The organism is Allobosea caraganae, from assembly GCF_003351345.1.
Classification (GTDB): domain Bacteria; phylum Pseudomonadota; class Alphaproteobacteria; order Rhizobiales; family Beijerinckiaceae; genus Allobosea; species Allobosea caraganae.
Genome location: NZ_QQTO01000033.1, coordinates 169069 through 221997, shown reverse-complemented (window position 1 = coordinate 221997; position 52929 = coordinate 169069). Strand labels below are relative to the sequence as shown.

Sequence of the window (52929 nt, the reverse complement as noted above, 5' to 3'; positions counted from 1 at the left end):
GGCTTTCGGTCAATGTGCTCGGCGCGCCGATGGACGTGCTCTGGTTCCGGCTGTCGCGGCAGGAGAGCGACCGCAACCAGACCTTTGGGCAGGTCGCGGGCGGGCGCTTCTTCATCATGCTCAACCGCGGCGACTACTGGCAATGCGCCTTCATCATCCCGAAGGGCTCGCTCGAGGCCCTGCAGGCGACAGGGCTCGATGCGTTCAAGGCGGGCATCGTCGCGCTCTCGCCCTTCCTGGCCGACCGCATGCCGGAATTGACTGATTGGGACGAGGTCAAGCTGCTCTCGGTCGCGGTCGACCGGATGCCGCGCTGGTGGAAGCCGGGCTTCATCTGCATCGGCGATGCCGCGCATACGATGTCGCCGATCGGCGGCGTCGGGGTGAACCTCGCGGTGCAGGACGCGGTCGCGGCCGCCAACCTGCTGGCCAGGCCGCTGCGCGAGAAGCGCCTCGGTGATGCCGATCTCGCCGCCGTTCAGGCGCGCCGCGAATTCCCGGCCAAGGTGACGCAGGCGATCCAGATCGCGATCCAGAACCGGGTGATCACACCGCTGCTCGCGAGCAAGGGACCGATCACGCCGCCGTTGCCCTTGCGCCTGCTCAACTGGTTCCCGATCCTGCGCCGCATCCCGGCAAGGCTGGTCGGCATGGGCATCAGGCCGGAGCATATCGGGCCCGAGCTCAAGCCGGTGCAGCCGCTGCGCTGAGCCGGCCTCTCACTTGAAGCCGCGATCGAAGGACTTCAGCCAGCCGGGCACGGCTTTGGGCGATTGCGCCGGGATCTCGTAGACCCAGGGTCCGGGCTCGCTCCAGGCGATCCGGATGATGAAGCTCTTCGGCCGCCGGGCCTGAAGCGCGCGCGACATGTTCAGCGCCAGGCGCTCGAAGGTGACGTCGCTGGAATAGCGGTAGTTCGGATCGACCTTGTCGTTGAAGACGAGCAGGTTGTTGGTGAACTTGACGAAGAGCTTGCTGGCGTCGCCCCGCTTAGGCTCGATGGAAACCGTGCCGGACATCTGGAAGTCGCCGGCATCGCGGTTGGAGCCGTGCAGCACGGCGTAGCCCGTGACGTAGCCGCCGGAGGCATCGCCCACCTCGGCATGGAACTGGGTCTTGTAGGGCTGGAACGGCAGGCTGACCCGACCATCCGCCAGGACCTTGCCTGCGCTCTGGGCTTCGTCGCGTACGAAGGCCGCGTAGCGGACGAGATGCTCGTCGATCTGCCCTTCCAAGCCCTTGTCAGCCCGCATGTAGTCGGCCCACTTCTGATTGTCGAAGACCTCGACATCCTTGGCCTCGCCGCTGAACCAGAGATCGAAAAGCTCCTGCGCGTGCTCCCTCAAGACCAGGCGTATGCCAACCAGGAGCAGCCGGGCTGCGATCAAATCGTAGCTCTTCTTGGTATCGATGGTCGGGCGCGACAATGAATTGCTCCACTTGACTGAAAAGGCCTGAAATATCCGGGCGAAGACAATAAATGCCGTCACCGAGGCGTCGTATGCCGCAGTGAAAACCGGCCTCTATACCGCTATCAAACTGTCCGTCAGGCTCAAGACCGACCAATTACCATGCAATCCAAGCACTTTCCCCCTTCGAACCATAGTTGACAGGGCCCCATCGTTCGATAAAAAGAACGATCTGGCCGTCAAGACTGAACAGGAGCATTTCGATGACCGACCGCGCCCCGGGTTTCCATACGCTCGCCATCCATGCAGGCGCCGCTCCTGATGCCGCCACCGGCGCGCGCGCGACGCCGATCTACCAGACGACCTCTTTCGTCTTCGACGATGTCGACCATGCCGCCTCGCTGTTCGGGCTGCAGGCCTTCGGCAACATCTACACGCGCATCGGCAACCCGACCAACGCGGTGCTGGAGGAGCGCGTCGCCGCGTTAGAAGGCGGCACGGCGGCGCTCGCGGTCGCGTCCGGCCACGCGGCCGAGTTCCTCTGCTTCCACGCGCTGATGCAGCCGGGCGACGAGTTCGTCGCGGCGCGCAAGCTCTATGGCGGCTCGATCAACCAGTTCAATCACTCTTACAAGAACTTCGGCTGGAACGTGATCTGGGCCGATTCCGACGATCTGGAGAGCTTCGCCGCCTCCGTCACCCCGCGCACCAAGGCGATCTTCATCGAGTCGATCGCCAATCCGGGTGGCGTCGTCGTCGACATCGCCGGCATCGCGGCCATCGCCAAGGCGCACAACATCCCGCTAATCGTCGACAACACGATGGCGACGCCCTACCTGATCCGCCCGTTCGAGCACGGCGCCGACATCATCGTGCATTCGGCGACCAAGTTCCTCGGTGGCCATGGCAACTCGATCGGCGGCATCATCGTCGATGGTGGCTCGTTCAACTGGGTCGGCGACGAGCGCTACCCGATGCTGTCCAAGCCGCGGCCGGAATATAACGGCATGGTGCTGGCCGAGACCTTCGGCAACTTCGCCTTCGCCATCGCGACCCGCGTGCTCGGCCTGCGCGACATGGGCCCGGCGCTCTCGCCCTTCAACGCCTTCATGATCCTGACCGGCATCGAGACCCTGCCGCTGCGCATGCAGCGCCATTGCGAGAACGCGCTCGCGGTCGCGACGCATCTCGCCAAGCATCCGGCCGTGAGCTGGGTCAGCTATCCCGGCCTCGCCGGCGACAAGTACCACGATCTCGCCAAGCGCTATTCGCCGAAGGGCGCCGGCGCCGTCTTCACCGTCGGTCTCAAGGGCGGCTATGACGCGGGCGTGCAACTCGTCTCGAAGCTCGGCCTGTTCTCGCACCTCGCCAATATCGGCGACACGCGCTCACTGGTGATCCACCCGGCCTCGACCACCCACCGCCAGCTCTCGGACGCGCAGAAGACCGCGTCGGGCGCCGGGCCGGAGGTGGTGAGGCTCTCGATCGGGCTGGAGGACGTCGCCGACCTGATCGGCGATTTGGATCAGGCACTGGCCTGAGCGTCGGCTTCACCCTCCGCCGTCATCCCGGACAAGCGGCGAAGCCGCGCAGATCCGGGATCCATCGTAAGGCTCCGCAGCGCCCTATGATGGATCCCGGAGCTCCGCTTCGCTCCGTCCGGGATGACGCGTTGAGGTTGGTCAGACCCCCGTGGGATGCGCCGTCACCGTCGAGCGCGTCACATGCACCACGGCCATCGCCAGCACCATGAAGGCGAGCGCCTGGTGCGCCAGCCCGGCCCAGAGCGGCACGACCAGCAGCAGCGTGACGATGCCGAGCGCCGCCTGCGTCAGCGTCAAGCCGGCAATCGCGGTGGCGCGCTTGGCCATCCCTGAGCCCGGCGTGGCGCTGCGCATCGTGAAGGCGTGCCAGAGCGCGGCCGCCAGCAGCAGATAGGCTCCGAGCCGGTGGTTGAACTGCACCAGTGCGACGTTGTCGACAAAATTCTCCCAGAAGGAGGGTTGCGCGAACAGGGTCGAGCCTGAGGGCACCAGCGCACCGTCCATCAGCGGCCAGGTGTTGAAGGTGAAGCCGGCCTTGGAGCCGGCGACGAGGCCGCCGAGCGCGACCTGAACGAAGACCAGCGCCAGCAGCAGCAAGGCAAAGCCACGCCCCCGCGCCTCCTCGATCCGGCGCGGCGGCGTCAGCCAGGTGGCAAAGGCCACGACCGAGGCGAAGAACAGGCCGGCGAAGCTGAGGTGCAGGGTGAGCTTGACCGGCGCGACGGCGATCATGCCGGGCTCGAGGCCAGACGCAACCATGATCCAGCCAATCGCACCTTGCAGGCCAAGCAGCAGGCCCATGCCGAAGAGCACGGCGCTCTGGCGCCAGGGCAGCAGCCGGCGCAGCGCCACGACCAGGAAGCCGGCGAGATAGACCAGCCCGATAAAGCGGCCGAGCTGGCGATGGCCCCATTCCCACCAGTAGATGAACTTGAACTCGGACAGCTCCATGCCGGTGTTGAGGAGCTGATATTGCGGGCTCAGGCGGTATTTTTCGAACTCGGCCGCCCAGGCGGCGTCGCCGAGCGGCGGCAGAGCGCCGGTGATCGGCTTCCATTCGGTGATCGAGAGGCCGGAGCCGGTCAGCCGCGTCGCGCCGCCGACCACGACCATGGCGAAGACCAGCGCCGCTACGATCCAGAGCCAGCGCCGGATGCCGGCGTGATTGGTGCTGCGCGCTGCGGCGTCCAGGGGCTGATTAAGAGCGATCGTCACGGAACCGAGGCCTCTGGTCGCAGGTATCGCGCTTCACAAGCGCCGTCGCGGGTGACAGATAGACCCGCTGAAACCCGCGAACAACGCCCGCAATGCCGCAGCCGGAGCCGAAATGACCCAAAGCCATCGCAAGCTGATCGGCACCGTCGTGATCCTGGTCTTCGTTTGCGTCTATGCGCTGGTCGCGATGGCGCTGGCGCAGGGGCGGATCACCGAGGCGTCGAAGCTCGTCCAGGGCATCGCCTATGTCGCTCTCGGGCTGGCCTGGATCCTGCCGCTGCTACCGCTGATCAAGTGGATGGAGCGGAAGGACAAGGCCTAGCCTGCATTCACCTTTCTACCCCTGTTCCAAGCTAGGAACGGCAGCCCCGACAGCAGCGCCCGCACCGCCACGTCGCTCTGGTGGTAGCCATTGAGCGAAACTCGCGGCAGCGCATGCAGGTGCGCCGCGTGCTCCGCGAAGAGGTGCCCCGGCCGCGTCGTCACGGCGCTGGCAAAGCCCGCCTCCCGCGCCAGGGCGAATTCCCGCGGCCCGGCCGAGCCGGGGTCGCCGACCGGATAGGCGAAATGCCGGATCGGAATGCCGAGCTCCGCCTCCAGCCGCGCCTTGCTCTCAAATATCTCGCGCCGCGCGACCTCCTCCGGATGCTTCGCGAGCATCGGATGGCTCAGCGTATGCGCGCCGATGGTCACGCCCAGCGCACCGGCAAGCGAGCGCAGCGTCTCCCAAGGCAGGCATTCGCGCTCGACCAGGGCGGCGCTGTCGATGCCGGCCTGCCACGCCAGTTCGGCGGCCGCCGCGAGCAGCGTCTCCTCCGGCCCCTTGCGCAGGCGCCAATAGAGCGTGTCGAAAGCGCCCTGCTTCTCGGCATCGCTCTCGGTTCGGGCGCTGAAGCGGCCCTCCGGCAATTCGAGTTCGATGCGCGGCAAGGCGCGGATCGCCTCCTCCAGCTCCAGCCACCAGAGCCTCGCCGTGCGCTCGGCGAAGCCCGGCGTGACGAAGGCCGTCCAGGGCGCGCCATGCTTGGCCAGCACCGGCCAGGCATGGTCGAGATTGTCGCGATAGCCGTCATCGGAGGTGATGGCGACGAAGAAGCGGCCGGGCTTCGGATCGGCCAGCCGCGCCAACGCCTCGTCGAGCGAGACGATGTCGTAGCCCTCGCTGCGGATCAGGCCGAGCGTCCGGTCGAGGAATTCCGGCGTGATCTCCAGCAGCCGGTTCGGCGCGAAGCCGCGCGCGCGCCAGGGCCGGACATGGTGCAGCGTCAGGATCACGCCGCGCCCCTGGGCGAGGCCCCGGCCCCAGCGATCGGCGCCAGTCAGCGCGATGGCCTTGAAGGCGGCGGAGAAGGCTTGGTGGCGCAGGCTCATCGGTCTCGTTTCAGCGTATCCGCCAAGGTATCCGCGAAGCCATGCCCTTGCGTGAAGTGGTAACCACTGCGCTTGGAGATGCCTTAACGTTATCCGCCGATGCTTCGGCGTCTGGCGCTGATCTTGGCAGGTCTGTTCACAATGCCGGGTTAAGGAAGGCCGATCGCGTTGCCGAAGGATCCGTCACCCATGTCCGCACTCGCCGAACGCCCTGCGGGCCTGCCTCTGGCCGAGAGTCGGAGCCTGAACGGCGCGGCGCGGCCCTGGCGCAGCATCGCGATCACGCCCGACCTCGCGGCGATCGAGGCGGAATGGCGCGCGCTCGAAGCGCGCGCGCTGGTGACGCCCTATCAGTCCTTTGGCTGGATCAACGCCTTCGTCGCGACAGTCGGCGCCGCGCACCGCATGGAGTTCCGCCATGTCGTGCTGCGCGATGCGACTGGGACCGCGCAGGCGATCCTGCCGCTCACGATCACGCGCCGGGGCGGCATCCGCTTCGCCGAGTTCATCGGCGGCAAGCACGCCAATTATCATATGGGCCTCTACGCTCCCGAATTCGCCGCAGCGCTCGACGCCGACGCTGCCCGCGCCATGCTCGGCGAGGTCGGCGCCGCGCTCGGCGGGCTCGACGGGCTGATCTTCGTCAACCAGCCGACGGAGTGGCAGGGCGTGCCGAACCCGACCGCGCTCATCGCGGCCGGGCCGAGCCCGAGCGGCGCCTACAAGCTCGCGCTCGACCAGGACGATTGCGACGGCACCTTGAAGCGCTCGATGAGCTCGCATGCCCGCAAGAAGCTGAAGAACAAGCGCAACCGCTTCGCCGGCTTCGGCAAGTCGACGCTGGTCCGCGCCGAGGAGCCGGGCGAGATCGAGCGCGTCATCGACGCCTTCCTGGCGCAGAAGGCCGTGCGCTTCCAGGCCATGGGCGTGCCCGATCCCTTCGCCGACCCGTCCGTGCGCGAGTTCCTGCGCCAGGCGGCGACGCCGGGCCTGAGCGTCTCGCCGCCGCTCGAACTCTATTCGCTCGATGTCGACGGCCGCTCGGTCGCGACCTATGTCGGCGCCGTGCAGGCAAGCCGCTTCTCCGGCATGGCGACCTCGTTCGACATGGACAGCGAGATCGCCAAGACCAGCCCGGGCGAGATCCTGCTGGTCGACCTGATCAAGCTGAAATGCCATGCCGGCGTCACGGTCTTCGATCTCGGCGTCGGCGAGGCCCGCTACAAGACGACGATCTGCGATGAGCGCGACGAGCTGGTCGACACCTTCCTGCCGCTGACCGCCAAGGGCCGCGCCTTCGCCCTGTTCAGTCGCGCCAAGCGCGTGGCGAAGCGGCGGATCAAGAGCTCGCCGCTGGCCTTGAAGCTGGCGCAGCGCGTTTCGGGCTGGCTCAACCGGCGCGGCAGCCGCGCGGACATCGAAGACTAGGCCATCGCCTCGTCGGGCGCGCGGGTCGAGAACGGCACGGGCGCGGCCGGCGCATCCAGGACCAGTGCGACCGGCGCCTTGGTCAGGTCGGCGAGCCGATAGGCCGCCTCGACCGCGTGGCCGTTGCCGACCTGCCCGGCCATGACCAGCACGCCCTGGGCGCGACCGACGAGCGGGGCAAGCTCGGCGCTGTCGTCGCCGGAGGCGGCCACGACCAGCACCCAGTCATAGGTCTCGCAGAGCGCATCGAGTGCGACCTCGATCAGATCGGGCGCGGCGAAGACGGCGGCACGCCCGGCCCGGCCGGCGCCGATGCTGTGCAGGCGGGAGCCCGGCTCGCGCATGATGATGTCGGAGAACAGCACCTCGCCGGCGAGCAGCTCCGAGAAGCCGGGACGCGTACGATCCTCGTCCCTGCTCAGGTCGACGACGATGCAGCGGCAGCGCTGCGCCAGCAGCTTGGCGAGGTCGAGCGCCGTGGCGGCGCCGGACGCGCCGCCGTCGAGCACGGCGACGAGCGGGGCCATGCCGCGCGCCGGCTCGGCGACGCGCTCGGCGAGGTCGGCCAGGGTCTGGTCGGGATCGGCGAGGTCGAGCGTGATCTGGCCGAGGCGGCCGGCATGGGTCAGGAGCCCGGCGACGCGCTCGCGGCGCTGGTCGCCCTTGGCGGAGCGGGAGCCGGCGGCGGCACCGACCCAGCCCGGCGCACGGCGCGGCTCGCGCGGGGTTGCGGGAGCCCCGGCATTGCCGTTCAGCAGCTCGCGCGAGACCACCGTCGCGAGCGCGACCAGGAAGGTCGCCAGCGTCGAGACGATCATGACCGGGATCTTCTTCGGGAAGGACGGCTCGGTCGGCTCGATGGCGCGCGAGATGATGCGGGCGTCGGCCGGCGTCGCGTTCTGGGTGTCGCGGGCGATCGCCTCGCGATAGCGGCCCATATACTGCTCGAGCTGGTCGCGCAGCGTGCGGGCCTCGCGCTCCAGCGCGCGCAGCTGCACCTCGCTGTCATTGGCCGAGGAGACGTTCTTCTTCTGGCCGTCGAGGGCGGCGGTGAAGCTGTCGACGCGCTGGGCGGTGATCTTCGCCTCGTTCTCGAGCATGCGCACGGTGCGCTCGGCGGCGGCGCGGATCTGGCCCTCGAGGTCGGCGAGCTGGGCGCTGAGCTCCTTGATGCGCGGATGCTCCGGCAGCAGCGTGCGCGATTCCAGCGCGATCTGGGCGCGCAGGTTGACGCGCTGCTCGATCAGCCGGCGCACCAGCTCGTTGTTGGCGACATCGGGAATCTCGAAGGTGCGGCCCTGCTTGATCGCATCGCGGATCAGGCCGGCCTTGGCCTGCGCCTCGGCCTGCTGGCTGCGGGCGTTGGAGAGCTGCGACGAGAGGTCGGCGAGCTGCTGCGAGGTGATGGTGGTGTTGTTGGCTCCGACCAGGAGGCCGTTGCGCGAGCGGAAATCCTCGACCTTGGCCTCGGCCTCGGCAACGCGCTTGCGCAGCGGCTCGATCGTCGTCGAGAGCCAGGAGGAGGCGCTGCGGGCGGTGTCCTGCTTCGCGGCCTCCTGCATGTCGAGATAGAGGCTGGCGATCTCGTTGGCGCCCTTGGCGGCGAGCGCCGGGTCCTGCGAGGTGAACTCGACCGCGACGATGCGGGAGCGGCCAACAGGATAGACCAGGACCCGGTCGTAGTATTTTTCGAGCACGCGCTCTTCCGGCGAGCGGTCGGCCGGATGGGCGCCGAGACCGACCAGAACGCCGATCTTCTTGATGGCGTTGAGCGCGCCGGCGCCCGAGTCGAATTCGGAATTGCCGACAAGCCCGATGCGCTTGATCGCCTCGCGGGCCAGATCGCGCGACATGATGACCTGGACCTGGCTCTGCACGCCCTCGGCGTCGAATTGCTGGCTCGACGATTCCCCGCCGGCCAGCTGACCCGGCCGGGTATAGAAGCTGTCGCGGTTCTCGAGCAGGAGGCGCGCCTCGCCGGTATAGCGCGGCGTCACCAGGTTGACGGCGACGAAGGAGAGGCCGAGCGCAACGAGGCTGGGACCGATGATCCAGAGCTTGCGGCGCTTGATGGCGGCCCAGAGCGCGCCGAGGTCGAGCATGTCGCCGCGGCTTTCGCCGGCACTCCGCGCTTCGCTATCGGTTCGAACGGTCATGACCCATCCATTCACGCAAAACTCTCGCGTCCGGGACAGGACGCAACGTCAATGAAAGCTGATTAAGGTTAGTGGCGAGTTAAGATGCGGAATGGCCGGAATGCCGCAGATTGGGCCGCGATCAGCCTTTGTTAACCATATCGCCCTACCCATGACCCTAGGTTACGCATGGGTATCGCACGTGATGAGTCGACCACTCGCCTCTCTCGCTTTGGCCGCCGCTCTGGCGGTGAGCGCCTGCGCGCCGCGCTATGTCGCGCCTGAACTCGGGATCGCGGATACCCAGGGACCCTATCGGCTTGCGAGCGGCGACAAGCTGCGCATCATCGTCTTCGGACAGGACAATCTCTCGAACGTCTATGCGGTCGACGGCACCGGCCGCATCTCGATGCCGCTGATCGGCGCGGTCGACGCGCAGGGGCGCACGACCCAACAGCTCGAACGCGCCATCGAAGGCCGGTTGCGCGGCGGCTTCCTGCGCGAGCCGAAGGTCTCGGTCGAAGTCGACGCCTACCGGCCCTTCTTCGTGCTCGGCGAGGTCACCAATTCCGGGCAGTTCCCCTTCGTGAACGGCATGACCGTGCAGACCGCGGTCGCGATCGCCGGCGGCTTCACCCCGCGCGGCCAGCGCGACTGGGCCGAGGTCACCCGCCAGATCGACGGGCAGACGGTGACCGGCGCAGTGCCGATCACCTACCCGGTCCAGCCGGGCGACACGATCGTCATCAAAGAACGCTGGTTCTGAACCTTTTCCTCAGCCCTCACCCTGAAGAGCCGCGTAAGCGGCGTCTCGAAGGATGGTCCAGAGCGCACCGAAGCATCCTTCGAGACGCAGCCTATCGGGTGCTCCTCAGGATGAGGGCCGAGGTTCCGAATTCTCGATAGCTGAACGAGAGACGCTCATGACCGACGGCTCCGGCGCCCGGCCGCTGCGCATCCTGCATGTCTTCCGCGCCCCGCTGGGCGGGCTGTTCCGCCATGTGATCGACCTCACGCGCGGCCAGGTCGAGCGCGGGCATCAGGTCGGCATCTTCTGCGACTCGACCACCGGCGGCACGCGCGCCGACGAGGTCTTCGCCGAGCTTTCCGGCAAGCTGGCGCTCGGCGTCACCCGCGTGCCGATGTCGCGCTATCCCAGCCTGACCGACGCGAAGGCGCAGTTCAGCGCCATCTCGACGCGGGCGAAGCTCAATCCCGATGTCGTGCACGCGCATGGCTCGAAGGGCGGCGTCTATGCCCGCCTGCCGGCCCTGCTGACGCCTGGCCGGCGCTACGCCACCGCCTACACGCCGCATGGCGGCAGCTTCAACTACAAGCCGGGCAGCACCGAACACCGCGTCTACATGTCGGTCGAAAAACTGCTCGAACGCGCCACCGACATGTTCCTGTTCGAGAGCGCCTTCATCGCCGGGCGCTTCGAGGCGCATGTCGGCCACAAGCCGCGCACCGACCACCGCATCGTGCTGAACGGCATCTCGGAGGCCGAGTTCGAGCCGATCGACCACGGTTCGGCGGCGTTCGACCTCGTCTATCTCGGCGAGTTGCGCCAGGCCAAGGGCGTCGACACGCTGATCGATGCGCTCGCGCTGCTGAGGCAACGGGACAAGCTCGAACCGCGCCTCCTGATCGTCGGCTCCGGCCCGGACGAACAGGAACTGCGCCAGATGACGGTCGACCGTGGCATCGCCGGGCAATGCGTGTTCGAGCCGCCGGGGCCGATCCGCCGGGCGCTGTCGAAAGCGCATATCATGGTGATTCCGTCGCGGGCGGAATCATTGCCCTATGTCATCCTGGAGGCGGCGGCGGCGGCGCAGCCGCTGATCTCGACCGATGTCGGCGGCATCAAGGAGATCTACGGCCCGCAGCATGCGCGGCGGCTGATCCCGGCCAACGACCCGAAGGTACTGGCCGAGGCCATCCGCGCGATGCTGGCCGCGCCCGCCAGCGAGAGACGCGCGCAGGCGGCCGAACTCGCAAGCTATGTCCGCGAGAACTTCTCGCTCGACGCGATGATCGACGGCGTGCTGGCGGCCTACCGGGCCGTGCTGGCGAAGCGCGCCGGCTGAGGCAAGCTCACATCAGCTTGAGCGCCACCACGCCTGCGATGACCAGCATGATGCCGAGCCAGCCGGTGAGGTGGATGCGCTGGCCGAAGGCGAGCGCGCCGATGATCGCGGTCAGCACCAGGCCCGCCCCGCCCCAGACGGCGTAGGCGACCGAAAGGTCCATGCCGCGGATCGCCTGCGCCAGCGCGGCAAAGGCGCCGGTGACGAGGACGATGCCGAGCAGGCCGGGCAGCCTGCGCTTCAGGCCGTCGGAGAGCTTCAGCAGATAGGTGCCGCCGAGTTCGAGCACCACCGCCAGCGCGAGCCAGAGCAGCGCCAGCGATTGCGGAAGAAGCGACGTGGTCACGCCAGCCTCCCCGCGTCATCGCCGGGGCCAATGTCGGGGCCATGCCCGACGCCGCGTTCGAGCAGGACGATGCCGGCGATGATCGCGGCCAGCGCCATGGCCCGCTCCGGCGAAAGATGTTCGCCGAAGAGGATGTGGCCGGCAACCGCGATGCCGACGATGCCGAGCCCTTCCCAGACCGCATAGGCAACCGCCATCGGGATGACGCGCAGCGCGATGCTGAGCAGGGCGAAGGACAGCGCGATCAGCACCAGGGGCAGCAATCCCAGGAGCCAGGGGGCGGAGACGACCGACTTCAGCGCGGCCGTCGCGACGATCTCGACGGCGATGGCCGCGAGCAGAATCAACCAATGAAAAGACATGTTGCACACGGGCGAAGCCGGCGCTGGACGTCGCGGGGGCGACTCTAGGCAGCTAGGCAAAGTTCGAGTTTGAAAGACGAGGTCCGGATCGAAAGGCCGGGGCGGCCATGAACCGCGACGGCAGCACAGCGGGACGTCCTCGGGTCAGAAAGACCCCAGACAGTTTCCGCTCAGAAATGTGCTTCTCAGACACTCATCGCCGGCAGATATGCCCACTCGTTTGCTTTCTGTCAACTCAAAATGACTTTTTAGGGCCGAATCCATAGGCAAACGATCGAAAAAACACTTCGCAATACCTGAGCTAATACCTTGGCCGACCGAGGGAAAATCGACCTTTTCGGCGACGGTGGGAATCTGCGCCATCCACTGGCCGTCCACCGGCCGCCCAGCGCACCGCTCTTCCGTAAAGTCGCGACGAATCCCGGGAAACAACGAAGCTTCCGATTAAGTCTTCCGAGAGCTTTTTCAGCTATCGCAACGTCAGGCTTGGGGATCGCATCAATCCGGCCTGGCGTAAGGGTGAGTAACATGGGTGCTTTCGATGTCCGCGACCTGATCAAGGTCGACGCGGCGGCGACCGCGACATCCGACATGATGGGCAGGAGCGCGGGCAGCACGACCCGCGCCTTCCATCCATTGGCCGAGCGCATCGCGGCGATGCCAGTGAAGCCGACGCTCTCGCCGGTGATGATCGAAGGGCTGGTGCGGCTGTTCGACGTGATCGCCATCGCGGCTGTCGGCGGGCTGGTCTACTGGCTCTACGTCTCCGGCAATGTCGAGAGTTCCCTGCCCTATCAAGTGACCATCCCGCTGCTTGCGGTCGGCGCGCTCGCGGTCTTCCAGGCGCTGCATCTCTACCATGTCGGTGCGCTCAGGCATTTCATCCCGACCGCCGTGCGGCTGACCGCCGGCTGGACCACGCTCTTCCTCGTCGCACTCGCCGCCTTCTTCTTCCTGAAGATCGGCGACCAGGTCTCGCGCGTCTGGCTGGCCGGCTTCTATGCGGGCGGCCTCGCCACCCTGCTGAGCGAGCGGCTCGTCGTCACGCTCGGCGTGCGCCACCTCACCCGCATGGGCCGGCTTGAACGCCGCACCGCCATCGTCGGCGGCGGCGAAGCGGGCGAGGCGCTGATCCGCGCGCTCGAGGCCCAGCGCGACACCGGCTTGCGCGTCTGCGGCGTGTTCGACGACCGCAACGACGACCGCTCGCCCGATCTCGTCGCCGGCTACCCCAAGCTCGGCACGATCGACGACCTCGTCGAGTTCGCGCGCCGCACCAAGCTCGACCTCGTCATCTTCACCTTGCCGATCTCGGCCGAGGCGCGGCTGCTGACCATGCTGCGCAAGCTCTGGGTGCTGCCGATCGACATCCGCCTCTCCGCGCATATGTCGAAGCTGCGCTTCCGGCCGCGCTCCTATTCCTATATCGGCGCCGTGCCGGTGCTCGACGTGTTCGACCGGCCGATCGCCGACTGGGACATCGTGGTGAAGTGGCTGTTCGACAAGGTCGTCGGCATCGCCGCGCTGATCCTGCTCTCGCCGCTGATGATCGCGACCGCGATCGCGATCAAGCTCGACTCCAAGGGCCCGGTCTTCTTCAAGCAGAAGCGCTACGGCTTCAACAACGAGCTGATCGAGGTCTTCAAGTTCCGCTCGCTCTACCATGAGATGGCCGATTTCGCCGCCGCCAAGCAGGTCACCAAGGACGATCCGCGCGTCACCCGCGTCGGCCGCTTCATCCGCAAGACCTCGATCGACGAGCTGCCGCAGCTCTTCAACGTGGTGCTGACGGGCAACCTCTCGCTGGTCGGCCCTCGCCCGCACGCCATCCACGCCACCGCGCAGAACCGCGCCTACGAGCAGGTCGTCGACGGCTATTTCGCCCGCCACAAGGTCAAGCCCGGCATCACCGGCTGGGCCCAGGTCAATGGCTGGCGCGGCGAGACCGACACCGAGGACAAGATCCAGCGCCGCGTCGAGCACGACCTCTACTATATCGAGAACTGGTCGGTGCTGCTCGACGCCTACATCCTGTTCAAGACCCCGCTTTCGCTCGTCACCAAGAACGAGAACGCCTATTGAGCGCGCTCGCCCACCGGCAGGGCGTTGACGAGGGCCGCCGGCAAGGCGGCCTCAGGATTTCCCATGCCGCATTGAAGCGCGGCACGCTCTGGCTGCTCACCGCCGTGAGCTTCCTGGCGATGATCGAGCCGTCGCCCTACGAGTTCATCTTCCTCGTCACGTTGTTCGTCTTCATGCTGACCGGCCTGCGCCTGTCGCAGAAGCTTCTGCCGATGGCCGTGCTGCTGCTGCTCTACAATATCGGCGGCGTGATCTCGCTGATCCCCTGGATGGACGAGGAGCCCTCGGTCCGCTTCACCGCCGTCTCGGTCTACCTGATGATCACCGCGATCTTCTTCGCCGCGATCATGGCGGAGGATCCGATCGGCCGGCTGGAGACGCTGCGCAAGGGCTATCTCTTCGCCGCCTGGTGCGGTGGGCTCGCCGCCATCCTCGGCTATTTCGACGTCGGCGGGCTCGCCGGAATCTTCACCTATGCCGCGCGCGCCTCCGGCACCTTCAAGGACCCGAACGTGCTCGGCCCCTTCCTGGTGCTGCCGATCGTCTTCACCTTGCAGCATGTGCTGATCGGCCGGGTCGGGTTGATGCGCGGCGCCATGGTGATGAGCGTGCCGCTGATGGCGCTGTTCCTGTCCTTCTCGCGCGGCGCCTGGGGCAACCTCGCCGGCTCGACGCTGCTGATGGTCGGGCTGCTGTTCCTGACCGCGCCCAACGCCTCGCGCCGGACGCGCATCGTCGCGCTGACCTTGCTCGCCCTGGTGCTGGTCGTCGCCGCGCTCCTGGTCGCGCTCTCGTTCGAGAACATCCGCAGCGTCTTCGAGATCCGCGCCAGCCTCGACCAGAGCTACGACCAGGGCGTGACCGGGCGCTTCGGCAGCCAGCTCCGCTCGATCCCGCTGCTGCTCGACGCGCCCAACGGCTTCGGCCCCCTGCGCTTCCGCTGGCATTTCCCGGAAGACCCGCACAACGTCTACATCAACGCCTTCGCCTCCTATGGCTGGCTCGGCGGCTTCACCTATCTCGCGCTGATGGCAATCACCTGCCATGCCGGCTGGAGGCTCGTCTTCACCCGCACGCCCTGGCAGAACCATGCGATCGCGATCTGGTCGGTGCTGTTCATCACGATCCTGCAGGGCGTGCAGATCGACACCGACCACTGGCGCCATTTCTACCTGATGTTCGGGCTGCTCTGGGGGCTGGCTGTGTTGAGGGCGCCTGAGAGTTCAGCGCGTTGAACGGTGGTACGATTTTATGCTACCATCCTCTCCCATAACGTGGATGGCAGGAGGTCGGCCATGGGTGAGGCTGCCGAGAAGCTCAGCATCACAATGACGTCGGAGATGGTCCGCGAGATTCGTGCCAGCGTCGAATCCGGTGAGTATGCCTCGACAAGCGAGGCGCTTCGCGATGCTGTGCGGCTTTGGCAACGTGATCGGGCTGAGCACGCTGAGCGACTGGCAACAATCCGCGCCCGCATAGCCCGGTCTGTCGCGGACCCGCGCCCTGGCCTCACCCTCGACGAGGCGCGGAAACGACTCAGCGCGCATCACGAACGCACGGTCGCGGCGCATGCCAAAGGCGGCTCTTAGCGTCATTCTTCTCGAAGAGGCCGTAAGCGATCTCTCCGAGATTTATGATTATATCTACGGAGCCAGCGTTGATCCTCTGACGGCAGAGCGCTTCGTCACTCGCATCTTCGATTTCTGCGGAAAAATCGGGATGATGCCGCGAGGCGGACGACCCCGCGACGATCTTTCGCCGGGGCTGCGCACCTTCCCATTCGAGCGGCGCACCGTCATCGCCTATCGCATCGTCGGCGACACCGTCGAGATCACCAACATCTTCTATGGCGGACGCGACTACGAAGCCCTGTATCGCGACGCGCCGGGCAAGGCCGAGTAGTTCAATCGCGCCCCTTCCGCACCACGACATAGGCGTGGGTGGTGACGAAGTGCCAGCCGATCTTCGCCGACAGCGCGTTGAAGGCGTGGTCGGCCTCGCGGATGCCAGGCATGCGCTTGAAATACTCGTGGCCCCAGAAGGGCTGGACGTGGACGTCGCTGAAGCCCGCCCGGTTCAGCATCGGGCCGAGCAGCGCCGGGTTGCCGCGGCACCAATCGTAGAAGGCCGGGAATTTTGGGTCGCCGCCGCCGTCGCGCCTTGCCGGATAGAGCGCGTGCACGATGGCGCGCGAGGCTTTCTCCGGCAAGATGTGGTTCAGCGTGAAGACCGGGGCCCAGAGCGTCGGGAAGAAGGCGAGCGCGACGCCGCCTGGCGCCAGCAGCTCATGGATGTTGCGCCAGGCCTGCTCGACATCGTGGACATGCTCGAAGACCATGCGCGAGACCATCAGGTCATAGGCGCCGCGCCGAACGTCGGGCTCGGAGAGGTCGCCGGCGATGTCGAAGCGCGCGGTCTCGAGGCCGGCCGGGGTCAGGGCGAGTTCGCCCGCATCGATGTCGTTGACGATCAGGTCGACGCCGTGCCGCGCCGCCTGCTCGGCCGTGAAGAGCGGGTCGCGCCCGCCGCCGATCTCGCAGACGCGGCGCAGGCCGAACTGGCGCGACAGGTTCAGGATGGTCGGCTCGTAATTCTCCCAGGCCCAGCGCGCATGCCAATCCGGGCGCAGGCCCTGGAAGAAGTTTCCAAGCGAGCCCGACGCTTGCGCGCTCCCGGCCGAAACCGGCGCGGCCCGCCGCTCCGTCGTCGCAATCACCAAAGACATGGCGTCTCTCCGCCTCAAGGACCCCCGTCCGGGACGCAAGATGCGGACGAAGCGACGTTGCGGCAATCGAAGCCTTAATTGAAGGTTAATACCGCGACGCCGCAACTGTGCCGCTTCGGGGCGTTGCGCGGGCGGTGGATAGTTCCTCAGGCAGAGTGCCAAAGCGCGTTGCATCCTGCTCCGCCCGCCTCTATAAGCCGGCCTGTCGGAGCGTAGCGCAGCCCGGTTAGCGCACTAGTCTGGGGGACTAGGGGTCGGAGGTTCGAATCCTCTCGCTCCGACCATTTCATCCAAGCGATCGCTGAGTTGAGAACCGCCAAAGCGCGGAATTTGGCGTTTGGGAACGAAGCAAGGCCTATGAACCGAGAATTCGGGCAGAAGGTCCCGACAAAGCTCCGGCGGATGTTCCCCGGCGGCTCGCGGATCGCCACATCATCGCACCAACAGAATCAATCGCCGCAGACAACCGCGCTCGCACTGCTCGCTTTCGGGTTGTTTGGGATCGTCGTGTCGTTGCTGGTATTGCGGCTATGGGCCGGCCTGATCTCCTAAAACGCTTCCGGATCAGATAGAATCGCCTCGGCGCCCCATCATCATCATGAGCGCAGCGAAGCAACCCGGGGGGCCTCGCTCGCGCAATCCCCCTGGGTTGCTTCGTCGGCTGCGCCACCTCGCAATGGCAGCTAGAGCTGATCGGAACCGCGCTAGATGATCGCGACGTCGGCGGTCGTCAAATGCAGCCCAGTCGCAAGTTCGGCGAATTGGATGGCTTGTTGGGCTCCGGTGCCGTCGGCGTCGTAGAAGAGTTTGCCGGTCGCGGAATCATAGACGATGCGGTCGCTCGAATCATGCGCGGCCGCGCCGGTCCAGAATGCCTCGCCGGCCAGCGCTCCCGCCTTGCCGACCGTCAGGAAGACGCTGTTCTCCAGGCGGAGCGTGTCGTCGGCCACCGAGAAATCCACGATCCTGTCGATATTATTCGGCTTCAGCACGGTGTCGAACACGAAGGTGTCGGCGCCTGCACCGCCCGTCAGGATGTCGTTGCCCTCCCGGCCATTGATGACATTGGCGCCGGCATTGCCCGTGATCGCCTGGCCGAACTCGTTGCCCACCAGCTTGATGGCGCCGGTGCTGGTGGCCGAGATGGTCTTCAGCGCCTCGATCTCCTGCCCGGCGGCGAGCGTGTAGCTCGTGGACGTCAGCACCGTGTCGTGCCCGTAGCCGTTGCCGTCGAGCACCTGATCGGAGGCATTGCCGACATAATAGGTGTCATCGTAGATGGCGGTGGTCGGCTGCGCGCCCGTGTCGTGCCAGTCTACGGGGGGAAGGTTGCCGACTGCGTTGTCCGAGACGCTGGTGTGGGTCGTCGGAACGTCCACGCGCAGCCATGTCGTCTTGTCGAAGAGATTGCCGGTGATCGTGACATCGTCGCTGGGCCAGGGCGGGTTGTGGATGACGCCGCCGGCGGGCGAGACGCCGACCGCATATTGATGCGCGACGTCGTGAATCCAGTTGTCGGCGATCTCGACGTCCTGGCCGCCGATCACCCGGATGCCCTGCTTGAGCGTGTTCTCGACCTCGTTGCCGACGACCCTGATGTCCTTGACCTCATAGCTCTCGGCACCGATGAAGCCCGGCCAGAAATAGGCCTCTTCGGTGTAGCCGCCGATGCCGATGCCGTGGCTGGCGGCGCCATCGACATGGTTGTTCTCGATGAGGACGTCATAGGAGCCGCCCTTCACGTTGATCGCCACGCCGCCGGAATTGGTGACGGTGTTGCCGGAGATGACGAGATGGTGGACGCCGACCGCGTCGATGCCCTCCTCCGTACCGGTGGAGCCGGTGATCGTGTTGTTCAGCAGCGTGATATGCTCGACCTTGCTGAGCTTGATGCCGTCGCCGGCTCCGGCCGTGATGACGGAGTTCTGCACGACGATATTGGTGGCCGGATCGAATTCCGAGCCGCTGATATGGGCGTGGACATGCATGGCGTTGCCTGATGAGGAGGTGGGACCAACCACCTTCAACCCATCCAGGACGACGTGATCGACCCGGCTGATCTCGATCGTGTCCTTCGTCTGCGATGCCGGCCTGATCTCCGCGGCGCCGGGGCCGTCCACGGACACGATCCGGAGCGGCGCCGCTTCGGTGCCCCCCACTCTGACGGAGACGTTTTCGGTGTAGACGCCGGCCTTGACCATGATGGTCGAGCCGGGCGCCGCATGGTTGATGGCGGCCTGGAGCGAATTATAGGGGTCCGCGGCCGTGCCCAGAGCTCCGGCCCTGCCGCTGGTGGAGACCCAGATGACGTTACCTGGCGTGGAATCCATGGTCACCTCCTGGTCGCTGAGTTCGCTACCGTCGAGTTCGTCTTGGCCGTTTCCCGCTATCTTCGAATGGCCGTCGGTTCGAAATGCGCCGATTCTTGAAAGGCGAGCGAAGACAAGCACTCTGCCGCACGCAGCGCTTCAACGCCACGCGTGTACGCCGAATAAGGCTCGATGAGTTCATAGTAGAACGTCACGATAACAATCGCGCAACAAAATAGACCCCGAGCGGCATTTGCTTTGCGCAATAATTTTGTACATTTAGCGTAAAATTTATACATAAGATGCGGGAATACGCATCTGCATATGCGGCAGGCAAAGCGCTCCCGAACCGCGCGCGATCGGAAGCCGGGCCGGCGACGCGGTCGCCGCCAGCATGCACTCGCACGCACGCCTGCGGATCATCGGCCGGCCGGCGCTTCCTCGCCGGTCACGGCACAACAGCCTGGATCAAGCGAAGACTAGCAAAACCGAGAGGTGCCGAGACCAAAGTCCCTAGACGCCAACCGCCTGAGACCGCAATCTAACCTGCGAAACTTCTCCTCCCGGTCAACGTTTCAACAGCTCCAGCGGAGCACGAACTAGCAGATGAAACCATCGGCCGAAGCATATGGCATCGCCGTTCCTTGGTATGAGGAAGAAGACTTCACGCTGCTGTGGGGCATGTCGCTCGACCGCGACGAGGTCGTGCCCGACTACAAGACCTGGCACCGCAACGCCTCGGCCGTCGTCAACCAGAACCTGGAGCGCGGGCGGACCGTGCAGATGGTGACGATCCGGCCGGAGCTCTTCCTCGACTGGCTGCTGGAGAACCGGCTCAAGAACACCGCCACCACCCGCAAGCGCTATGTCGAGGAACTCGCCGTCGCGCGCGCCGAGCTGATCGAGGACGACCTGTCGCCGACCTCGCCACCACCGACGATCTCGGATCAGTAGCCCCGGCCCTCACTTGAGGAATTCCGGCGAGATCAGGCTCGGCAGGAAGAGCACGACCTGCGGCCAGAGGATCATCAGCACCAGGACCGCGCACATCGGCAGCAGCATGATCATCACATCCTTGAGCACGTCGATCAGCCGCATCTCGGCCATCGCGCAGGCGATCAGCAGGCACAGGCCATAGGGCGGCGTCACCAGGCCGAAGGCCAGCGAGACGATGCCGATCATGGCGAAATGCACGGGGTCCATGCCCGCGGCCTGGGTCAACGGCTGCAGGATGCTGCCGACGATGATGATCGCCGGGATCGCATCGAGGAAGCAGCCGACGACAAGGAAGACGAAGGCGACGAAGAAGCCCATGCCGGTGACGCCGAGGCCCCAGGTCGAGACATTGGCGAGGATGGCTTCGGGCATCTTGTAATAGGCCATCAGCCAGCCGAAGGCGGTCGCCGTGCCGACGCAGAACAGCGCCACCGACGAGAAGCGGCCGGTATCGACCAGCGCCTCGTAGAAGCCGCGCCAGTTCATCTCGCGGTAGATCAGGATCGACAGGAAGGTGGCATAGAGCACGGCGATGCAGGCCGACTCGGTCGCGGTGAACCAGCCGAAGATCTTGCCGCCGATGATGATCAACGGCGTCAGCAGGGCCGGGATCGAGACCCAGAGGCCGATGCCGAGTTCGCCCCAGCTGGCACGCGGATAGGTCGGATAGCCGCGCAGCTTGGCGTAGACATGCACGGTCGCCATTTGCGCGACGGCGATGAGCGCGCCCGGGATGATGCCGGCGAGGAAGAGCGCGCCGATCGAGGTGGTCAGCGTGCCGCCCCAGACCACCATCAGGATCGAGGGCGGAATGATCACGGCCAGCACCGAGGAGACCGCCGTGATCGCGACCGTGAAGCTGTCGTCATAGCCCTCCTTGCGCTGCGCCTCGATGAAGATGCGCGACTGGCTTGCGGCATCGGCGGTCGAGGAGCCGGAGATGCCGGCGAAGAAGAAGGAGAGCACGACGTTGATCTGCGCCAGCGAGCCGGGAAAATGCCCGACCATGCTGCGCGACAATCGCATCAGGCGGTCGGTGATGCCGCCGATATTCATCAGGTTGGCGGTGAGCAGGAAGAACGGCACGGCCAGCAGGATGAAGGAGTTGTAAGCGTTGAAGGTCTCCTGCAGCAGCATGCTGGAGGAAAGCCTGGGCTCGATCAGCAGGATCGGCAGGCAGGCGAGCGCGAGCGAAAACGCGACCGGCACGCGCATGATCAAGAGAACGAAGAACACGCCGAACAGGATCATGGCCGCCTGGCCGGAGGAGAGGACTGAGCCGGTCATGCGTCTTGCCCTGCCAGGATGCGGAAATCGTCATGGATCTGCTCGGCGAGGAAGAGCAGCCAGCTCGCGCCGGCGATCGGCCAGGCGATGTGGATGATCCAGAGCGGCAGTTCGGCGAGTTCGGAGATGCGGTAGATCGCCTGCTCGGTGAACTCGATGCCCATCCAGAGGAAGACGACCGCGATCAGCAGGAGGCAGAAGCGCGAGAACAGCCGCAGCGCCGCGTTCTGCTTGGGCGAGAGGCGTGGCCAGATGTCGACGTCGAAATGGGCGCCCTCGCGCACGCCGACGATCGAGCCGATCATGATCGTCCAGACGAAGAGGAAGCGCGCCATCTCCTCGGTCCAGATGTAGTGCGGGATCAGGTGGGTGAAGCGCGAGACGATCTGCAGCGTCACCGGGATGATCAGGATCGCCAGCATCGCGGCGAGAAGCATGCAGAGGAACTTGTAGTAGCCCGCCAGGGCGCGGCGCCAGAAACCGGCCGCAACGGGACTGTCGACGCTCATGCTCATGGGCGTTCCAGACATTCGATTATGGGGAGGGAGGCCGCTGGAACCGGTGGCTCCAGCGGCGGATTCAGGCGGCGAGAGAGATCACTGGACGGCGTTGATCTTCTCGAGGATGCCGTGCGCGTCGATCTCCTTGGCGTATTCGATCAGCACGGGGTCGACGGCCTTCTTCATCGCGGCGCGGTCGGCGAAGGGGATGCGCTTCAGCTTGCCGGCCTTCTCCAGCGCTTCGAGCTTGGCGGTGTCCTCGCTCGACTCGACCTGGCGGCCATGGGCGGCGCCTTCCTTGCCGCCCTTCAGCACGCAATCCTGCAGGTCCTTCGGCAGCTTGCGGAAGGTCTTGCCGGAGAAGGCGAGCGGGCGGATCGTGATCGCGTGCTCGGTCATGGCGAGCTGCGGCGCGACCTCGTAGAAGCGCATCGCCTCGACGCCGGCCGCCTCGTTCTCGCCGGCCGCGATGACGCCGTTCTGGATGCCGTTATAGACCTCGTTATAGGCGATCACGGTCGGCGCCATGCCGGCCGCCTGGAAGGTGCGGCTCCAGATCGGGGCGCCCTGCACGCGGACCTTGAGGCCCTTGATCTCCTCCATGTTGCGGACCGGCTTGTTGACGAAGATGTTGCGCGTGCCGCCGCCGCCATAGCCGATCAGCATCACGTCGGCGCGTTTGGCGATCTCGTCGGCGATCGGCTTGAACAGGTCGAGTTCGATGACCTTGGTCCAATGGGCGAGGTCGCGGAAGATGAAGGGCGCGTCGATGAACGGCGCCGCCTTCGAGAAGGTCGACATATGCGCCGGAGACACGATGGCGTAATCGACCGCTTTTCCTGAGGCCATATACTCGAAATACTGCTTCTCCAGGCCGAGCTCGCTGTTCTTGTGCAGCACGAAATTGATCGGCTTGCCGTAGCAGGCCTTCACAACTTCGCCGAACTTGGCCATCGCCTTGGTGAAGGCGTGGTCATCGTTGAATTGCGAAGCTCCGTGCAGCTCTATTGCCGGCTGCGCACTTAGCGGGGTCGCGGCAAGAAGCGCCGCGCCCAGAATCCATCTGATTCTCGACTTGAGCATTTCATCTTTCCTCCCTGGTCAGACCTCTGATGGGTCTTAGGAAAAAAGTATGACGACGAAGGGATGGGGGCGCAATACCGGCGCGGCGCTAAGTCACCGAACCGCGCCCAAAGTCGCAAGCTTCGCAATAGTGCGAACGGGCTCGGCTGTTCAGAACAATGGCCGCGGCGATTGCTGCTGAGATAGCCGCTCGTATCCCGCAGCATTCGGGCGTAAGCTCATGGAAATGGGTGGCTTATGCGGGAGGACAGAGATGGCTAGCGAGGACCGCAAACCACGCGCCTGGCACGACGTGCACAGCGTTCAGGAAGCGCCGCGCGAGAAGCAGAAATCGAGCGGGCGGATCGCGGCGGAAGAAGCGGCGGCGCGCAAGAAGATCGAGGCCCTGCGCGCGCAGCGGCTGGCCAGGGAAGCGGAAGCGGCGGCAAACCCGCCTCCGCCGAAGCCAGCGTCTCCCAGCAAGAAGAAGGCCGCGACCTAACCCGTCATTGCGAGGAGCGTGAGCGACGAAGCAGCCCAGTGGGTCTCGCTCACGCAGTCTTCCTGGGCTGCTTCGCTACGCTCGCAATGACTGGTCGACCTCAGGCCTTGTCGAGCCAGGTCTTGAGCAAGCCGATATCGGCCTGCGACAGGCCATGGCCGGTCGGCACGGTGCGATGATCGACCGCCGCGCCGTTGCTTGCCAAGGTCGTCGCCAGCCGCTCCGCGTCATCGGCCGGCACGATCGGGTCGAAGGCGCCCGAGAGCAATTGCACCCGCTTGCCGGTGAGATCGGCCCGCGGCGGCTTGGCGAAGGGCGACATCGCCCGCAGCAGAGCCGCGCCCGCCAGCACCTCCGGCCGGAGCAGCAGCAGGCTCGCGGCGATGTTGGCGCCGTTCGAGAAGCCGACCGCGACCGGGGCCGCGAGGCCGTATTGCCGGCTGATATCCTTGATGAAATCGGCGAGTTCATGCGTGCGGCGGCGCAGGTCGTCCTCGTCGAAGACGCCTTCGGACAGGCGCCGGAAGAAGCGCGGCATCGACCCTTCGAGAACCTGCCCGCGCGGCGAGAGCAGGGCCGCGCCGGGCGCGACCATGCGGCCGAGCGGCAGCAGGTCGCGCTCGTCGCCGCCGGTGCCGTGCAGCAGCAGGAGCGGCGTGCGGTTGGCGTCCGTGCCGGGCTCGAAGGCGTGAATGAAGGAGGTGGTCGCGACAGCGTCCATCTTGCATCTCCGGTTGAGCGTGAGGGAACCGCCCTGCCCCGTCGTCGCGACGGCGCAAGGCGGCCTTGTGGTCAGGCCAGTTCGGGCAGCACGGCCTCGATGCGGCTGCGCTGGCTCTCGTACTGGGCCGGTAGCTTCAGCGCCTGGCCGAGCGTCTCCGGCGCCTCGTCGACGGCGAAGCCGGGGACGTCGGTGGCGATCTCGAAGAGGACCCGGCCGGGCTCGCGGAAATAGACGGAGCGGAAATAGTTCCGGTCCTTCTGCTCCGTCGTGCGGATGCCGTGGTTCTCGGCGAGGCGGCGCACCATTTCCTGCTGCGCGGCGTCGTCGGTCGCGCGGAAGGCGATGTGGTGGACCGAGCCGGCGCCCTGGCGGGCCGGCAGGAAGCCGCCGGCGCCGCGCAGGTCGATGATGTTGCCGAGCGGCGTGCCTTCCGCCTGGTAGCGGATCAGCGTGCCCTCGCGAGCGATCTCCTTGAAGCCGAAGACGTCGCTCAGGATCGCCCCGGTCGGGGCCGCATCGTCCAGCAGCAGGCTGACGCTGTGGAAGCCGCGGATGGCGTAGTCGGCCGGGATGCCACCCTCGCCCCAGGCAGGCTCGGACTCGATGCCGGGCACGCCGACGATCGAGAGCCGCATCCCGTCCGGGTCGCGGAAGGCAAGCACCGTCTCGCCAAAGCGCTTCTGCGGCTGCTCGTGGACGACGCCGTGCTCGACCAGGCGATGCGTCCAGTAGCCGATAGCGCCCTCCGGCACGCGGAACGCGGTCTCCTGCGTCTCGCCGACGCCGAGCCGGCCCGCAGCCGCATGCTCCCAGGGGAAGAAGGTCAGGATCGTGCCGGGCGCGCCGGCCGCGTCACCATAATAGAGGTGATAGGTGCCGGGATCGTCGAAATTGACCGTCTTCTTGACCAGGCGCAGGCCGAGCACGCGGCCGTAGAAATCGAGGTTGCGGCGGGCCGGGCCGGCGATCGCCGTGACGTGGTGGATGCCGTTGATCTGCATGATGCCCTCCTCCGGGCTGGTGAGGCGGGGGCGCCTCGTTGGGAAGGAAGGTCGTGCGCCAAGGCCCGAAAAGCCAGGGTCGAATCATTGCGCCTACGCAATCTCATTGTTGGAATTGAACAATTTGAATTGCATCGATCGCCGGTCATCTTATGCCCCGAGACCAGCCCGGTCCCTACCTCGGAGAAACGACCATGATCGACAATCGCCTCGCCCCCTACGGCGCCCTCGGCCTGCGCGTTGCGCTCGGCCTGATGTTCATCGCCCACGCCTATCTCAAGCTGGTGATCTTCACCCCGGCGGGCTTCGCCGGCTTCCTCGGCCAGGTCGGCCTTCCCGGCGCCCTCGCCTGGCCGATCATGCTGGCGGAACTCGCCGGCGGCTTCGCCATCCTGATCGGCTTCTACGGCCGCGTCGTCTCGGTGCTGCTGCTGCCGGTCCTGCTCGGCGCGCTGATGGTCCATGCCCCCAATGGCTGGGTCTTCAATGCCCCGAATGGCGGCTGGGAATATCCCGCTTTCCTGGCGCTCGCCGCGCTTGCCCATGGCCTGATCGGCGACGGCGCGCTGGCCGTTCGCCCCGTCCGCTTCGGCGCGCAGCCGGTTCCCGCCGCAGCCTGAGCTGTCGATTGCAATCGCGACCGCATGGGGTAACCCTGCGCCAGCACTCTTCGCCGCCGCATGGCTCGCACCATGACGGCGGCGAATGCGTGCGGGTCACTAGTGCATCGGACCGAAAAGTGGAATCCGGTTTTCGGAAAAGTCCGATGCAATAACAAAAGCCTAGATCGCCACTGTGCGTCCGATAGGACGCACGGCGATCTAAGATCGAGAGCGACACCATGCCGAACGCGGCCAAGATCCTCGCCTGGGACGATTTTCGCCTGATCAAGGCCATCGCCGAGGCGAAGGCGCTGCCGGCCGCCGCCGCACTGGTCGGCCTCAACCATTCTACCGTCTTCCGCCGGCTCGGCCAGATCGAGGATGGGCTCGGCCTGAAGCTGTTCGAGCGGCATCGCAGCGGCTATGTGCCGACGCCGGCCGGCGAGGAGATGGCGCAGCTCGCGGAACGGCTCGACGGCGACATCACCGCCTTCACCCGCAAGCTCGACGGCCAGGAGATCAAGCCCGCCGGCGAGCTGCGCGTCACCACCAACGACACCTTGCTGGTCGACCTGCTGACGCCGGTCTTCGCCGCCTTCCTGGTGCAGTGTCCGGAGATCCGGCTCGACATCCTGCTCGGCAACCAGGCGCTGAACCTCTCCAAGCGCGATGCCGACGTTGCGATCCGCGCCACCGACACGCCGCCGGACACGCTGGTCGGCCGCCGCGCCGCCCGCATCGCCTGGGCGCTCTATGGCCGCGCTGGCGATTTTCCGGAGAGCGACTTCCCCGCCATGGACGAGCTGCTCAAGCGCAACTGGGTCTCGCTCGGCGACCAGTTCTCCGGCTTCAAGGTCGTGCGCTATCTGAAGGAGCACGTCGCGGCCGAGCGGGTGATCTACAAGGTCAACAGCGTCCTCGGCCTGTCGGAGGCGGTCGAGGCCGGCATCGGCATCGGCTTCCTGCCCTGCTTCATCGCCGACACCAAGCCTGGGCTGACCCGGCTGAGCGAGCCGGAGAACGGGCTCGCCGCCGATCTCTGGCTGCTGACCCATCCTGATCTCCGGCATTCGCCGCGGGTGCGGCTGTTCCTGGATTTCATCGCAGCGGAGATCGGCAAGGCCCGGCCGCTGATCGAAGGCGCGCGGCCGATCGCGCCGCGCGGCGACCACCTCCTGCCGGAGCCCCGCGATGCCACCACTAGGTGATTGGGGCTTCCTGGTCTGGATCTTCCTCGCGTCGATTCCGTTGGGACTGGTTGCGGCGGGCTATTGGGCGCGCGGCCTGCGCAAGGCCCGCCCGAAGGTGCCGCCCGGAGATCCCGGCAACCCGGTCTGAGCAGCGAAAAGCCCGCCCCGGCAAGCCGGAACGGGCCTCTCACATGGGAAGATGGCTGCGGTTACGCCGCCTGACGGTTGATGCCGGATTCGGCCAGCTTGGTCAGCTTGCTGTCGGCCGCGAACTCCTCGTCGAGATTCTGCTGCAGCAGCGCTGCGCAGTCATTGCGGCCAAGCTGCTTCGCCCAGGCCGCGAGCGTGCCATAGCGCGTGATCTCGTAGTGCTCGACCGCCTGCGCGCAGGCGATGATCGCGGCATCCAGGACCTGCTTGTCCTCGACCTCGCCGGTAACGTCCGAGGCTTCTTGGAGGATGCCGTCGATCGCCGGGCAATCGACGCCCTCGACCTCGACGCCATGGAGCTTGAACACCTGCTCGAGCCGCTGGATATGCCCCTGCGTCTCGCCGCGATGCATCTCCAGGCCCTGCTTCAGCTTCGCGTCCGTCGCCTTCTCGATCATCTTCGGCAGCGACTTATGGATCTGGTTCTCGGCGTAGTAGATGTCCTTGAGGGTGTGGACGAAGAGATCGTCCATCGTCTTGATATCCTTGGAAAACAAACCCATGCCATCCTCCTGTCGTGGGATCTTGCGACGGTGACAGCCGGCGCCGCAGCAGCGGCGCGCCTCCCCAGTCACGCAACGTGAACGATCCCATTCGGTTCCGAAATTGCGGCGGGGCCCGATCGCGGCCAGAATGCGGGGTGCTGAGGATAGCTTTGGGCTCGCGACATGGAAATCATCGTTCCCGTCCTGATCTGCGTCTCCTTGATCTGGCTGATCGGCCGGCGCGTGCCCTGGAACGCCAAGCTGACGACACTCGTGGTGACGCTCGCGGTGGTCGTGCTGATCGTCTGGCTCGATCGCAGCGGGAACTGGCCGGACGCGCTCCGCCGCTGACGCGCCCGGCGGCCGCCGCTCAGGCGACCAGCTTCAGCCCGATGATGCCGGCCACGATCAAGCCGATGCAGACGAGCCGCAACACGCCGGCCGGCTCGCCGAACAGCCAGATGCCGAGCGCCGCAGTGCCGACTGTGCCGATGCCGGTCCAGACCGCATAGGCGGTGCCGACCGGCAGCTGCTTCAGCGCAAGGCCGAGCAGGCCGAGGCTGATCACCATGCTGGCCAGCGTCAGCGTGGTCGGCACCAGCTTCGTGAAGCCTTGCGTGTATTTGAGGCCGATCGCCCAGCCGATCTCGAACAAACCGGCGACGAACAGGTAAAGCCAAGCCATGACGGCGCTCCTTGAACAGGGGCGAGGTCGTCCACGCCGTTGGGGAAGGAACGCGGCCTGGCCGCGGAGGTCGTCCTCGCCTGCCGATCTAGGCAGGCCTGCTGCGTGCTTCAAGAGCGCGCGCTATCCCTTCTCCCCTCGGGGGGAAGGACGCGGCGGCTCAGGCGCCCTCGCCCATGGCCTGCGGCTGGAGCACGGCCCGCAGCACACGCTGGCATTCGGCCAGCTCGGCGAGCACGGTTGCGAGCACGGCGATGTCGTCGCGCTCCTGCGCTGAGGGCCGCGGTTCGGCGGCTTCCGGCCGCCAGGACGGCGGGGCTTCGCCGGCATGGTCGGTGTCGACCGGCCCCGCGCGCAACGGCAGCGGGGCGAGCATGTCCGGCACAGCGGCCGCGACCTGGGCGCCGATCGGCGCGCCGCGGCCGATGGCCTGGACATGGCGCGGCCCCTGGTCCTTCAGGATCCGCTGCAATCCCTTGATGGTGTAGCCTTCGCCGTAGAGCAGCCGGCGGATGCCCTTCAGCAGGGCGACATCATCCGGCCGGTAGTAGCGGCGCCCGCCGCCACGCTTGAGCGGCTTGATCTGGGAGAAGCGCGTCTCCCAGAAACGCAGGACGTGTTGGGGAATGTCGAGGTCGTCTGCGACCTCGCTGATTGTCCGGAAAGCATCTGGGCTCTTGGTGTCCAATTCGGCCTCTGAATCGCCGGTGTGGAACTCCAGACTCACTCTTCGTCGCCCTCGCCCGCCTGCCCGTTGATGCGCGCCTTCATCACATTCGAAGGCTTGAACACCATCACGCGACGCGGCTCGATGGGAACTTCAACGCCCGTCTTCGGATTACGCCCGATTCGCTCGCCTTTGTCTCGCACGACGAACGAGCCGAAAGACGACAGCTTCACATTCTCGCCGCGCGCGACCGCGTCGCAAATCTCGTCCAGGACAGCCTCGACGAGCTTGGACGACTCCGTCCGCGACAGGCCAATTTTCTGGTAGACAGCCTCGCACAGATCGGCGCGAGTGACCGTTTGCCCCGCCATTCATAGCCTCCAAGGCGTTATTGGTGTGCGGAAGGACCACCCACCCTTCGCCGTTACGGACGCAAGAACGCTATGCGCCCGAGCGTGCCCGGTCAATCCTCGAACGGCCATTCAACTCTACTCTTCAGTAAAACACGTGAGATTTCAGGGGAATATATCGAAAATACCCGGAGTTTCGATGAATCTATTCACCAACGGATCAAGGCGGAACCCCAGGTGAAGCCGCCGCCCATGGCTTCGATCAGGACGAGCTGGCCGGGCTTGATGCGGCCGTCCTTGTGCGCCTCCGCCAGCGCAAGCGGGATCGAGGCGGCCGAGGTGTTGCCGTGCCTGTCGACGGTGACGACGACGCGGTCATGGTCGATGCCGAGCTTGTCGGCCGTGGCGTCGATGATGCGGCGGTTGGCCTGGTGCGGCACGAACCAGTCGATGTCGTCGCCGCTCAGGCCGGTCTCGGCGAAGGTGTGGCGCACGGTCTCGGCCAAGTTGACGACGGCATGGCGGAAGACCTCCTTGCCCTCCATGCGCAGGAAGCCGACCGTCTTGGTCGAGCCGGCGCCGCCGTCGACGTAGAGCTTGTTCTTGTAGCGCCCGTCCGAGCGGATATGGGTTGCGAGGACGCCGCGATCCTTGAGCGTGCCGTCGCCGGCTTCCGCCTTGAGCACGACGGCGCCGGCGCCGTCGCCGAAGAGCACGCAGGTGGCGCGGTCCTCCCAGTCGAGGATGCGCGAGAAGGTCTCGGCGCCGATCACCAGCGCCGCGCGCGCCGCGCCCGAGCACAGGAACTTGTCGGCGGTGGCGAGGCCGAAGACGAAGCCGGAGCAGACCGCCTGCAGGTCGAAGGCGGCGCCGTCGGTGATGCCGAGCCCGGCCTGGATCTGCGTCGCCGTGGCGGGGAAGGTATGGTCAGGCGTCGCGGTCGCGACGATGATCAGGTCGATCTCGGACGGGTCCATGCCGGCGTCGGCAAGCGCGGCCTGCGCCGCCCTGAGGCCGATCATCGAGGTGGTCTCGCCATCGGCCGCGACATGGCGCTGGCGGATGCCCGTGCGCTGGACGATCCACTCGTCGGACGTGTCGACGCGCTGAGCCAGCTCGGCATTGGTGACGATACGTTCCGGCAGATACGAGCCGCAGCCGCGGACGACAGAGCGCAGTTTGGACAAAGTAACCTGTTCCCTACTCGACGGTGGCCGCGGGTTGCGGCGCCGCCTCCGGCCGCACCGAGGCGGCCACCATTTCGCGGACCTTCGCCATCAGGTTCTCGCGCGCCATCTCATAGCCCAGTTCGGTGGCGCTTGCGAAGCCGATCGCATCGGTGCCGCCATGGCTCTTGATGACGATGCCCTCGAGCCCCAGGAAGACGCCACCATTGACCTTGCGCGGGTCCATCTTGTCGCGCAGCGCGGCGAAGGCGCCCCGCGCGAAGAGATAGCCGATCTTGGCCATCAGCGAGCGGTTCATCGCGGCGCGCAGATAGCCGGCGATCTGGCGGGCGGTGCCCTCGGCCGTCTTCAGGGCGATGTTGCCGGTGAAGCCCTCGGTGACCACGACATCGACCGTGCCCTTGCCGAGATCGTCGCCCTCGACGAAGCCGTGATAGTCGAGATGCGGCAGGTTGCCCTCGCGCAGGATGCGGCCGGCTTCCTTGACCGCCTCGACGCCCTTGATCTCCTCGACGCCGACATTCAACAGGCCGACGGTCGGCCGGTCGAGATCGAAGACGACGCGGGCCATGGCCGCCCCCATCACCGCGAGATCGACGAGATGGCGGGCATCGGCGCCGATGGTCGCGCCGACATCGAGCACGATGCTCTCGCCGCGCGCCGTCGGCCACAGGCAGGCGATGGCGGGCCTGTCGACCTGCGGCATCGACTTCAGGCAGAATTTCGACATCGCCATCAGCGCGCCGGTATTGCCGGCCGAGATCGTGACGTCGGCCTCGCCGGTCTTGGTGGCGTCGATGGCGCGCCACATCGAGGATTTGTAGCGGCCATAGCGCAGGGCCTGGCTCGGCTTGTCGTCCATCTTCACCGAGACCTCGGTGTGGTGGAAGGTCGTGACCGCCTTGAGCTTGGGATGGGCGTCGAGCAGCGGCAGGACGAGCTTCTCGTCGCCGAACATGACGAAGCGCGCATCGGGCCGACGCTCAAGCGCCAGCGCGGCTCCCGGAACGACGATGGAAGGGCCGTGATCTCCGCCCATCGCATCGAGCGCGATTGTAACCGGTCTGGTCATGAGGTGATGGTCGATCCCGGATGCGGCCGCCCTTCGACGCGGGGCAGCTCGATGCGGGCCGGACAATAGCGACTTGGCCGCCCGCCGCAAGCCAAAGCAATAGCGGATAAAGCGCTCATTCGCCCCGCTTCAGCTTCGCCAGCACCGCGAAGGGCGATTCCTCCTTGGACGTCCCGAGCTCCGTGTCGAAGCTCGCGCCGGGCTTGCGCGGATAGGGGTCCAGCGCGAGCGACAGGAATTCCACGGTGATCGTGCCGAGGTCGACCATGCCGTCGATGATCGGCTCCGGCGGGTCGGCCTCGTTGAGCATGATCTCGAGGTCGATCTCGCCCTTCTCCTCGCGCTCTTCCTGACGCTGGGCCGCGGCCAGCACCTCGGCCTCCGGCGCGAAGTCGAGCTTGAGCGGAACCTTCAGGCGAACCGGGAACGGCTCGAGCGTGACGATGCAGGTCTGGTGCAGCTCGGCGACGATCTCGCCCTCGAGCTTCACGCGCTCGCCGTTGCGGGCGAGCTCGTAGCGGGCTTCGAGGGATTCGAGCGAGGCGAGGTCGAGCGCGCGGGCGATCTTCGCCAGCACGTCTCCCGTCGCGGTGACCCTCGCATGGCTGCCGCGCGGCTTGATGGTCTCGACCCGGATCGGCTGGCTCAGCGGGGCGCTGGTTTCAGGCGCCATGATGGCTCTCTTGGCTGGAAAGGGTTGGGAAAAGCGCGTCCTGCACCAGAATTGCGTCAAGATCACGCCCGGCCAGGGCGCTCACGACCTGCCGCGCATAAGCGGCCAGGGGCCCGGCGCCCCCGCCGCAGCCGGCATTGCGGCGGAGAGCCTCGACCAGCTCCGCCGGATCGGGCGAGGCCAGCGCGCTCTCATAGGCCTGAACACGTCCGTAGAACATCTGGCCGATCTTCTTCATGCGCTTGGGCACGGCGATGTCGCTGATGCCGCTCTGGCGAAAGCCGAATTCGAGATAGGAAAAGCAGGCGTCGACGAGGTCCTGCGCCAGGCCGTCGGCCGGCGCCGGCAACTCGCGCAGCCGGCGCAGGACGAGGAAGACGTGCAGGGTGAGCGATTCGAAACGGCCCTCGAACGTGTCGGGAATGCCGCCTTCGAGATAAAGCGCAGGCTGGCGCGACGCCGCGGCAACGCGCTCGAACAACGCATTTACGGGTGCAAGTCGTTCCGGGCGCTTGCCGAACAAGCCGAAGATCACGCGCGCAACTCCGCTTGCTGCCTCTGCCTTGCCAAAGCCATCCTCGGGCGTTACGCCAACCATGACCCGTTTGACAAGCGACTAGACACTCCCCTTCCCGTTCTTGGCCTCCCTGCCTCTGGATTGCCCTGCATGACCGATACGACCCGCCGCGTGACCCTGCTCGGTCTTCTCGCGACCTCGTCTCTCGCTCTGGCCGGCTGCGGCGCGGACAGGGGCGGCTTCGTCTTGCCGACCTCCTCGGGCATGAACGAGGAGTTCACCCGCGGCTTCGTCATGGATGACGGGCTGATCGCGCAGATCAAGCCGGGCATGGACGTGCAGCAGGTGCTGCAGATCCTCGGCACGCCGTCGACGACCTCGACCGTCGGCAACCGGACCTTCTACTACATCAGCCAGCGCGTGCGCCGGCGCTTCCAGTTCCAGGACCCGGCCGTGATCGACCAGAACGTGCTGGTGATCTATTTCAACAAGGGCTTCAAGGTCGAGCGCATCGCCAATTACGGCCTGCAGGACGGCGTGGTCTTCGACTTCATCAGCCGCACCACCGCCGCCGGCGGCGAGGAGCAGAGCTTCGTGCGCAACCTCTTCCGCGGCGTGACCAAGTTCAACCCGCTCGGCGGGTTGGGCTCCTGACGAGCCCGCCAGAGCTTCGGACGGCGCAAGACAAAAGCCCCGCAGCGACGCTGCGGGGCTTTTTCGTGCCTGTGGACAGCTCAGCGCGCCTTGCGCTCCGGCAGCGTCATCGCCGCCACGCCGATCACGACCAGCACGAGACCGATCCAGGCAGTGGGGCTGAGGCGCTCGCCAAGGAAGGCGATGCCGATGGCGACGCCGAACGGAACTCTGAGGAAGGAGACCGACGTCGTGCCGACCGGGCCGAGCGTGCGGATCAGCCGGAAGTAGATCGCGAAGGCGAGCGCCGTCGAGAAGGCCGCGAGCGCCAGCAAAGCGAGGATCGACTCCTGCGAGGGCGCCAGCGTCCAGGGCCGGTCGACGATCAGCGAGAGCGGCAACAGGACCGCGCCACCGCAGATCAGCGAGCCGGCGGCCGGCATCAGCGGGTCGAGACCGGTGAAGTTGCGGCCGAACAGGGCGGCGCAGGCATAGCACACCGTCGCCAGCACGATCGCAAGCTGCGGCACGAGCTCGCCGGCTACCCCACCGAAGGCCTCGACGCCGACGACCAGCATGATGCCGGCAAGCCCGGCCGCGACGCCGAAGGCTTTGCGCAAATCGACTTTGCGCTGCGCGGCGAAGGCCAACGTGAGCAGGAAGACGAAGACCGGCGTCGTCGCGTTGAGGATGGTGGCGAGGCCGGCATCGACGCTGCGCTCGGCCCAGGCGATCAGCGTGAAGGGCAAGACGCTGTTGAGGCAGGCCTGCAGCATGAAGCGCCGCCAGGTCGCGAGATCGCGTGGCAGGCCGAGGCCGCGCCAGCGGATCACCGCGACGAGGATGGCGCCTGCGATCAGCGTGCGGGCCGCGATCAGGGTCAGCGGCGGGATCGTCTCCACGCCGAGCTTGATGAAGGTGTAGGAACCGCCCCAGAGCGCCGCGAGCACGAACAGCAGCGCGATCTCGACGGCATGGCTGGGCTTGGCGGCGGGAACGGCGGCGGCTTCTACGGTCATGGCTCTCTCCTCGGGCTGGAGGGACCATGGCATCGCAGGGCACCCGAAGCTTGCAGGAACGCTACGCTCCCGGCCGTAGTACGGTCTCCATCGTCATGGTCGGGCTTGTCCCGACCATCCACGTCTTTGACTGCGATGAGCGTTCAAGGCGTGGATGCTCGCCACAAGGGCGAGCATGACAGGGAGGGTCGGCCCCGGCCATAGCTTCAGAATCTGATTCAAGCAGCGGACATCCCGATTCAGCATCATCCGGCAAGCTGTTGAAAAAGCAAAAGAAAAACCCCGCGGATCGCTCCGCGGGGCCTGGTCGTGCGGGCTACCGGCCCGGCTCAGGAATGGGCCAGGATCGCCAGCAGCAGGAGCGCGATGATGTTGGTGATCTTGATCGCAGGGTTCACGGCGGGGCCCGCCGTGTCCTTGTAGGGGTCGCCGACGGTGTCGCCGGTCACCGAGGCCTTGTGGGCTTCGGAGCCCTTCATGTGGCGCACGCCGTCCTTGTCGACGAAGCCATCCTCGAAGCTCTTCTTGGCGTTGTCCCAGGCGCCGCCGCCCGAGGTCATCGAGATGGCGACGAAGATGCCGGTGACGATGACGCCCATCAGCATGGCGCCGACCGAGGCGAAGGCCTGGTTCTTGCCGGCGATGGCGTTGATGGCGAAGAAGGTCACGATCGGCGCCAGCACGGGCAGCAGCGACGGGATGATCATTTCCTTGATCGCGGCTTTCGTCAGTAGGTCGACGGCGCGGGCATAATCGGGCCGCTCCGTGCCCTGCATGATGCCGGGCTTCTCCCTGAACTGACGACGGACCTCCTCGACCACCGAACCGGCGGCGCGGCCGACCGCAGTCATGCCCATCCCCGCGAAGAGGAAGGGGATGAGACCGCCGAGCAGCAGGCCGACGACGACGAAGGGGTTGGACAGCGAGAAGTCGACCGTGACGCCCTTGAAGTACTGGAACGTGGTCGAGCCCGCCTTGTTGGCCTCGCCGATGAAGAAGTTGAGGTCCGAGGTATAGGCGGCGAAGAGCACCAAGGCGCCAAGGCCGGCGGAGCCGATCGCGTAGCCCTTGGTGATCGCCTTGGTGGTGTTGCCGACGGCGTCGAGCGCGTCGGTGGAGTGCCGGACTTCCTTGGGCAGGCCGGCCATCTCGGCAATGCCGCCGGCATTGTCGGTGACCGGGCCGAAGGCGTCGAGCGCCACGACGACGCCAGCCAAGGCCAGCATGGCGGTGGTCGCGATCGCGATGCCGAACAGGCCGGCGAAGCCATAGGCGACGATGATGCCGGCGATGATCACGATGGTCGGCAGCGCCGTCGCTTCCAGCGAGACCGCGAGGCCCTGGATGACGTTGGTGCCGTGGCCGGTGACCGAGGCCTGGGCGATCGAGACGACCGGGCGCTTGCCCGTGCCGGTATAGTACTCGGTGATGACGACGATCAGCAGCGTCACCACGAGGCCGACCAGCGCGCAGGAGAAGAGCCCGCCCGAGGTGAAGGTCACGCCCTGGACCGTGGTGAACGAGGCCGCGAAGCCGCCGAACAGCCAGTAGTTCACGATCGCGATCGCGCCGACAGAGAGCACGCCCGCGGCGATGAAGCCCTTGTAGAGCGCGCCCATGATCGACTGGTTGGCGCCGAGCTTGACGAAGAAGGTGCCGATGATCGAGGTGACGATGCAGGCCGCGCCGATCGCCATCGGGTAGATCATCATCGCGCCGAGGACCGGCTGGCCGGCGAAGAAGATCGCGGCGAGCACCATGGTCGCGACCAGCGTCACCGCATAGGTCTCGAACAGGTCGGCTGCCATGCCGGCGCAGTCGCCGACATTGTCGCCGACGTTGTCGGCGATCGTGGCCGGATTGCGCGGATCATCCTCCGGGATGCCGGCCTCGACCTTGCCGACGAGGTCGGCGCCGACATCGGCGCCCTTGGTGAAGATGCCGCCGCCGAGGCGGGCGAAGATCGAGATCAGCGAGGCGCCGAAGCCGAGCGCGACGAGCGAGTCGATGACGATGCGGCTCGAGGGAACGTTGCCGAGCACCTTGGTGAGGAAGCTGTAGTAGACCGCGACGCCGAGGAGGGCGAGGCCTGCGACCAGCATGCCGGTGACCGCACCCGCCTTGAAGGCGACGTCGAGGCCATCGCCAAGCGACTGCATCGCCGCCTGGGCCGTGCGCACGTTGGCGCGGACCGAGACGTTCATGCCGATGAAGCCGGCAGCACCGGACAGGACGGCGCCGATCAGGAAGCCGATGCCGACCCAGGGGCCGAGCAGATAGGCCAGGACTACGAAGAGCACCACGCCGACCATGGCAATGGTAACGTATTGACGCTTGAGATAGGCCTGCGCGCCTTCGGCCACCGCACCGGAAATCTCCTGCATGCGTTGGCTGCCGGCATCGCGCTTCATGACGTCGCCATAGGCCCATATGCCGTAGACGATCGAAAGCGCGCTCAGAAGGATAATGATAAGCAAGGCGGACATCGGTGCTCCTGTCCTTGAGGTTTCTTCCCACGCGAGCGTTGTCGCGAACCTATGATTATTGAACGCCAATGATGCGGAGACGGGCGGGGAAGATCGCGCCCGGAATACGATCGCCAGAGTCGACCCACAGTTTCGACAAGTTTCCACCGGAACGCAAACGGCGCGACTGACAAATCTGCGCGAATGTCAGGCAAGCATAGCCGGCGCTGCGCGCCAGCCGAAGCAGGCGCGCCGCCGTTCGGCTAAGCTGTTCAGTTGTCAGAAGGCAGCGGGCGCTGCCCGCTTCTGCAGCCCCTGCCACGCCACCAGCGCTAGCGCGACCGCGACGGGCGGGAAGACCAGCCAGTTGACGCTCTCCCAGCCGCCGGCATTGAGCAGGCCTCCGGCCGAGAAGGAGGCGATGGCGACCGAGCCGAAGACCAGGAAGTCGTTGGCGGCCTGGACCTTGACCCGCTCCTCGGGGCGGTAGCAGTCGGTCACCAGGGCGGTCGCGCCGATGAAGCCGAAATTCCAGCCGATTCCGAGCAGGATCAGCGCCAGCCAGAAATGCCCGACGCTGAGGCCGTGCAGGCCGACGATGGCGGCAAGCGCGGTGAGCAGGAGGCCCGTGGCCGTGACCTTCTCCTTGCCGAAGCGGGCGATCAGCTTGCCGGTGAAGAAGCTCGGGCCGAACATCGCCAGCACGTGCCACTGGATGCCGAGCGCCGCCTCACCGATCGAATGGCCGCAGCCGACCATGGCGAGCGGCGCCGCCGTCATGACGAAGCTCATCAGGCCGTAGGCGACCAGCGCAGCCGTGACCGAAGCGATGAACTTGGGCTGGCGCATGATCTCGGAGAGCGGCCGCCCGCCAACCTGCTTCGCCGCGGCGACCGGCGGCGCGCGCAGCTGGAACACGACGGCGATCGCCAGCAGCGCCAGGCAGCCCTGCGCCAGGAAGCTTGCGGCGAAGGGGGCGGCCGGCGTCAGGTCGCGCGTCCAGTAGACCGATTGCGGGCCGATGATTCCGGCGGCGAGGCCGCCGAACATCACCCAGGAGATGGCGCGCGGCTTGAAGCTTTCGCTCGCCGTGTCGGCGGCGGCGAAGCGGTAGCTCTGGACGAAGGCGCCGTAGAGCCCGCACATGAAGGTGCCGATGCAGAACAGCCAGAACAGGCGCCCGCCCGCCCCCGCCGCCGCGACGCTGGCGGCAACGGCGCCGGTCAGCGCGCCGATCAGGTAGCCGCTGCGGCGCCCGAGCCGGCGCATCAGCATGGCCGCCGGGATGACGCCGGTGGCAAGGCCGAGCTGCATCAAGCTGACGGGCACGGTGGCGAAGGTCTTGTCGTCGACCAGTTGCGAGCCGACGATGCCGCCGAGCGAGATCACGATGGCCGGGCTCGCGCCGCCGAGCGCCTGGGCGCAGGCCAGGACGAGCGCATTGCGCTTGGCGACGACGTCGCCCTCGGTCACCGAAACATGCTGGTTCATCGCAAAGGCCGCCGATCCAAGCCCGGCAACCTAGGGCGTGTCCTAGCAGGTGCCGTCAGAAATGGGCGAAGGAGCCTTGCGCGAAGACGCGCTCCCTGCCCTGTTCAAGAAACCGCGCCACGCCACTATCTGACGTGACCCGGCCGATGCGCGCGAGGCTTATCCCGGCCGCCTCGGCCGCGGCGACCATAGCAGGATATTCTCCTTCCGAGGTCGTCAGGAGAATTTCGTAATCGTCTCCGCCGGTCCAGGCCAGTTCCGCCAATGCGGGAGCGGCCATGATCGCAGTGCGTGCCGCATCGGAAAGCGGGACGGTGTCGAGATCGATCTCTGCCCCCACACCGGAGGCGGCCAGCAGCTTGGCGAGATCGCCGACGAGCCCATCGGAGATGTCCATCGCCGCCGAAGCATGAGCCTGGAGTGCAGCGGCGAGCGCAAGGCGCGGGCGCGGATGCAAATAACGGTCGGCGAGATGGCTGCGCCCGGCCTCGCTGAGCTTCACCACCCAGTCCGGCTTGTCCGGGCCGTGGACCTTGAGGCCAAGCGCGCCGTCGCCGATCGTGCCGGAGACGAGCACCAGATCACCCGGCTTCGCGCCGGAGCGCAGCACCATGCGGCCGGCGGGGACGCTGCCGAAAGCGGTGATCGAGAGCGTCAGCGGCCCCGGCGTCGAGACGGTGTCGCCACCGACCAGCGGGCAAGCGCCCTCCTCCGCCATCGCTGCCAGCCCCTTGGCGAAATCGGCGAGCCAGGCTTCGGTCCAGCCCTTGGGCAGCGCGAGCGTCAGCACGAAGCCATCGGGCCTGGCGCCCTTGGCGGCGAGGTCGGAGAGGTTCACAGCCAGCGCCTTGCGGGCGATCGAGGCCGGCGGATCGTCTGCGAAGAAATGCACGCCGGCGACGAGCGCATCGGCGGTGACGACGAGTTCGTAGCCACGCGCCGGACGCAGCAGCCCGGCATCGTCTGTCAGGCCCAACCCGGCCGGGCCGGCGATCGGCGCGAAATAGCGGGCGATCAGTTCGAATTCGCCGGGACGACTCATGGATTGGCGCGCCACTTCTCCCTCCCCCCGCTTGCGGTGGGGAGGGTTGGGGTGGGGGGCAGTGCCGCTCGGCACGGCGATTCAGGACGGAGCTCAGGCTTTTCGGCCCCCCACCCCAGCCCTCCCCACCGCAAGCGGGGGGAGGGAGAAGAGAGGTCACGGCGGAACGCCTTGTCCATGCGAGTCTCGTTACGCCGCAGGCGCGTCGAATTCGTCGGCGCGGAAGTCGCGGGCCAGCTTGTCGAGCACGGCGTTGACCATGCCGATCTCCTCGCCCTCGTAGAAGGCGCGGGCGACGGCGACATATTCGGAGATCACGGCGCGGGCCGGCACGTCCTTGCGGAAGGCGAGCTCATAGGCGCCGGCGCGCAGGATGGCGCGGACCACGGCCTCGACGCGCTTCAACGGCCAGCCGGTGGCAAGCACCTCGTCGACCGAGCGGTCGACCAGGCGCTGCTCGCGGACGACGCCGCCAAGCAGGTCGCGGAAGAAGGCGATCTCGGCCTTGGGAAGCTCGATATCCTCGACCTCCTTGCCGATCCAGAAGGCCTCGAACTCGGCCATCGCCTCGATGACGCCGCGGCCGCCGATCTCCATCTCGTACAGCGCCTGCACGACCGAAAGCCGCGCGCCGCGGCGCATTTCGGCCCGGCTCACGAGGATTTATCCGCGAGCGAGCGCTTGTAGCGCAGCACGGCGAGAGCCGCTTCCGCCGCGCCGCCACCCTTGTCCATCTCCGAGCGATTGGCGCGGGCCCAGGCCTGCGCATCGGTCTCGACGGTCAGGATGCCGTTGCCGAGCGGCATGGCATAGGCGACCGAGATGTCCATCAGGGCGCGCGAGCTTTCGCCGGCGACGATATCGTAATGCCCGGTCTCGCCGCGAATGACGGTGCCCAGCGCGATCACCGCCTCATAGGGATCGACGGCCTCGTCGGCGGCGCGCAGGCCGATGATGATGGCCGAGGGGATTTCGAGCGCGCCGGGCACGGTGACGACGTCGACGCGGCACTCGGCCTTGTCGAGCACGGCGAGCGCGCCTTCGAGCAGTTCGTCGGCGAGCTTGTCGTAGAAGCGCGCCTCGACCACGAGCACGCGCGCGCCGTCCAGCGGGGCGGCGGGAGTTGCGGCCTTGTCGGCCGAGATCTGCCGGGGTCCGGCCATGGTTCTTGTCCTTGCTGGATGTTGAGGCCGCTGGTTACTCGCCCCGGCCGGCCTCTGCAAGCCGCGCGGCATACCGTGCCATCAGATCGACCTCGACATGAACGGGGTCGCCCTCCCCGCGCTCGCCCCAGGTGGTGACGCTGAAGGAGTGCGGAATCAGCAGCACGGTGAAGACGTCGTCCTCGACCGTGTTGACCGTGAGCGAGGTGCCGTCCAGGCAAATCGAGCCCTTGGCGGCGATGAAGCGCGGCAGACCCCGCGGCGCGCGGACATGGAAGCGCGCCGTCGCGCCCCAGGGCTCGTCCGGATCGGGCGCGATCGGCTCGATCTTCAGGATGGTGCCGACGCCGTCGACATGGCCGGTGACGAGATGGCCGCCGAGTTCGTCGCCGACCTTGAGCGAGCGCTCGAGATTGATCTTCGTGCCGGGCGCCCACTCGCCGACCTGCGTCTTGGACAGGGTCTCGGCCGCGGCCTCGACCTGGAAGATGCAGCCGGCCTCGCCATCGGTGCGGGGCTTCAGCGCCGTCACCGTCAGGCAGACACCGGCGCAGGCGATGGAGGCGCCGATCTCGATTCCGGCTGCGTCATAAGGGCTGGCGATGGCGAGGCGCTTCAGGCTCGGGCCCTTGCTCTGCGATTCCACGACCGTGCCGATGGCGGTGACGATGCCGGTGAACATCAGGCGATCCTCTCATAGCGCTCGAAATGGTCGTGGCTGATCAGCCCGGCCTCCGCAAGCCGGTACAGGTCGGGGTTGGCCAGCATTTCTGCAAGGCCCGGACGCACGGCAACGACGCCCTGCTCGCCGAGCGGCTTTGGCGAGGTCGAGACGATGACCTCATCGGCCAAACCAGCCAGCGCCAGCTTCTCGCCGATAGTCGGCCCGCCCTCGGAAAAGACGCGGGTGATGCCGCGCGTTCCCAGCAGCGTCAACGCCTCCGCGAGGTCGAGATGGCCGTCCGGCCCGGCCGACACCCGCATGACCTCGACGCCGGCTGCGACCAGGGCAAGCTCGCGCTCGACCGGCGCGGCCTCGGTCGCGATGACCCAGACCGGAACCTCACCTGCCGTCTGCACGAGCCGTGAAGCCAGTGGCAGACGCAAGTGCGAATCGAGGATGACCCGGATCGGCGAGCGCTTGGCCATACCCGGCAGGCGCACCGTCAGCATCGGGTCGTCGGCCAGCACCGAGCCGATGCCAAGCATGATCACATCGTGATGGGCGCGCTGGAGATGGACCCAGGCACTCGCGGCCGGGCAGGACACGGCGATGGGCTTACGCGCGGCCGTGCCGGCAAAGCCATCGGCGGTGCGGGCGATCTTGAAGGTTACCATCGGCCGCCCCTGCGTGACCCGCAGGACATGGCCGCGATGAGCGCTTTGCGCCTCCGCCTCCAGCACGTTGGTGGTGACGCTGATGCCGGCCGTGCGCAGCAGGGCAAAGCCGAGGCCGCGAAAGCGCGGGTTCGGATCGGCCATGGCCGAGACGACGCGCCGGACGCCGGCCAGGATGGTGCGCTCGACGCAAGGCGTCGCGGCACGGATCGTGCGGTGCGAGCAGGGTTCGAGCGTGACGTAGAGCGTGCCGCCGATCGCGGCGCTGCCGGCGCGGTCGAAAGCATGCGCCTCGCCATGCGGGCGGCCGCCGGGCTGGGTATGGCCGCGGGCGACGATGACCGGACCGTCGGCTGTGTCCTGCGTGACGATGGCGCCGACGCAGGGGTTCGGCCAGGTCGTGCCCTGCCCGCGCGCGCCATAGTCGAGCGCCTGGCGCATGAAGGCGCGGTCGACCGCGCTCTGGTCAGTCATCTTGGCGGGCGGGCGGCGGAACCGTCACGGCTTCGAGCTCGTCGGCGCTGAGCTGGCCCAAAAGCTCTTCGAAATCACGGGCTTCGCGGAAGTTCTTATAGACCGACGCGAATCTCACATAGGCGACGTCGTCGAGCGATTTCAGCCCTTCCATCACAAGCTCGCCAATCGTGGAGCTGGAAACCTCGCCTTCGCCCGAGCTTTCGAGCTGGCGCACGATGCCGTTGACCATGCGCTCGATCCGCTCGGGCGCGACCGGGCGCTTGCGCAGGGCGACCTCGATCGAGGTCTGGAGCTTGTCGCGGTCGAAGGCGGTGCGCCGGCCGGAGCGCTTGACCACGGTCAGCTCGCGCAGCTGCACGCGCTCGAAGGTGGTGAAGCGGCCGCCGCAATCGGGGCAGACGCGGCGGCGGCGGATCGAGGCGTGATCGTCGGTCGGCCGCGAATCCTTCACCTGCGTGTCGAGGGAGCCGCAATAGGGACAGCGCATGGCGGGTTCTCAGGGGTTCGGGTTCTCGGTTTCGCGTGCCAGCGCAGCTCTGAGATTGGCGCTGGACCATGACGGCCAACCCGTTCCTGCAAAGTCGCGATCATGAGACCAGATATCGGCCTCGGCCTGCCAAGCCAGTGCAAGCACGTGAGCATCAGCGGAGTTTCCGTTCCGTGAAGCCGGAGCGAGCATCAACGTTTTTGCAGCTTCTGGAATGAGTTGGGCATATTGCTCATGGGCGACAACCGAGAGAGCGTCGACAAGCTTGGGAGCAAGAACTGCCGAAGGCTGCCCCTCGTCGGCGAGGCGACCAGAAACCCCGATGACCTCCTCGACAGCACGCTGCGAGATGGCGAGGATACGCCGTTGGCCAACGAACTCTAGCACCTCGCCTGCCCGCAACCCGAGCGCGCAGCTCAGGACGATGTTGGCATCGACGATGAGAACTCGCGAAGGCGGTCGCACGTCAACCTTCGCGCTCTTCCAAACGGCGTTCCAGCTCGGCAGTCTCCTCAGGCGTCCGGCGCTTTGCCAATTCGCGGGATGTCTGGATCAACTCGCTGATGCGGGCGGCTCGCTCTCCGTCGATCAACGGCAACGCCGATGGAGCCGCATCCGGCTGAAATTCATGATCATCATTGCTCGCATGTGCACGCGGCAGTGAAACAGCGTGCCGCGCCGCCATGCGTCTCAACTCGTCGATCGTGATCGCCGTCTTCATCGTCATACCTCGCAGTCACGAGATAGTAGCACAATGCCATGCTTCAAATAGGCTCGCGGTCTCAATAGATCGGGAACCTCGCCGTCAGCGCATGGGCCTTGGCCTTGACCGCCTGCTCGACCTCGGCATTGCCCTCTTCGCCATTGGCAGCGAGGCCGTCGAGCACTTCGGCGATCAGCTCGCCGACGAGCTTGAACTCGGCGACGCCGAAGCCGCGCGAGGTCGCAGCGGGGGTGCCCAGCCGGATGCCGGAGGTGACCATCGGCTTCTCCGGGTCGAAGGGGATGCCGTTCTTGTTGCAGGTGATGTGGGCGCGGCCGAGCGCGGCTTCGGCCGCCTTGCCGGTGACCTTCTTCGAGCGCAGGTCGACCAGCATCAGGTGGTTGTCGGTGCCGCCGGTGACGAGGTCGAAGCCCTTGGTCTTCAGCGTCTCGGCCAGGGCCTTGGCGTTCTCGACCACGGCGCGGGCATAGATCTTGAACTCCGGCTGCAGCGCCTCGTGGAACGACACCGCCTTGGCGGCGATGACGTGCATCAGCGGGCCGCCCTGGAGGCCGGGGAACACGGCCGAGTTGATCTTCTTGGCGATGGCCTCGTCATTGGTCAGCACCATGCCGCCGCGCGGGCCGCGCAGGGTCTTGTGCGTGGTCGTGGTGACGACATGGGCGTGCGGGAACGGCGAGGGATGGGCGCCGCCCGCGACCAGCCCGGCGAAATGGGCGATGTCGACCATGAAATAGGCGCCGACCTTGTCGGCGATCTCGCGGAAGCGGGCGAAGTCCCAATGCCGGGCATAGGCCGAGCCGCCGGCGACGATGAGCTTGGGCTTGTTCTGGACGGCAAGGCGCTCCAGCGCCTCGTAGTCGATGACCTGATCGACGACGCAGACGCCATAGGGCACGACCTTGAACCACTTGCCGGACTGGTTCACCGGGGCGCCATGGGTCAAGTGGCCGCCGGCGGCGAGGTCGAGGCCCATGAAGGTGTCGCCGGGCTGCATCAGCGCCATGAACACGGCCTGGTTGGCCTGGCTGCCGGAATTCGGCTGGACGTTGGCGAACTGGCAGTCGAACAGCCGGCAGGCGCGCTCGATCGCGAGCTTCTCGGCGATGTCGACGAACTGGCAGCCGCCGTAATAGCGCCGGCCGGGATAGCCCTCGGCGTATTTGTTGGTCATGACCGAGCCCTGGGCTTCGAGCACGGCCTGCGAGACGATGTTCTCCGAGGCGATCAGTTCGATCTCCTCGCGCTGGCGGCCGAGTTCGAGTTCGATCGAGCGGAAGATCTCCGGGTCGACATCGGCCAGCGAGGCGCCGAAGAAGGAGTTGGAGAGGTGCTTGTCGCGCGCGGCTTCGGTCATGTCCGGCTCCTAAAATGTGGCGGCCGATCCGGGCTCGGCTCCGTCGGGGCGTCCCTATCATGCGGCAGGCGGGCCGTCCAAGTGATAGATAGACGGGAAAGCGGTTGCGCTCCCGTCACCCGGCGGTCTTGAGCGCCCCGCCCGCCCGTTTACGGGACGGGTGATAAGCGAGTCGCTTGCGCGACGCTGCCTTCAGGAGCGCGCGGAAGGTCGGGCACTCCAGATGCGTCGGGGCCGGACAATCGGCGACATGGCGAAGGATGTCCCGCAGCGTCCGCAGATCCAGGATCTGCCGCTGCAGTTCGCCTGCCTTGGCATGCAACAGGGCGCGGGGAATGTCGGGCTGGCCGTTCTGACCGAACATGCCGGCGATCTCGACCAGAGAAAAACCCGCCGCCTTGCCCATGCCGACGAGCGACAATTTCAGAAGCACGTCGCCATCGAACTGCCGCCGCAGCCCGTGTCGTCCAAGGGAGGAGATCAGGCCGATCTCTTCGTAGTAGCGCAGGGTCGACGCCGGCACGCCCGAGCGTTGCGCCACCTCCCCGATATCCAGAACCGGCATGCTTGACCTCAAGTCGACTTGAACTCGTACACTCTGCCGGACCAGTGATTTCGGCAAGAGGTAAAACCATGGAAAACACTTACGGCACAAGGTCAGGACCGGTCTGGCGGGACCCGCGCGCAATCGCGCTGCTGATGGCGGCATCGCTCACGACGATGGCGAACGCGACCATCAGCCCGGCGCTCCCGGGGCTCGAACGCCTGTTCGCGGACGACCCGAACGCCGCGATGCTGACGCGCCTGCTGGTGCCGGCGCCTTCCCTCAGCGTCGCCATCTGCGCTCCGCTGGCCGGGCTCGCGGTGGACCGGATCGGGAGGCGGCCGCTGCTGCTCGCCGGGGTGATCCTGTTCATCGTCTCCGGATGCGCCGGGCTCGTCCTCCCGGACCTGCCGACGATCTTCACGAGCCGCCTCGTCCTCGGCGTCGCGGTTGCCCTCATCATGACGGCGCAGACCGCGCTCATCGGCGACTACTTCACCGGCAACGACCGCACCGCGCTGACGGGATTGCAGATTTCCGCGCGGAATTTCGGCGGCCTGGTCTTCATCTCCCTGGCTGGATGGGTGGCCGCGATCTCGCCTCGCCTGCCCTTCGCAGTCTACGGCCTCGCCGCCGCCTTCCTGCCCTTGATGTGGAGGGCCATCGTCGATCCGCCCCGGCCCGCGCACGCAGGCGGCGCCAGGCCGGCAGACGGCAGCGAAGGGCAGCGATCCTGGCGCGCCCTGCTCGCGCTGCTGGTGCTTCTCCAGGCGGCGACCAACATGATCTTCTTCATCATGCCGACCCAGTTGTCGTTCTTCTTCGAGGCCGAAGGCTACGATGGCGCAGTCATGACCGGCGCTGCCCTCGGCGTCCTGATGCTGTCGGGCGGCTGCTGCGCGCTGCTCTACCCTCGCATCCAGCGCGCGGTCGGCTATGCCGGCATCTTCGCCCTGGGCTACGCCGCGATGGCGCTGGGGTTTCCAATGTTGATCCTCGCCTCGACGGCCCTGCCGGCCCTCAGCGCAGCCGCAGCGATCGGCGTAGGCTACGCACTGGTCTCGCCGAGCTTCGTCGCCCTCGCGTTGAATTTGGCCCCACCCCGGCAGCGAGGACTGGCCGGGGGCATTCTGACGGCATCCGTCTTCATCGGCCAATTCTGCTCGCCGCTTCTCAGCACGCCCTTGATCGCAGGCTACGGCTATGCGGGGCTGTTCTGCGGCAGCGCAGTGCTGCTCGCGGTCATGGCCGCCGCGGCCGTGCTGGTCGGCAGCGCGCGCCGACTCCGCGGAGAATACAGGCCGGCAAAATGGAGAATGCGGTCTTGCGCGCGTCCGAATCCGGTTGACCCATCGGCGCGATTGCGATGACTCGGTTATCGCCGCCCGCGCGATCGTCGCGCTCCGACATCGGCCTGTCATCGGCAGGCTGCGACATCTGCAAGACAACGTGGAGGATGCGAGCGTGACGAGCGAGCCGAACGACGCCGACGTTCAGACCAAGACCTGGCCGCCGCAACGCCGCTCGCCCCTGCACGCGTTCTTCGAGAGCGGCGCGGCGGCCGGCGTGCTGCTGGTACTCGCCGCACTGAACGCGATGATCATCGCGAACTCGCCGCTCAGCGTCGTCTACTTCAAAGTGCTCGAACTCAAGATCGCCGGGCTGAGCCTGCTGCATTGGATCAATGACGGGCTGATGGCGATCTTCTTCCTGCTCGTCGGGCTGGAGATCAAGCGCGAGTTCATCGAGGGCCAGCTCGCGACCTGGTCGCGGCGCGCCCTGCCCGCCTTCGCCGCGCTCGGCGGCATGATCGCGCCGGCGCTGATCTACCTGCTGATCGCCCGCGGCGACCCGGCGGCGATTCGCGGCTGGGCGATTCCCGCCGCCACGGACATCGCGTTCGCACTCGGCGTGCTCGCCTTGCTCGGCTCGCGAGTCCCGGTCTCGCTCAAGATCTTCCTGACGGCCCTAGCGATTCTCGACGATCTCGGCGCGATCCTGATCATCGCGCTGTTCTATTCGGGCGAGCTCTCGCTCGCGATGCTGGCGGCCGCCGCGATCTGCATCGCGGTACTGGCCTTGATGAACCGCTTCGGCGTGCGCTCGCTCCTGCCCTATCTCGTCGTCGGCGCCCTGCTTTGGTTCTTCGAGCTCAAATCCGGCATCCACGCCACCCTGGCCGGCGTCGCGCTGGCGCTGACGATCCCGCTCGGCGGCCGCGGCGCGGAGAGCGACGAGCCCGAGCATTCGCCGCTGCACAAGCTGGAGCATGGGCTCCATCCTTACGTCTCCTATTTCATCGTGCCAGTGTTCGGCTTCGCCAATGCAGGGGTCGCGCTCGCGGGCATGACGCCCGCGCTGTTGCTGACGCCGGTGCCGCTCGGCATCATGCTGGGCCTGTTCCTCGGCAAGCAGATCGGCGTGTTCGGCTTCGCCTGGCTGGCGGTCAAGCTCGGCTTCGGCACCATGCCGGCCAAGGCTAGCTGGCCGCAGCTCTACGGCGTCTCGCTGCTCTGCGGCATCGGCTTCACCATGAGCCTGTTCATCGGCGCACTCGCCTTCGCCGGCAATGCCACGCTGAACGACGCGACCAAGATCGGCGTGCTGGTCGGCTCGGCGATCTCGGCCGTGCTCGGCTATGTCGTGCTCCACGTCGCCGGGGCCAGGCTCGCGGTGCCGGACGAGGAGCCGGCCAAGCCGGCCCCATCGATCCTGGGGCGCAAGCGCGCGCGCTGACGCGGCCGTCACCGACCACCTAACGAAAACGGGCCGCCGATCGCTCGGCGGGCCGCTTCAATTCAAAGCTTCTGACGAGCGCCTCAGATGTCCTGCTCGCCCTGCAAGGCGGCGACGGGCGACGGGCCGAGGCCATCCTTGTTGTAGATGTCGTCGCGGAACTGCACGCCGCCATCGGGCGTCGCCCAAGCAGTGACGTAGACCCAGTAGCACGGCACCGGGTCGGAGATGCGGGCGTTGATGCGCTCGCCCGAGGCGATGACCTCGTCGATCTTGGCGCGGTCCCAGCCGGGGGTGTTCTTGAGCAGCCAGGCGATGTAGTCGCGCACGTTCTGGACGCGGATGCAGCCCGAGGAGACGAAGCGGTAATCGTCGCCGAAGATGCCCTTCGACGGCGTGTCGTGCATGTAGACGCCATGCGGGCTCGGGATGTTGATGCGCACGAAGCCGAGCGAGTTGAAGTCGCCGCCCGGATCCTGGCGGAAGGTGTAGCGGGTCGCCTCGTCCGAGCGCCAGTTGACGCGATCAGGCGGAATCTCGCCGTTCGGGCCGATGATGCGGATCTTGTTCTCGGTGAGGTAGTTCGGCTCCTTCTGCATCTTCGGGATCAGGTCCTTGCGGATGATCGATGCGGGAACCGTCCAGGTCGGGTTGAAATTGACTTCCGGGATCTTGGTCTGCAGCAGCGGCGACTGGCGGTCGATCTTGCCGACGCCGGCGGCGTGCCGGGTCGCGACATGGCCGTTCTCGACCGTCTCGACCATCGCGGCCGGGATGTTGGCGACGACGTAGCGCTGGCCGAGATTGCCCGACCAGGTGCGCAGGCGCACGACATTGGTCTCAAGCTGGCGGATGCGGCGCTCGATCGGCACGTTGAGCGAGGCCAGGGTCGCCTTGGTGAGCGTGCCGGTGGTGGAGAGGCCGACGCGCGACTGGAAGCGGCGCACGCCCGCCTCGACATAGGAATCATAGACGTTGCTGGTGCCGGCGGAGGCGTCGAGATCGCCGGTGATGATCAGGCGCTGGCGCAGGGCGACGACGCCGGGACCGCGCGAGCCGACGCTCAGGCGCTCGCTGACCTGGAGCACGGGCCAGCCGCCGCGGGCGGCCAGCTCGCGATAGGCGGTGATCGCCTGCTCGGTCGCCTGGAAGCTTTCCGCAGACAGCATCGGGGTGGAGGAGCGCGCGACGGCGTTTCGGGCGCCGGAATCATAGCTCTGCCGCCACTCCGCCTGTTGGGCGAAGGCCGGCGCGGCCACGCTCGCCGCCACTCCGGAGAGCAGCGCCAGCACGGTTTCACGGCGGGTCAGGCTGAAATTCGACATAGTACCCCTCTTCCACGTCCCTATAGAGCCAGGCTTGCGCGCCCATGCGCCACAAAACACCAAGCCGGCTCCGCCCTGGAAAGGCGACCCGGCTGCCAAGCGACGATCCAATACCAGAGTTAACGTCTCGTGAGCGCGGCGTTTTTAGGGCAATGGAAGCGAAGAGGAAGACTCGGTTTCGACATGCGTGATCTGAGCCACAGTCCGGCGAGGACCTCTGCCGTCAGGTCGGCAAAAACCTCCGCGCCTTGCGGGCGGAGGCCGGGCCGATGTGATGGAAAGCCGCCGGGTGCGGCTTTCGCGACCGAAATCAGAGCTTGTAGCGGATCTGGTCGGTCCAGAAGCGCTCGAGGCGCAGCAGGGCGTTGTTCATCCGCTCGAAATCGTCGGCCGCGATGCCGCCGATCTGCTCGACCGTCTGGACATGCTTGTCGTAGACGCCCTTCACGAGATTGTGCACCTCGCGGCCCTTCTCGGTCAGGCTGATGCGGACCGAGCGGCGGTCGATGCGTGACCGGGCATGGTGGAGATAGCCGAGCTCGACCAGCTTCTTGACGTTGTAGGAGACGTTCGAGCCGAGATAGTAGCCCCGCGTCCTGAGCTCGCTGGCGCTGAGCTCGGCGTCGCCGATATTGTAGAGCAGCAGCGCCTGGACGCTGTTGACGTCGTCGCGGTTGCGACGCTCGAACTCGTCCTTGATGACATCGAGCAGGCGACGATGCAGCCGCTCAACAAGAGTGAGGGACTCAAGGTAAAGAGGCTTCACCTTGAGTTGAACCTCTTCCGACACGGCCGGAGCCGAAGTCTTTACGCTCGCTTTCATGGTATAATCCCGCCTGTTGTATGTCGGCCAGGATTGTCTCCCGGTCCGCTTCTGAGGAACACCATAGGCGGCGCGGATGAAAACGAGTTTAAATATCAGGATGAATCAGGGATTTACCCCTTTGGGTGAATCCAAAATGAACTCAGAAACGCTTAAGCTAAAGCGTTTGTTACCATGACTCGCCGCAATCGACGGGCCCGATGACCGCATAGGACGCTCCAGCCCTCATCCTGAGGAGCCGCGAAAGCGGCGTCTCGAAGGATGATCCAGAGGGCGCTGGAGCATCCTTCGAGACGCGGACTTCGTCCGCTCCTCAGGATGAGGACTGTGGTTCCGGACGGCCAAGCCGTCCTTACGTTTCTTCGTTCTCGGCCGCCCAGGTCGCCAGGAAATAGGCCACCATCAGCGCCACATAGGTTCCGATCAGGTAGGGCGTGATCGGCAGCAGCCGCGGGAAGAAGAAGCCGAGCAGGAGCTGGCTGACCGCCGCCAGGAGCCAGAGCACGCCGCCCCAGGTGCTGGTCAGCCAGAGCCCGACGGCAGCAACGAGGTCGATCACCGCGAAGTAGACCGTGATCGCCTGCGAGCTGAGCAGTTGCTCCTCGAACGGAAGCTGCCCCTCGGTGCCGATGCCGAAGATCACGGCCCAGGCCATCAGGCCCTTGGCCAGCCAGGCGATGGAGAGCAGGCGCAGCAGCCAGACCAGCAGCAGCCGCCAGCGCATCCGGCGGCGCGGCGCCTCGACCATGCCGGGCGCGCCGACGACGCGCTGGCCGCGCAGAGGTTCCGTATCCCCTCGCCCGAGTCCCATGCTCAAGGCTCCAGCACGAGTTCGTCGGCACCGAGCGGCGCGAAGTATTCGGCGATGGCCTCGGGCTTCACGGCCTCGAGGCTGGCCGGCTGCCAGCGCGGCGCGTGGTCCTTGTCGATGACGACGGCGCGGACGCCTTCGTAGAATTCCGGGCTGCGGGCGATGCGCGAGACGATGCGGTACTCGGTGCGCATCGCCTCGTTGAAGTCGAGCGTGGCGCCGCGGCGCATCTGCTCGAAGGCGATGGCGACGCTGGTCGGCGATTTGACGCTCAGCGTCTGCAGCGTCTTGCCGGCGAAGCCGTTGCCGGCCTTGGCCTTGCGCTCGAGCCGGTCGAAGATCGCCGGCAAATCCGGTGCGCCGAAGCATTCCGCGATGGTGGCGCGATCAGCCGCGAGCCGCTCCGGGCCGGGATCATGGGTGAAGCCGGCAAGGATGTCGTCGACCGCGCTGCGTCCAGCCAGCGCGTCGGCAAGCTCGGCCATGCGCCCGCTCGGCACGGCATGGGTGGCGAGGCCGAGCGCGACGGCATCGGCGGCGCCCACCCGGTCTCCGGTGAGCGCGAGATAGATGCCGGCGGCGCCCGGCAGGCGCGGCAGCGCATAGGTCGCGCCGACATCGGGGAAGAACCCGATGCCGACCTCCGGCATGGCGAAGAGATAGCGCTCCCCGGCGATGCGATAGCCGCCATGCAGGGAGATGCCGACGCCGCCGCCCATGACGATGCCGTCGATCAGCGAGAGATAGGGTTTGGGATAGCGCTGGATATGGGCGTTGAGGACGTATTCCTCGCCCCAGAACTTGAGCATCTCGCCATAGTTGCCGGCGCGGCCGAGATCGTGCAGCGCGCGGATGTCGCCGCCGGCGCAAAAGGCCTTCTCGCCGGCCGCCGTCAGGACGATGCGGGTGACCTTGGGATCGCGCTCCCAGGCGTCGAGCGCGCGCGCCAGTTCGCGGACCATGCCGAGACTGAGCGCGTTCAGCGCCTTCGGCCGGTTCAGGATGACGACGCCGGCCGCGCCACGGGTCTCGCAGATGATCTCGGGTTCTTGCGGCATGCCGCGGACGTCCTCGGTTGCGCCGCGGTTCTGGGCCGGGGCGGCGGCGCTTGTCAACGCGCGGGCTCTCCCAGCCCCGCCTTGGTGGTTGCGACCATCCACCTCTGTTTTGGAATGGTTCCGATGTGCTATGCGTCGCGCAACAAGCAAGATCGGCGTCCCGTCGGACGGAGGCATTTCCATGGCATCTCGGGTTGTGCGGCCGTTTCCGGCTCCGCTGGCGCGGCAGGACGAGGTGCCGGCCACTGCGTTGCAGAGCGCGGACTCGCTCGGGCTGATCCGGCGCATGCGGCGCAACCGCAAGGCCGAATGGTCGCGCCGGCTGGTGCGCGAGAACGTGCTGACCACCAACGACCTGATCTGGCCGATCTTCCTGGTGGATTCCTCGCAGGCGCGCACGCCGGTCGTCTGGATGCCCGGCGTCGACCGGCTGAACATCGAGGAGGCCGTGCGCCAGAGCGTCGAAGCCGCCAAGCTCGGCATCCCCGCCATCGCACCCTTCCCCAATGTCGAGAAGTCGCTGCGCGACGCGACCGCCTCCGAGGCGCTCAACACGCGCAACCTGATGTGCCGGGCGGTGCGGGCGATCAAGCAGGAGGTGCCGGAGCTCGGCATCATCTGCGACGCCGCGCTCGACCCCTATACCTCGCATGGCCATGACGGCGTGATGGCGGGCGAGACCGTGCTGAACGATGCCAGCGTGCGCATCCTCA

General features: G+C 66.7%; 59 protein-coding genes and 1 tRNA gene (2 of these 60 cut by a window edge). 22 read left to right on the top strand and 38 right to left on the bottom strand.

The features are described from left to right. A protein-coding gene (locus DWF00_RS21975; RefSeq protein ID WP_114829680.1) for an FAD-dependent oxidoreductase crosses the window boundary here: on the top strand, positions 1 to 710 show its 3' portion. 523 nt of this gene lie to the left of the window's left edge; the window shows 710 of its 1233 coding nt (coding positions 524–1233); the start codon falls outside the window, past its left edge; its stop codon occupies positions 708 to 710. A gap of 9 nt (positions 711 to 719) precedes the next feature. Here DWF00_RS21975 and DWF00_RS21970 read toward each other — a convergent pair whose 3' ends face one another. Next, positions 720 to 1427 (bottom strand): hypothetical protein, encoded by a 708-nt coding sequence (locus DWF00_RS21970; protein ID WP_114829681.1) that lies wholly within the window; start codon positions 1425 to 1427, stop codon positions 720 to 722. Between the two features lie 245 nt (positions 1428 to 1672). On the opposite strand from DWF00_RS21970, the gene DWF00_RS21965 reads away from it, so the two are divergent. Then, positions 1673 to 2950: an O-acetylhomoserine aminocarboxypropyltransferase gene (locus DWF00_RS21965; RefSeq protein ID WP_114829682.1), complete on the top strand. Its 1278-nt coding sequence runs from the start codon at positions 1673 to 1675 to the stop codon at positions 2948 to 2950. Positions 2951 to 3091: 141 nt separating this feature from the next. Here the strand turns inward: DWF00_RS21965 and DWF00_RS21960 are convergent, their stop codons facing one another. Continuing rightward, positions 3092 to 4168 carry a COX15/CtaA family protein gene (locus DWF00_RS21960; RefSeq protein ID WP_245974187.1) on the bottom strand — a complete coding sequence of 359 codons (1077 nt, stop codon included), beginning with the start codon at positions 4166 to 4168 and terminating at the stop codon, positions 3092 to 3094. A 112-nt stretch (positions 4169 to 4280) separates the two neighbouring features. Between DWF00_RS21960 and DWF00_RS21955 the strand changes: the two genes are divergently transcribed. Then, entirely contained in the window at positions 4281 to 4490 is a 210-nt protein-coding gene (locus tag DWF00_RS21955) for a DUF2842 domain-containing protein (RefSeq protein ID WP_114829683.1), read from the top strand. Here DWF00_RS21955 and DWF00_RS21950 read toward each other — a convergent pair. Continuing rightward, positions 4487 to 5539: a polysaccharide deacetylase family protein gene (locus DWF00_RS21950; RefSeq protein ID WP_114829684.1), complete on the bottom strand. Its 1053-nt coding sequence runs from the start codon at positions 5537 to 5539 to the stop codon at positions 4487 to 4489. The genes DWF00_RS21955 and DWF00_RS21950 overlap by 4 nt on opposite strands. A gap of 189 nt (positions 5540 to 5728) precedes the next feature. On the opposite strand from DWF00_RS21950, the gene DWF00_RS21945 reads away from it, so the two are divergent. Beyond that, positions 5729 to 6967: a GNAT family N-acetyltransferase gene (locus DWF00_RS21945; RefSeq protein ID WP_114829685.1), complete on the top strand. Its 1239-nt coding sequence runs from the start codon at positions 5729 to 5731 to the stop codon at positions 6965 to 6967. Here DWF00_RS21945 and DWF00_RS21940 read toward each other — a convergent pair. After that, positions 6964 to 9123, bottom strand: coding sequence for a GumC family protein (locus DWF00_RS21940; RefSeq protein ID WP_114829686.1), 2160 nt, complete (start codon positions 9121 to 9123; stop codon positions 6964 to 6966). The two genes, DWF00_RS21945 and DWF00_RS21940, sit on opposite strands and share 4 nt — an antisense overlap. A gap of 184 nt (positions 9124 to 9307) precedes the next feature. Here DWF00_RS21940 and DWF00_RS21935 point away from each other — a divergent pair, with 184 nt between their 5' ends. Both DWF00_RS21935 and DWF00_RS21930 read left to right on the top strand, forming a co-directional pair. Further along, complete coding sequence (locus DWF00_RS21935; protein ID WP_114829687.1) at positions 9308 to 9868, top strand: polysaccharide biosynthesis/export family protein; 561 nt, start codon at positions 9308 to 9310, stop codon at positions 9866 to 9868. 157 nt (positions 9869 to 10025) lie between these two features. Further along, complete coding sequence (locus DWF00_RS21930) at positions 10026 to 11189, top strand: glycosyltransferase (protein WP_114829688.1); 1164 nt, start codon at positions 10026 to 10028, stop codon at positions 11187 to 11189. 7 nt (positions 11190 to 11196) lie between these two features. Here the strand turns inward: DWF00_RS21930 and mdtI are convergent, their stop codons facing one another. Continuing rightward, positions 11197 to 11535, bottom strand: a complete 339-nt coding sequence (mdtI, locus tag DWF00_RS21925; protein ID WP_245974185.1) for a multidrug/spermidine efflux SMR transporter subunit MdtI — start codon at positions 11533 to 11535, stop codon at positions 11197 to 11199. After that, on the bottom strand, positions 11532 to 11897 hold the full coding sequence (locus tag DWF00_RS21920) for a DMT family transporter (protein WP_114829689.1): 366 nt from the start codon (positions 11895 to 11897) through the stop codon (positions 11532 to 11534). The genes mdtI and DWF00_RS21920 overlap by 4 nt, the downstream gene beginning before the upstream one ends. Positions 11898 to 12425: 528 nt before the next feature. On the opposite strand from DWF00_RS21920, the gene DWF00_RS21915 reads away from it, so the two are divergent. The 4 genes from DWF00_RS21915 to DWF00_RS21900 are packed head-to-tail and all read left to right on the top strand — an operon-like array spanning position 12426 to position 15881. After that, positions 12426 to 13979: an undecaprenyl-phosphate glucose phosphotransferase gene (locus DWF00_RS21915; RefSeq protein ID WP_114829690.1), complete on the top strand. Its 1554-nt coding sequence runs from the start codon at positions 12426 to 12428 to the stop codon at positions 13977 to 13979. After that, entirely contained in the window at positions 13976 to 15214 is a 1239-nt protein-coding gene (locus DWF00_RS21910) for an O-antigen ligase family protein (RefSeq protein ID WP_147283713.1), read from the top strand. Before DWF00_RS21915 ends, DWF00_RS21910 begins: the two co-directional genes overlap by 4 nt. 60 nt (positions 15215 to 15274) lie before the next feature. After that, entirely contained in the window at positions 15275 to 15568 is a 294-nt protein-coding gene (locus DWF00_RS21905; protein WP_114829692.1) for a ribbon-helix-helix domain-containing protein, read from the top strand. Then, complete coding sequence (locus tag DWF00_RS21900; RefSeq protein WP_114829693.1) at positions 15549 to 15881, top strand: type II toxin-antitoxin system RelE/ParE family toxin; 333 nt, start codon at positions 15549 to 15551, stop codon at positions 15879 to 15881. The genes DWF00_RS21905 and DWF00_RS21900 overlap by 20 nt, the downstream gene beginning before the upstream one ends. 1 nt (position 15882) lies before the next feature. On the opposite strand, the gene DWF00_RS21895 is transcribed toward DWF00_RS21900, so the two are convergent. Beyond that, positions 15883 to 16704, bottom strand: a complete 822-nt coding sequence (locus DWF00_RS21895; RefSeq protein ID WP_181832676.1) for a class I SAM-dependent methyltransferase — start codon at positions 16702 to 16704, stop codon at positions 15883 to 15885. A 206-nt stretch (positions 16705 to 16910) separates the two neighbouring features. Here DWF00_RS21895 and DWF00_RS21890 point away from each other — a divergent pair. Together DWF00_RS21890 and DWF00_RS21885 are read left to right on the top strand one after the other, a co-directional pair. Further along, a tRNA-Pro gene (locus DWF00_RS21890) sits at positions 16911 to 16988 on the top strand. Between the two features lie 73 nt (positions 16989 to 17061). Continuing rightward, complete coding sequence (locus DWF00_RS21885) at positions 17062 to 17256, top strand: hypothetical protein (protein ID WP_114829695.1); 195 nt, start codon at positions 17062 to 17064, stop codon at positions 17254 to 17256. Between the two features lie 152 nt (positions 17257 to 17408). Here DWF00_RS21885 and DWF00_RS21880 read toward each other — a convergent pair whose 3' ends face one another. Then, complete coding sequence (locus DWF00_RS21880; protein ID WP_114829696.1) at positions 17409 to 19034, bottom strand: right-handed parallel beta-helix repeat-containing protein; 1626 nt, start codon at positions 19032 to 19034, stop codon at positions 17409 to 17411. Positions 19035 to 19619: 585 nt separating this feature from the next. Between DWF00_RS21880 and DWF00_RS21875 the strand changes: the two genes are divergently transcribed. After that, entirely contained in the window at positions 19620 to 19967 is a 348-nt protein-coding gene (locus DWF00_RS21875; RefSeq protein WP_114829697.1) for a hypothetical protein, read from the top strand. A gap of 9 nt (positions 19968 to 19976) precedes the next feature. Here the strand turns inward: DWF00_RS21875 and DWF00_RS21870 are convergent, their stop codons facing one another. The 3 genes from DWF00_RS21870 to DWF00_RS21860 form a co-directional block, all read right to left on the bottom strand. Further along, on the bottom strand, positions 19977 to 21296 hold the full coding sequence (locus DWF00_RS21870) for a TRAP transporter large permease (protein WP_114829698.1): 1320 nt from the start codon (positions 21294 to 21296) through the stop codon (positions 19977 to 19979). Next, a complete protein-coding gene (locus DWF00_RS21865; RefSeq protein WP_114829871.1) occupies positions 21293 to 21805 on the bottom strand; it encodes a TRAP transporter small permease in 513 nt (170 codons plus the stop codon). The genes DWF00_RS21870 and DWF00_RS21865 overlap by 4 nt, the downstream gene beginning before the upstream one ends. 87 nt (positions 21806 to 21892) lie before the next feature. Continuing rightward, a complete protein-coding gene (locus DWF00_RS21860; RefSeq protein ID WP_114829699.1) occupies positions 21893 to 22879 on the bottom strand; it encodes a TRAP transporter substrate-binding protein in 987 nt (328 codons plus the stop codon). 253 nt (positions 22880 to 23132) lie between these two features. Here DWF00_RS21860 and DWF00_RS21855 point away from each other — a divergent pair, with 253 nt between their 5' ends. Continuing rightward, the gene (locus DWF00_RS21855; RefSeq protein WP_114829700.1) at positions 23133 to 23360 is read left to right on the top strand and encodes a transcriptional regulator; all 228 of its coding nucleotides are present in this window, start codon (positions 23133 to 23135) and stop codon (positions 23358 to 23360) included. Between the two features lie 100 nt (positions 23361 to 23460). Here the strand turns inward: DWF00_RS21855 and DWF00_RS21850 are convergent, their stop codons facing one another. After that, positions 23461 to 24081 carry an alpha/beta hydrolase gene (locus DWF00_RS21850; RefSeq protein WP_114829701.1) on the bottom strand — a complete coding sequence of 207 codons (621 nt, stop codon included), beginning with the start codon at positions 24079 to 24081 and terminating at the stop codon, positions 23461 to 23463. A 71-nt stretch (positions 24082 to 24152) separates the two neighbouring features. Beyond that, a complete protein-coding gene (locus DWF00_RS21845) occupies positions 24153 to 25085 on the bottom strand; it encodes a ring-cleaving dioxygenase (RefSeq protein WP_114829702.1) in 933 nt (310 codons plus the stop codon). 194 nt (positions 25086 to 25279) lie between these two features. Here DWF00_RS21845 and DWF00_RS21840 point away from each other — a divergent pair, with 194 nt between their 5' ends. From DWF00_RS21840 to DWF00_RS29565, 3 genes are all read left to right on the top strand, one after another. Beyond that, positions 25280 to 25705: a DoxX family protein gene (locus tag DWF00_RS21840; protein ID WP_114829703.1), complete on the top strand. Its 426-nt coding sequence runs from the start codon at positions 25280 to 25282 to the stop codon at positions 25703 to 25705. A gap of 221 nt (positions 25706 to 25926) precedes the next feature. After that, complete coding sequence (locus DWF00_RS21835; RefSeq protein ID WP_114829704.1) at positions 25927 to 26895, top strand: LysR family transcriptional regulator; 969 nt, start codon at positions 25927 to 25929, stop codon at positions 26893 to 26895. Then, positions 26879 to 27025 carry a hypothetical protein gene (locus DWF00_RS29565; protein ID WP_181832677.1) on the top strand — a complete coding sequence of 49 codons (147 nt, stop codon included), beginning with the start codon at positions 26879 to 26881 and terminating at the stop codon, positions 27023 to 27025. Before DWF00_RS21835 ends, DWF00_RS29565 begins: the two co-directional genes overlap by 17 nt. Before the next feature lie 61 nt (positions 27026 to 27086). Here the strand turns inward: DWF00_RS29565 and DWF00_RS21830 are convergent, their stop codons facing one another. Further along, entirely contained in the window at positions 27087 to 27590 is a 504-nt protein-coding gene (locus DWF00_RS21830) for a YciE/YciF ferroxidase family protein (protein WP_114829705.1), read from the bottom strand. 165 nt (positions 27591 to 27755) lie between these two features. Here DWF00_RS21830 and DWF00_RS29560 point away from each other — a divergent pair, with 165 nt between their 5' ends. Then, positions 27756 to 27923, top strand: a complete 168-nt coding sequence (locus tag DWF00_RS29560) for a hypothetical protein (RefSeq protein ID WP_181832678.1) — start codon at positions 27756 to 27758, stop codon at positions 27921 to 27923. 19 nt (positions 27924 to 27942) lie between these two features. Here the strand turns inward: DWF00_RS29560 and sugE are convergent, their stop codons facing one another. The 7 genes from sugE to DWF00_RS21795 all read right to left on the bottom strand — a co-directional run bounded on the left by sugE (position 27943) and on the right by DWF00_RS21795 (position 32729). Next, on the bottom strand, positions 27943 to 28257 hold the full coding sequence (gene sugE, locus DWF00_RS21825; protein ID WP_114829706.1) for a quaternary ammonium compound efflux SMR transporter SugE: 315 nt from the start codon (positions 28255 to 28257) through the stop codon (positions 27943 to 27945). A gap of 160 nt (positions 28258 to 28417) precedes the next feature. After that, entirely contained in the window at positions 28418 to 28984 is a 567-nt protein-coding gene (locus DWF00_RS21820) for a MerR family transcriptional regulator (protein ID WP_425453170.1), read from the bottom strand. Beyond that, positions 28981 to 29295, bottom strand: a complete 315-nt coding sequence (locus tag DWF00_RS21815; protein WP_069876977.1) for an integration host factor subunit alpha — start codon at positions 29293 to 29295, stop codon at positions 28981 to 28983. The genes DWF00_RS21820 and DWF00_RS21815 overlap by 4 nt, the downstream gene beginning before the upstream one ends. A gap of 188 nt (positions 29296 to 29483) precedes the next feature. Then, positions 29484 to 30461 (bottom strand): beta-ketoacyl-ACP synthase III, encoded by a 978-nt coding sequence (locus tag DWF00_RS21810; protein ID WP_114829707.1) that lies wholly within the window; start codon positions 30459 to 30461, stop codon positions 29484 to 29486. Positions 30462 to 30474: 13 nt separating this feature from the next. Further along, positions 30475 to 31533, bottom strand: coding sequence for a phosphate acyltransferase PlsX (gene plsX, locus DWF00_RS21805; protein ID WP_114829708.1), 1059 nt, complete (start codon positions 31531 to 31533; stop codon positions 30475 to 30477). A 115-nt stretch (positions 31534 to 31648) separates the two neighbouring features. Continuing rightward, positions 31649 to 32206 (bottom strand): YceD family protein, encoded by a 558-nt coding sequence (locus DWF00_RS21800; protein WP_114829709.1) that lies wholly within the window; start codon positions 32204 to 32206, stop codon positions 31649 to 31651. After that, positions 32196 to 32729: a ubiquinol-cytochrome C chaperone family protein gene (locus DWF00_RS21795; protein ID WP_245974183.1), complete on the bottom strand. Its 534-nt coding sequence runs from the start codon at positions 32727 to 32729 to the stop codon at positions 32196 to 32198. Before DWF00_RS21795 ends, DWF00_RS21800 begins: the two co-directional genes overlap by 11 nt. Positions 32730 to 32873: 144 nt before the next feature. On the opposite strand from DWF00_RS21795, the gene DWF00_RS21790 reads away from it, so the two are divergent. Beyond that, positions 32874 to 33377: an outer membrane protein assembly factor BamE gene (locus DWF00_RS21790; protein ID WP_114829711.1), complete on the top strand. Its 504-nt coding sequence runs from the start codon at positions 32874 to 32876 to the stop codon at positions 33375 to 33377. An 80-nt stretch (positions 33378 to 33457) separates the two neighbouring features. On the opposite strand, the gene DWF00_RS21785 is transcribed toward DWF00_RS21790, so the two are convergent. The 13 genes from DWF00_RS21785 to DWF00_RS21725 all read right to left on the bottom strand — a co-directional run bounded on the left by DWF00_RS21785 (position 33458) and on the right by DWF00_RS21725 (position 45484). Next, on the bottom strand, positions 33458 to 34375 hold the full coding sequence (locus tag DWF00_RS21785) for a DMT family transporter (RefSeq protein WP_114829712.1): 918 nt from the start codon (positions 34373 to 34375) through the stop codon (positions 33458 to 33460). Between the two features lie 329 nt (positions 34376 to 34704). Then, positions 34705 to 36861, bottom strand: a complete 2157-nt coding sequence (locus DWF00_RS21780) for a sodium-translocating pyrophosphatase (protein ID WP_114829713.1) — start codon at positions 36859 to 36861, stop codon at positions 34705 to 34707. Positions 36862 to 37119: 258 nt separating this feature from the next. Further along, entirely contained in the window at positions 37120 to 38331 is a 1212-nt protein-coding gene (locus tag DWF00_RS21775) for an MFS transporter (RefSeq protein ID WP_114829714.1), read from the bottom strand. A gap of 55 nt (positions 38332 to 38386) precedes the next feature. Then, positions 38387 to 39373: a thiamine-phosphate kinase gene (thiL, locus tag DWF00_RS21770; protein ID WP_114829715.1), complete on the bottom strand. Its 987-nt coding sequence runs from the start codon at positions 39371 to 39373 to the stop codon at positions 38387 to 38389. 189 nt (positions 39374 to 39562) lie between these two features. Further along, positions 39563 to 40015 carry a transcription antitermination factor NusB gene (gene nusB, locus DWF00_RS21765; RefSeq protein ID WP_114829716.1) on the bottom strand — a complete coding sequence of 151 codons (453 nt, stop codon included), beginning with the start codon at positions 40013 to 40015 and terminating at the stop codon, positions 39563 to 39565. Positions 40016 to 40026: 11 nt separating this feature from the next. Beyond that, a complete protein-coding gene (gene ribH / locus DWF00_RS21760; RefSeq protein ID WP_114829717.1) occupies positions 40027 to 40536 on the bottom strand; it encodes a 6,7-dimethyl-8-ribityllumazine synthase in 510 nt (169 codons plus the stop codon). A 34-nt stretch (positions 40537 to 40570) separates the two neighbouring features. Beyond that, on the bottom strand, positions 40571 to 41218 hold the full coding sequence (locus tag DWF00_RS21755) for a riboflavin synthase (protein WP_114829718.1): 648 nt from the start codon (positions 41216 to 41218) through the stop codon (positions 40571 to 40573). Then, positions 41218 to 42348: a bifunctional diaminohydroxyphosphoribosylaminopyrimidine deaminase/5-amino-6-(5-phosphoribosylamino)uracil reductase RibD gene (gene ribD / locus DWF00_RS21750; protein ID WP_114829719.1), complete on the bottom strand. Its 1131-nt coding sequence runs from the start codon at positions 42346 to 42348 to the stop codon at positions 41218 to 41220. The genes DWF00_RS21755 and ribD overlap by 1 nt, the downstream gene beginning before the upstream one ends. After that, positions 42341 to 42838: a transcriptional regulator NrdR gene (nrdR, locus tag DWF00_RS21745; RefSeq protein ID WP_114829720.1), complete on the bottom strand. Its 498-nt coding sequence runs from the start codon at positions 42836 to 42838 to the stop codon at positions 42341 to 42343. Before nrdR ends, ribD begins: the two co-directional genes overlap by 8 nt. A 9-nt stretch (positions 42839 to 42847) precedes the next feature. Beyond that, positions 42848 to 43303 carry a PIN domain-containing protein gene (locus tag DWF00_RS21740; RefSeq protein WP_181832679.1) on the bottom strand — a complete coding sequence of 152 codons (456 nt, stop codon included), beginning with the start codon at positions 43301 to 43303 and terminating at the stop codon, positions 42848 to 42850. A 1-nt stretch (position 43304) separates the two neighbouring features. Then, positions 43305 to 43559, bottom strand: a complete 255-nt coding sequence (locus DWF00_RS21735; RefSeq protein WP_147283714.1) for a hypothetical protein — start codon at positions 43557 to 43559, stop codon at positions 43305 to 43307. A 61-nt stretch (positions 43560 to 43620) separates the two neighbouring features. After that, entirely contained in the window at positions 43621 to 44919 is a 1299-nt protein-coding gene (glyA, locus tag DWF00_RS21730; RefSeq protein ID WP_114829723.1) for a serine hydroxymethyltransferase, read from the bottom strand. A 115-nt stretch (positions 44920 to 45034) separates the two neighbouring features. Then, complete coding sequence (locus tag DWF00_RS21725) at positions 45035 to 45484, bottom strand: helix-turn-helix domain-containing protein (RefSeq protein WP_114829724.1); 450 nt, start codon at positions 45482 to 45484, stop codon at positions 45035 to 45037. 68 nt (positions 45485 to 45552) lie between these two features. Between DWF00_RS21725 and DWF00_RS21720 the strand changes: the two genes are divergently transcribed. Both DWF00_RS21720 and nhaA read left to right on the top strand, forming a co-directional pair. Continuing rightward, complete coding sequence (locus DWF00_RS21720; RefSeq protein WP_114829873.1) at positions 45553 to 46833, top strand: MFS transporter; 1281 nt, start codon at positions 45553 to 45555, stop codon at positions 46831 to 46833. Between the two features lie 94 nt (positions 46834 to 46927). Then, positions 46928 to 48199, top strand: coding sequence for a Na+/H+ antiporter NhaA (gene nhaA / locus DWF00_RS21715; RefSeq protein WP_181832698.1), 1272 nt, complete (start codon positions 46928 to 46930; stop codon positions 48197 to 48199). 83 nt (positions 48200 to 48282) lie between these two features. On the opposite strand, the gene DWF00_RS21710 is transcribed toward nhaA, so the two are convergent. The 4 genes from DWF00_RS21710 to DWF00_RS21695 all read right to left on the bottom strand — a co-directional run bounded on the left by DWF00_RS21710 (position 48283) and on the right by DWF00_RS21695 (position 52273). After that, positions 48283 to 49524, bottom strand: a complete 1242-nt coding sequence (locus DWF00_RS21710) for a L,D-transpeptidase family protein (RefSeq protein WP_114829726.1) — start codon at positions 49522 to 49524, stop codon at positions 48283 to 48285. A 310-nt stretch (positions 49525 to 49834) separates the two neighbouring features. Further along, complete coding sequence (ldtR, locus tag DWF00_RS21705; protein ID WP_114829727.1) at positions 49835 to 50347, bottom strand: transcriptional regulator LdtR; 513 nt, start codon at positions 50345 to 50347, stop codon at positions 49835 to 49837. Between the two features lie 352 nt (positions 50348 to 50699). Next, entirely contained in the window at positions 50700 to 51158 is a 459-nt protein-coding gene (locus tag DWF00_RS21700; RefSeq protein WP_114829728.1) for a DUF6163 family protein, read from the bottom strand. Between the two features lie 2 nt (positions 51159 to 51160). Next, positions 51161 to 52273, bottom strand: a complete 1113-nt coding sequence (locus DWF00_RS21695; RefSeq protein WP_342769124.1) for an enoyl-CoA hydratase/isomerase family protein — start codon at positions 52271 to 52273, stop codon at positions 51161 to 51163. Between the two features lie 124 nt (positions 52274 to 52397). Here DWF00_RS21695 and hemB point away from each other — a divergent pair, with 124 nt between their 5' ends. Next, on the top strand, positions 52398 to 52929 hold the start of the coding sequence (gene hemB, locus DWF00_RS21690; protein ID WP_114829729.1) for a porphobilinogen synthase. Its footprint extends 542 nt past the window's final position; 532 of the gene's 1074 nt are visible here — the first part of the coding sequence; the start codon lies at positions 52398 to 52400; its stop codon lies beyond the right edge, outside the window.

Bases quoted from the DNA above. Each gene is read 5' to 3' on its own strand.
- DWF00_RS21965 (WP_114829682.1), top strand. From the start codon at position 1,673: ATGACCGACCGCGCCCCGGGTTTCCATACGCTCGCCATCCATGCAGGC.
- DWF00_RS21955 (WP_114829683.1), top strand. From the start codon at position 4,281: ATGACCCAAAGCCATCGCAAGCTGATCGGCACCGTCGTGATCCTGGTC.
- DWF00_RS21950 (WP_114829684.1), bottom strand. From the start codon at position 5,539: ATGAGCCTGCGCCACCAAGCCTTCTCCGCCGCCTTCAAGGCCATCGCG.
- DWF00_RS21945 (WP_114829685.1), top strand. From the start codon at position 5,729: ATGTCCGCACTCGCCGAACGCCCTGCGGGCCTGCCTCTGGCCGAGAGT.
- DWF00_RS21940 (WP_114829686.1), bottom strand. From the start codon at position 9,123: ATGACCGTTCGAACCGATAGCGAAGCGCGGAGTGCCGGCGAAAGCCGC.
- DWF00_RS21935 (WP_114829687.1), top strand. From the start codon at position 9,308: ATGAGTCGACCACTCGCCTCTCTCGCTTTGGCCGCCGCTCTGGCGGTG.
- DWF00_RS21930 (WP_114829688.1), top strand. From the start codon at position 10,026: ATGACCGACGGCTCCGGCGCCCGGCCGCTGCGCATCCTGCATGTCTTC.
- DWF00_RS21920 (WP_114829689.1), bottom strand. From the start codon at position 11,897: ATGTCTTTTCATTGGTTGATTCTGCTCGCGGCCATCGCCGTCGAGATC.
- DWF00_RS21915 (WP_114829690.1), top strand. From the start codon at position 12,426: ATGGGTGCTTTCGATGTCCGCGACCTGATCAAGGTCGACGCGGCGGCG.
- DWF00_RS21905 (WP_114829692.1), top strand. From the start codon at position 15,275: ATGGGTGAGGCTGCCGAGAAGCTCAGCATCACAATGACGTCGGAGATG.
- DWF00_RS21900 (WP_114829693.1), top strand. From the start codon at position 15,549: ATGCCAAAGGCGGCTCTTAGCGTCATTCTTCTCGAAGAGGCCGTAAGC.
- DWF00_RS21895 (WP_181832676.1), bottom strand. From the start codon at position 16,704: ATGTCTTTGGTGATTGCGACGACGGAGCGGCGGGCCGCGCCGGTTTCG.
- DWF00_RS21885 (WP_114829695.1), top strand. From the start codon at position 17,062: ATGAACCGAGAATTCGGGCAGAAGGTCCCGACAAAGCTCCGGCGGATG.
- DWF00_RS21880 (WP_114829696.1), bottom strand. From the start codon at position 19,034: ATGGATTCCACGCCAGGTAACGTCATCTGGGTCTCCACCAGCGGCAGG.
- DWF00_RS21875 (WP_114829697.1), top strand. From the start codon at position 19,620: ATGAAACCATCGGCCGAAGCATATGGCATCGCCGTTCCTTGGTATGAG.
- DWF00_RS21870 (WP_114829698.1), bottom strand. From the start codon at position 21,296: ATGACCGGCTCAGTCCTCTCCTCCGGCCAGGCGGCCATGATCCTGTTC.
- DWF00_RS21865 (WP_114829871.1), bottom strand. From the start codon at position 21,805: ATGAGCGTCGACAGTCCCGTTGCGGCCGGTTTCTGGCGCCGCGCCCTG.
- DWF00_RS21860 (WP_114829699.1), bottom strand. From the start codon at position 22,879: ATGCTCAAGTCGAGAATCAGATGGATTCTGGGCGCGGCGCTTCTTGCC.
- DWF00_RS21855 (WP_114829700.1), top strand. From the start codon at position 23,133: ATGGCTAGCGAGGACCGCAAACCACGCGCCTGGCACGACGTGCACAGC.
- DWF00_RS21850 (WP_114829701.1), bottom strand. From the start codon at position 24,081: ATGGACGCTGTCGCGACCACCTCCTTCATTCACGCCTTCGAGCCCGGC.
- DWF00_RS21845 (WP_114829702.1), bottom strand. From the start codon at position 25,085: ATGCAGATCAACGGCATCCACCACGTCACGGCGATCGCCGGCCCGGCC.
- DWF00_RS21840 (WP_114829703.1), top strand. From the start codon at position 25,280: ATGATCGACAATCGCCTCGCCCCCTACGGCGCCCTCGGCCTGCGCGTT.
- DWF00_RS21835 (WP_114829704.1), top strand. From the start codon at position 25,927: ATGCCGAACGCGGCCAAGATCCTCGCCTGGGACGATTTTCGCCTGATC.
- DWF00_RS29565 (WP_181832677.1), top strand. From the start codon at position 26,879: ATGCCACCACTAGGTGATTGGGGCTTCCTGGTCTGGATCTTCCTCGCG.
- DWF00_RS21830 (WP_114829705.1), bottom strand. From the start codon at position 27,590: ATGGGTTTGTTTTCCAAGGATATCAAGACGATGGACGATCTCTTCGTC.
- DWF00_RS29560 (WP_181832678.1), top strand. From the start codon at position 27,756: ATGGAAATCATCGTTCCCGTCCTGATCTGCGTCTCCTTGATCTGGCTG.
- sugE (WP_114829706.1), bottom strand. From the start codon at position 28,257: ATGGCTTGGCTTTACCTGTTCGTCGCCGGTTTGTTCGAGATCGGCTGG.
- DWF00_RS21815 (WP_069876977.1), bottom strand. From the start codon at position 29,295: ATGGCGGGGCAAACGGTCACTCGCGCCGATCTGTGCGAGGCTGTCTAC.
- plsX (WP_114829708.1), bottom strand. From the start codon at position 31,533: ATGACCAGACCGGTTACAATCGCGCTCGATGCGATGGGCGGAGATCAC.
- DWF00_RS21800 (WP_114829709.1), bottom strand. From the start codon at position 32,206: ATGGCGCCTGAAACCAGCGCCCCGCTGAGCCAGCCGATCCGGGTCGAG.
- DWF00_RS21790 (WP_114829711.1), top strand. From the start codon at position 32,874: ATGACCGATACGACCCGCCGCGTGACCCTGCTCGGTCTTCTCGCGACC.
- DWF00_RS21785 (WP_114829712.1), bottom strand. From the start codon at position 34,375: ATGACCGTAGAAGCCGCCGCCGTTCCCGCCGCCAAGCCCAGCCATGCC.
- DWF00_RS21780 (WP_114829713.1), bottom strand. From the start codon at position 36,861: ATGTCCGCCTTGCTTATCATTATCCTTCTGAGCGCGCTTTCGATCGTC.
- DWF00_RS21775 (WP_114829714.1), bottom strand. From the start codon at position 38,331: ATGAACCAGCATGTTTCGGTGACCGAGGGCGACGTCGTCGCCAAGCGC.
- thiL (WP_114829715.1), bottom strand. From the start codon at position 39,373: ATGAGTCGTCCCGGCGAATTCGAACTGATCGCCCGCTATTTCGCGCCG.
- nusB (WP_114829716.1), bottom strand. From the start codon at position 40,015: ATGCGCCGCGGCGCGCGGCTTTCGGTCGTGCAGGCGCTGTACGAGATG.
- ribH (WP_114829717.1), bottom strand. From the start codon at position 40,536: ATGGCCGGACCCCGGCAGATCTCGGCCGACAAGGCCGCAACTCCCGCC.
- DWF00_RS21755 (WP_114829718.1), bottom strand. From the start codon at position 41,218: ATGTTCACCGGCATCGTCACCGCCATCGGCACGGTCGTGGAATCGCAG.
- ribD (WP_114829719.1), bottom strand. From the start codon at position 42,348: ATGACTGACCAGAGCGCGGTCGACCGCGCCTTCATGCGCCAGGCGCTC.
- nrdR (WP_114829720.1), bottom strand. From the start codon at position 42,838: ATGCGCTGTCCCTATTGCGGCTCCCTCGACACGCAGGTGAAGGATTCG.
- DWF00_RS21735 (WP_147283714.1), bottom strand. From the start codon at position 43,559: ATGAAGACGGCGATCACGATCGACGAGTTGAGACGCATGGCGGCGCGG.
- glyA (WP_114829723.1), bottom strand. From the start codon at position 44,919: ATGACCGAAGCCGCGCGCGACAAGCACCTCTCCAACTCCTTCTTCGGC.
- DWF00_RS21725 (WP_114829724.1), bottom strand. From the start codon at position 45,484: ATGCCGGTTCTGGATATCGGGGAGGTGGCGCAACGCTCGGGCGTGCCG.
- DWF00_RS21720 (WP_114829873.1), top strand. From the start codon at position 45,553: ATGGAAAACACTTACGGCACAAGGTCAGGACCGGTCTGGCGGGACCCG.
- DWF00_RS21710 (WP_114829726.1), bottom strand. From the start codon at position 49,524: ATGTCGAATTTCAGCCTGACCCGCCGTGAAACCGTGCTGGCGCTGCTC.
- ldtR (WP_114829727.1), bottom strand. From the start codon at position 50,347: ATGAAAGCGAGCGTAAAGACTTCGGCTCCGGCCGTGTCGGAAGAGGTT.
- DWF00_RS21700 (WP_114829728.1), bottom strand. From the start codon at position 51,158: ATGGGACTCGGGCGAGGGGATACGGAACCTCTGCGCGGCCAGCGCGTC.